We start from the raw sequence: 57395 nt of genomic DNA, 5'->3' as shown, positions 1-57395 counted from the left end.
GGGGCACGCCCGAACGAGCCCGTAGTCCTGTCCTCGTCAGAAGTGCTGAGGCAGGTTCGTGTCCGACGCGGTGGCCGGGCCGGCCGATCAGGCCGGCCCGGCCGGGCGCGGCGGGCCGGTGCCCGGGCTCCCCGGGTCAGCACACGCCCAGGACCGTACCGAGGTTCCCGCGCTGTGGGACTCCTGGCACACGCGCCCGGCGTCACCGGCACCCGGGACGCCGGCCGTAGCCACGGCGGTGGCGGGTCCAGGGCGCGGGGATGGTGACGAGGACCGGGCTGCGGGAGCAGTAACAGGCGTACGCGTACGCCTGTTCCGCGTCCACCGGTACGTGCGGTGCGGGCAGGTCCCGTTCGGGGCGGCCCGCCCACGCGTACAGGGTGCCCGGCACCAGCACGACGAGGCTGCCGGTCAGGGCGACAACGCCCCACAGGACGCGGTCGACTTCCCCACGCTCAACATCACCCCGCCGCCAGCACCGCCGCGACCACCGGTCCCGCCGCGTCGCCGCCGTGGCCTCCGGCCTCCACGACCGCCGCCGCGGCGAGGTCGTTGTGGTAGCCCGTGAACCAACTGTTCGACGTTTCCTGGCCGTCGACCTCCGCCGAGCCGGTCTTCGCGCCCTTTTCGCCGCCGAGCCCGGCCATCGCCTTCGCGCCCGTACCGCTCGTCGCCGTCAGCCGCATCATGGCGCGCAACTGCTGCGCCACGCCGGACGGCAGCGAGCGGGACGCCGTCGCGATCTCCCGGTCGTCCAGCGAGGGGGAGACGATGACCGGCTGCTTGAACGCGCCGTTCTTCGCGGTGGCCGTGACGGACGCCATGTTGAGCACGTTCATCTGGACCGTGCCCTGCCCGATGTACTGGGCCGCCGCCTCGCCGCCCGACGACGTCGGGATGGAGCCGTCGAAGGACGCGACGCCGGTCTTCCAGTTGTCGAGGCCGATCCCGAAGACCTCGGCCGCCTCCTTGGGCAGCGCGCCGTCGTCGTCCACGTCGTCGATCAGCTTGATGAAGGCGGTGTTGCAGGAGCGGGCGAAGCTCTGCGAGAACGGCCGGCCGTCGATGGAGAAGTCGTCCAGGTTCTTGAAGGTGCGCCCCATGTAGATCGCGTTCTTCGGGCACTCGGCGGTCCGGTCCGCGCCGATCAGGTCCTTCTCCAGCAGCATCGCCGCCGTCACGATCTTCAGGGTGGAGCCGGGCGCCTGCTTGCCGAGCATCGCGGCGTTGAAGCCGTCCTCGCGGTTGTTCGCCACGGCCAGGATCTCGCCCGTGCTCGGCTTGACCGCCGCGACGGACGCCTCGCTGAACTTCTTCACCGAGGTCTCGGCGGCGGCCTGGACGGTCGCGTCCAGCGTCGTCCTCAACGTGCCCTCCTTGCCCTCGGCGAGGGTCAGGAGGGACTCGTCGGCGGTGGCGTCGGGGCCGGTGGTGCCGTCCGCGCCCGTGTCGCTCCTCAGCATCAGCTCGATGCCGGCCGAGCCGCCCGCCTCCTTGCCGTACCGCTCGCGGAGCTGGTCGAGGACCGACCCGAGCGACGGGTACTTCTCCTTCGTCAGCTCGACGCCGTTGCGGTCGACCGCCTTGATGGGCGGTACGGACGCCTCCGCCGTTTCGAGGCGGGTGTCCTTCGTCAGCTTCGGGTGGATCACGGACGGCGCCCAGGAGACCAGCGGGCGGCCCGTCGACAGGCCGCGCACCACGGTCAGTTCCGAGGTGTACGTCCAGGGCTTGCTCTTGCCGTCCAGCTCGACCTTCGCCTTGACGGTGAACGGCACCTTCGCGCCGACCGCCGGGCCCGGAGTGATCACCGCGTCGGTGACATGGGCCTCGGTGCGGTACGCGCCGATGACGGGCGACGCGGCGGTCGGGTCGTTGGTGAGCTGCGCGATGCCCGCCGCGTCGCCGCCCTCCGCCCACTTGGTCAGGAAGTCCTTCGACGCCCGGTCGATCTCGGCGGCGCTCAGCGGTCCGGTCTTGACCTCGCGGGTCGAGGCCGACTTCGTCTCCGCGTCCGTGCCGCCGCCGGCCATCCCGTTGTAGACGTTGTACGCGCCGTAACCCACTCCACCGGCGAACACGAGAAACACTCCGCCTATGACGGCGGTCTTCGCTCCACTGCGCATGAGTGGCGGTCACCCCTCCCCAGGAGCCTCCTCGAACATCTGAACATGTTCAAGGAAGTCATCGACTCGGAACTCTACGGGACGGTTGAGTCACCGGAGGAGAGCGTTACCGGACTGCTACAGAGGCCCCGGCCGAGGCGCCGGGTGTCAGCCACCGCCGCGCGGCAGCGCCGTCTCCGTCCAGATGACCTTGCCGTGCGCCGTGTACCGCGTCCCCCACCGGTCGGCGAACTGCGCGACCAGGAAGAGCCCCCGCCCGCCCTCGTCGGTGGCCGCGGCGGCGCGCAGGTGCGGGGAGGTGGCGCTGGTGTCGGAGACCTCGCAGATCAGCGTACGGTCGCGCAGCAGCCGGACCCCGATGGGCCCCGAGGCGTACCGGATGGCGTTGGTGATCAGCTCGCTCAGCACCAGCTCCGTGGTGAACGCCGCCTCCGCCAGGCCCCAATCGGCGAGCCGGCGGCTGACCTCGGCGCGTACCGCGGCCACCGCCGCCGGGTCGTGCGGCACCGTCCACTCGGCGATCCGGTCCGCGTCGAGCCGGCGGACGCGGGCGACGAGGACGGCGATGTCGTCGCTCGGCCGGTCGGGGACCAGCGCGTGGAGCACCGCCTCGCAGGTGGTCTCCGGGTCCTGCCCGGCGCTTCCGGAGAGCGCGGCCCGCAGGTGTTCGAATCCCACGTCGATGTCCCACGCGCGGTTCTCGATGAGGCCGTCCGTGTACAGCACCAGCCGGCTGCCCTCAGGCAGCGTGAACTCGGTCGTCTCGTACGGCAGCCCGCCGATCCCGAGCGGCAGCCCGGCCGGCAGGTCCAGGAACTCGGTGCTGCCGTCCGGGTGGACGAGCGCGGGCGGCGGGTGTCCGGCGCGGGCCACCGTGCAGAGCCCGGAGGCCGGGTCGTAGACCGCGTACACGCAGGTGGCGCCGGTGACGGCGGTCCTGCCCTCGGACGGCCGGGCCGCGCCGTCCTCGCCGGCCCCTTCGGCGCCCTCCTCCTCTTCGTCGATCCGGCTGACCAGCTCGTCCAGGTGCCCGAGCAGTTCCTCGGGCGGCAGGTCGAGCGCCGAGAAGTTGGCGACGGCCGTCCGCAGCCGCCCCATCGTGGCCGCCGCGTGCACCCCGTGCCCGACCACGTCGCCCACCACCAGCGCCACCCGCGCCCCCGGCAGGGCCAGGACGTCGAACCAGTCGCCGCCCACGCTCGACTCCGCCGGCAGATAGCGGTAGGCGAGGTCGAGGGCGCTCTGCTCCGGCAGCCGGGCGGGCAGCAGGCTGTGCTGGAGCACGACCGCCATGGTGTGCTCGTGCGTGTAGCGGCGCGCGTTGTCGACACAGACGGCCGCGCGGCCGGCCAGCTCACCGGCCAGGGAGAGATCGTCCGGCTCGAAGGGATCGGGGCGCGGCGCGCGCCAGAAGTTGACCATCCCCAGCATGACGCCCCTGGCCAGCAGCGGAACCGTGATGAAGGAGTGGAACCCGTACTCCAGCAGCAGCTCGCCGCGCTCGGGGTCGTGCCGGCTCCAGTTGTGCGAGGAACGCAGATCGGTGGTGAGTACGGGCTCCCCGCGGGCCAGGCTCTCGCTCTGCGGGGAGAACGGCACCAGGCTGAAGGCGACGCCGACCCGGTAGAGCGGCGAGTCGTCCGCGACCCCGTGCACGGCGATCCGGCGCAGCGCCTCCCTGGCCGCGGGGCCCGGCTCCCTGCCGCTCAGTACCGGTTCCGCGAGGTCGACGCTGACGAAGTCCGCGAAGCGGGGGACGGCCACCTGGGCGAGTTCCTCGGCCGTACGCGTCACGTCCAGGGTGGTGCCGATCTGGGTGCTCGCCTCGTAGAGGAGGGCGAGCCGGCCGCGCGCCCGCTCGGCCCGCCCGGAGAGCGCGCGCAGCTCGGTGGAGTCGCGCAGCGTGGTCACCCAGCCGGCCGGCCCGCCGGCCCGGTCGGTGGGGCGGCGGTTGACCACGAGCTGCCGCTCCCCGGAGTTCACCACCTCGTCGTCGGCGACCTGCTCGGAGGTGAGCAGCCGCGCCGTCTCCGGGGCGAGCCCCAGATCCGACACGTACCGGCCCTCCGAGTCCGGGGGGAGGCCGAGGAGGAGGGCCGCCTCGTCGTTGACGAGCAGCAGCCGGCTGTCCCCGCCGACGATCAGCACGCCCTCCCGGACGGCGTGCAGGACCGCGTCGTGGTGCTCGTACATCCGGGTCATCTCGGCCGGGCCGAGCCCGTGGGTCTGCCGGCGCAGGCGGCGGTTCATGTACACCGTCCCGGCGGTGGTCAGCAGGAGGCCGCCGGCGGCCGCGCCGAGGAGCACCGGGAGCTGCTGTTCCACGGCGGTGCTGACCTTGGCGATGGTGATCCCGGCCGAGACCAGGCCGACGACCTTCCGGTCGGGGCCGAAGACCGGCACCACCGCGTACACGGCGGGGCCCAGGGTGCCCGTGTTCCTCGCGGTGAACGCGTGGCCCTCCTGGGCGGGCTTGAGCTCCCCGACGAAGTGCTGGCCGATCCGGGCCGGGTTGGGGTGGGTGTACCGGATGCCCCGCGTGTTCGTGACCACGACGAAGTCGACGCCGGAGAGCTTGCGCGCGGCCTCCGCGCGCGGCTGGAGGATCGCGGTCGGGTCGGGGGAGCGCAGCGCCGCCGCGATGCCGGGGGAGTTCGCGAACGTCCCCGCGACGGCGAGGGAACGGTTCGTCGCCTCCTGCTGGCTGTCGCGGTGGGCCTGGAGGACGACGGCGGTCGCGGCGGCGGCCACCAGCAGCAGCACGATCACGGCCTGGAAGAGGAAGACCTGCCCCGCGACGCTGCTGTTCCCGATCCGCGGCCAGGATCCGCCGCGCCACCAGGACCCGGCCCGCCACCAGGACCGAGGGCCGGTTGAGGGCCGGGGCTCGCCTGGGCGTCGGGCCAATCGGGCCATACGGACAGATCTACACCAGGATCCGGAGGGAGGCGACCGCTGTCCGGCCCCCGGATCCGCGCTCGGGGCTCCACCCCCGGCTCCGTACCGACGGCTTCGTACCGGCGGCTCCGTCTTCGGGTCCCTACCGACGGCTCCGCTACACCCAGGTGTCCAGCCACATCCGGTTGCGCCACGAGTCGAGCGGGATCGCCGTGCCCGTGTAGATCGGCCAGAAGTAGATGAAGTTCCAGACGATCAGCAGGACCAGCACCCCCGCGCCGACCGCGCCGATCGTTCTGCGCCGTTCGTCCGAGCCCTGCGGGCCCAGGATCGCGCCGATCATCATCGCCACCGCCAGACAGAGGTACGGGACGAAGACGACCGCGTAGAAGAGGAAGATCGTCCGCTCCTGGTAGAGGAGCCAGGGGCCCCAGCCGACCGCCACCGCGCAGGCGATCGCGCCGGCGCGCCAGTCGCGGCGGAAGAACCACCGCCACAGGACGTAGAGCAGCGCGAACGCGCCCGCCCACCACAGCATCGGCGTGCCGATCGCCAGGACCTCGCGGGCGCACTTACCGGCGGTCGACGCCGGGCAGCCGTCCTGGCCCGCGGCCGGGTCCTCGTAGAAGTACGAGACCGGGCGGCCCAGGACGATCCAGCTCCACGGGTTGGACTGGTAGGTGTGGCCGGACGTCAGGTTGATGTGGAACTGGTACACCTCGTACTCGTAGTGCCACAGGCTGCGCACCCAGTCGGGCAGCCAGGTGAAGTGGCCGCCCTTGCCCGCCGTCGTGGCCCAGTCCCGGAAGTAGCCCTTGTCGGTGACGATCCAGCCGGTCCACGAGGCGATGTACGTGGCGATCGCGACCGGCACCGTCGAGAAGAACGCCGGGACGATGTCCCGCTTCAGCACCGCCAGGTGCGGCCGTACCGCACCCGCCGTACGGCGCGCGCCGACGTCCCACAGGACCGCCATGACCGCGAAGGCGGCCAGGATGTAGAGCCCGTTCCACTTCGTCGCGAAGGCCAGGCCGAGCATCAGCCCGGCGGCCAGCCGCCACGGCCGCCATCCCAGGCGCAGCCCCTCCGCGACCGAGGCTTCGGGGCGCAGGACGCCCTCCTCCTCGTCCACCGGGAGCGCCGCCGCCAGGCGGGCTCTGGACCGGTCGCGGTCGATCAGCAGACAGCCGAACGCGGCCAGCACGAAGAACATCAGCACCAGGTCGAGCAGGGCCGTCCGGCTCATCACGAAGTGCAGGCCGTCCACCGCGAGCAGCGCGCCCGCCAGGCACCCCAGGAAGGTGGAGCGGAAGAGGCGGCGGCCGATCCGGCAGAGCATCAGCACGGAGAGCGTGCCGAGCACCGCCACCATGAAGCGCCAGCCGAAGGGGGTGAAGCCGAACATCTGTTCGCCGAGGCCGATGACCCACTTGCCGACCGGCGGATGCACCACATAGCCGGGGTCGGCGGGCACCGGGACGGAGGACGGGTCCCTCAGGATCGACGTGTCGACGTCCTTGGGCCAGCTCCCCTCGTACCCCTGGTTGATCAGGGCCCAGGCGTCCTTGGCGTAGTACGTCTCGTCGAATATCACCGCCTTGGGGTTGCCCAGGTTCCAGAACCGCAGCACACCCGCGACCAGCGCGACGAGCGCAGGGCCGCCCCACGCCGACCAGCGGACCAGCCGCTCGGCGAGCGGGGCCGGCACCCCGAGCACGGCCCACAGCCGGTCCGAGGGCCGGGTGTACGGCGGCACCAGGCGTTCGCGCAGGCCCGTCACCGGCCGCGGGGCATGGCCGAATCGGCGCAGCCGCTGAGGCCATGAGGGCTGCTTCTCGTCGGCGTCGTGCCCCTGGAGGGCTTCTGGCGCAGTACTGGTCACCGCGCCATCGTAGGGAACGCCGCTGTGCGAGGCGCGCGTCCCGTCCTGCGAGGATGGCGAATGTGACTGCGACACCTGGAACACCGACCCCGACAGCCGCCTCGACGACCGCCGCGACCGGCGCCCCGGCATCCCCCGGAACGCTGGTCCTCGCGGGCACGCCCATCGGCGATGTCACGGACGCGCCGCCCCGGCTCGCCGCCGAGCTGGAGAGCGCCGAGGTGATCGCCGCCGAGGACACCCGGCGGCTGCGCCGGCTCACCCAGGCGCTCGGGGTGCACACCCGGGGGCGGGTCGTGTCGTACTTCGAGGGGAACGAGTCCGCCAGGACGCCCGAGCTGGTGGCGGCGCTGACGGGCGGGGCGCGGGTGCTGCTGGTCACGGACGCGGGCATGCCGTCCGTCTCCGACCCCGGCTACCGGCTGGTTGCCGCGGCCGTCGAGCAGGGCATCCGGGTCACGGCGGTGCCGGGTCCCTCGGCCGTGCTGACCGCGCTGGCGCTCTCCGGGCTGCCCGTGGACCGCTTCTGCTTCGAGGGGTTCCTGCCGCGCAAGGCGGGCGAACGGCTGAGCAAGCTGCGCGAGGCGGCCGGCGAGCGGCGCACGCTCGTCTACTTCGAGGCCCCGCACCGGCTGGACGACACCCTCGCCGCGATGGCCGAGGTCTTCGGCGCCGACCGCAGGGCCGCCGTCTGCCGCGAGTTGACCAAGACGTACGAGGAGATCAAGCGCGGCCCGCTGGGCGAGCTGGCGGCGTGGGCGGCCGAGGGCGTACGGGGTGAGATCACCGTGGTCGTGGCGGGCGCCCCGGACCCGGTACCCGGCGATCTCGACGCCGACGAGCTGGTACGGCGGGTACGGGTGAGGGAGGAGGCGGGGGAGCGCCGCAAGGAGGCGATCGCCGCTGTCGCCGTCGAGGCGGGCGTGCCCAAGCGGGAGGTGTTCGATGCTGTCGTCGCGTCAAAAAACGCGGCGCGCACGGCCCCCGCGGAAGGTAAAGGACTATCGTGAAATGTAAAGCGCAGACCGCGTGCCGGGTCATTGGGACATGAGAAGGCCAAGACCCATCCAATAATCGACAGGCGCTGATGCGCTCCCGCCTTCGAAGGCGTCCACTGGGTCAGTGGAGAGGAGCTGGCATGAGTGAGATCACGGGCACAGCCGTAGTTCACGAGGCATATGCCTTTTGTTGCATGCGCTGTGGACACGGCTGGGAGCAGGCTTACGACATAGAGCATCATGTCGACGGCTCGGGCCAGAATGTCGTGGTGTACAAGACGGACGGGGTACGGGTTCCTTCCCCGCTCTCCAGCCCGAGCTGCCAGAACTGCGGCGGCCATGTCGTACGCATCATGAGGTCCGGACAGGTCTCGTCGGTCCGGGCGCTGATGACGGAGCAGCACCACCCGGCGAAGACCGCCAAGGCGGCGAAGGCCGCGCGTGCCGAGACGGCCGCGGTGACGGCCGGGGACAAGGGGGGCGCGGGCGCGGAAGGGCAGCCGGGCGAGGAGATACCCGCCCAGGCGCCGGGCGGCGAGATATCCGCCGGATCCGCCGGGAAGCCCGCCGAGGGGCACCACCACTGGCACCTCTCCGACCTGCTGCACCCGTTCCAGCACCACCACCGCCCGTGAGCGCGCGGGGCCGGCCCCGCGCGCCGGATCCGTCCGGATCCCGGCCGGCCGGCCCCCCGTAGGATCGCGTCCATGAGTTCGAAGCAAGCCCCGCCGCCGCTGCCCGATCCCCTTCGGGTGGCGGTCGCGGACGCGCACACCCACCTGGACATGCAGGAAGGCACCGTCGCCGAGGCCCTGGAGAAGGCGGCCTCGGTCGGTGTGACGACGGTGGTCCAGGTGGGGTGCGACCTCAAGGGATCGCGCTGGGCCGCCGAGACGGCCGCGGCGTACGACAGCGTCCACGCGGCGGTCGCGCTGCACCCCAACGAGGCGCCGCGCATCGTGCACGGCGACCCCGACGGCTGGTCGCGCCAGGGCGCCCGCGCGGGCGGCGGCGACGCGGCGCTGGACGACGCGCTGGACGGGATCGACGCGCTGGCCGCACTGGAGCGGGTACGGGCCGTCGGCGAGACCGGGCTCGACTATTTCCGTACGGAGCCCGAGGGCCGGGCGGCGCAGGAGCGCTCGTTCCGCGCCCACATCGAGATCGCCAAGCGCCACGGGAAGGCGCTCGTGATCCACGACCGTGAGGCGCACGCCGACGTGCTCCGTGTCCTGGCGGAGGAAGGCGCTCCGGAACGCACCATTTTCCATTGTTATTCCGGCGACGCCGAAATGGCCGAGATTTGTGCCGCCGCCGGTTATTACCTGTCCTTCGCTGGAAATGTCACCTTCAAAAACGCTCAATTGTTGCGTGACGCGCTCACCGTAGCGCCGCTCGATCTTGTCCTGGTCGAGACCGACGCACCTTTTCTCACCCCCGCGCCCTTTAGGGGACGGCCGAATGCCCCCTATCTCATTCCCGTCACCCTGCGGGCCATGGCGGAGGTGCGCGGGATCGGCGAGGACGCGATGGCGGAGGCGATCGCGCGGAACACGGCCCGGGCGTTCGATTACTGAACCGCCGCTGAACCGCCGCTGAATCGCTGTCGGGGGCAGGGATCGCACGCGCGTGCGCATGGGTACGCTGGGTAGCTGAGCCGCTTTGGAGAGTGACCGAAGCTCCGCTAGGGTCCGGGTGCATCCCGCACCGGATCCCGTGGAGCGTCGTGAGCAATGCACAGGGCAGTCACCGTGCGACACGCGGCGGGCGCCGCGCTCCCTCCCGGCGCCGGGCACCCGCCGCCCCCGCCTCGACACCCGAAGCGCTGCGCCGGCTGCTCCCGCAGGCCCTCGTCGTCGCCTTCCTCGCGGGCGGCACCTCCGCCTTCCTCGTCCACGACAAGGCCGTACGGCTGAGCGTCGACGGCGTACCGCGCACCATGCACACCTTCGCCGGCGACGTCGGGGAACTCCTCGCCCACGAGGGCGTCGCCGTCGGCGCGCACGACATCGTCGCCCCCGCGCCCGGTGCCCCGCTCGACCACGGCGACGAGGTCGTCGTCCGCTACGGCCGCCCCGTCCTGCTCACCCTCGACGGGCAGCGCCGCCGCGTCTGGACCACGGCCCGCACGGTCGAGGGGGCGCTGCGCCAGCTCGGGGTGCGGGCCGAGGGCGCGTACCTCTCCGTGTCGCGCTCGGCCGCCATCGCCCGGCACGGCCTGGCGCTGGACGTACGGACCGAGCGCGCCCTGACCTTCCTCGCCGACGGCCGCGAACACCCGCTGCGTACGAACGCGGCGACCGTCACCGAGGCGCTCGCCGAGACCGGGATCACCCTGAGCGGCCAGGACGCCACCTCCGTACCGGGCGACAGCTTCCCGCGCGACGGCCAGACCGTCACGGTCCTGCGCGTCACGGCGGGCGAGGAGACCCACGAGGAGGCCGTCCCGTACGACACCGTGCGCACCGAGGACCCGGCGCTCCCGCGCGGCACGGAGGTCGTCGACCAGCGGGGGCACCAAGGCGCACGCCGGATCACGTACGCCGTGCGCACCGTCAACGGCGTACGGCACAAACCCCGGCGCATCCGTACCGAGACGGTGCGCGCGCCGGTCGCCCAGCGGGTCAGGGTCGGTACGAAGGTGCCGCCGGCGTCCGTCGCGGGCGCGGACGGGCTCAACTGGGGCGGGCTCGCCGCCTGCGAGTCGGGCGGTCGGCCGGACGCCGTCGACGCGTCGGGGAACTACGGCGGGCTCTACCAGTTCGACACCGGGACCTGGCAGGCCCTCGGCGGCGGCGGACGGCCCCAGGACGCCCCGGCCGCCGAACAGACCTACCGCGCGAAGAAGCTCTACGTACAGCGGGGGGCGAGCCCGTGGCCGCACTGCGGCCGTAGGCTGACCGGGTGAGCACCACTGAGCCCGACGTACCGGACGCCCCCTCCGGCGTCCCTTCCGACGCCCCTGCCGCCCCTCCCGCCGCCTCCGACGCCCTGCTGGGGCCCGCGGAAGTCCGCGAACTGGCGGCGGCGCTGGGCGTACGCCCGACCAAGCAGCGCGGCCAGAACTTCGTCATCGACGCCAACACCGTCCGCCGGATCGTCCGCACCGCCGAGGTGCGCCCCGACGACGTGGTCGTGGAGATCGGCCCCGGGCTCGGCTCGCTGACCCTGGCGCTGCTGGAGGCGGCGGACCGGGTGACGGCGGTGGAGATCGACGACGTCCTCGCGGGCGCCCTGCCCGCGACGATCGCCGCCCGGATGCCGGAGCGCGCCGGACGCTTCGCGCTGGTGCACTCGGACGCGATGCGGGTACGGGAGCTGCCGGGCCCGGCGCCGACCGCGCTGGTCGCGAACCTGCCGTACAACGTCGCCGTACCCGTGCTGCTGCACATGCTGGAGCACTTCCCGACCATCGAACGCACCCTGATCATGGTCCAGGCCGAGGTCGCCGACCGGCTGGCGGCGGCACCGGGCAACAAGGTGTACGGGGTGCCGTCGGTGAAGGCCAACTGGTACGCGGACGTCAGGCGCGCGGGCGCGATCGGCCGGACCGTCTTCTGGCCCGCGCCCAACGTCGACTCCGGCCTGGTCTCGCTCGTACGCCGGACGGAGCCGGTGAAGACGACGGCGTCCAGGACGGAGGTCTTCGCGGTCGTCGACGCGGCCTTCGCGCAGCGCCGCAAGACCCTGCGCGCGGCGCTCGCGGGCTGGGCGGGCTCGGCCCCGGCGGCGGAGGCGGCGCTGGTCGCGGCGGGTGTGTCGCCGCAGGCGCGCGGGGAGTCGCTGACGGTGGAGGAGTTCGCGCGGATCGCGGAGTCGAAGGGCGCCGCGGAACCGAGGGGTGTGGCGGAACCTAAGGGCGCCGCGGAGTCGAAGGGGGCCGGCGCGTGACCACTTCCGAGCGGGCACGGGTACGGGTACGGGTCCCGGCCAAGGTCAACGTCCAGCTCGCCGTGGGCGCGGCGCGCCCCGACGGCTTCCACGACCTGGCCAACGTCTTCCTCGCCGTCGGCCTGTACGACGAGATCACGGTGACGCCCGCGGACACGCTCCGCATCACCTGTGAGGGCCCGGACGCCGCCCAGGTCCCCCTGGACGCGACGAACCTCGCGGCGCGCGCCGCGCTCGCGCTGGCGCGGCGGCACGGCATCGATCCGTCCGTCCACATCCACATAGCCAAGGACATCCCGGTCGCGGGCGGCATGGCCGGCGGCAGCGCGGACGGCGCGGGTGCCCTGCTGGCCTGCGACGCGCTCTGGTCGCTGAATTCCTCGCGCGACGAACTTCTGGCGATCTGCGCGGAGTTGGGCAGCGACGTACCGTTCAGCCTGATCGGCGGAGCGGCGCTGGGCACCGGCCGGGGCGAACACCTCACGCCCCTCGACACCGGCGGCACGTTCCCCTGGGTGTTCGCGGTCGCCGACGGCGGGCTCTCCACCCCGACGGTCTTCCGGGAGTTCGACCGCCTCACCGCCGGCACCCCCGTACCGCCCCCGGCCGCCGACCCGGAGCTGCTCGACGCCCTCCGTACCGGCGACGCCACCGCCCTCGCCGCCACCCTGTCGAACGACCTCCAGCCCGCGGCCCTCGCCCTGCGCCCCTCCCTGGCGGACACCCTGGCGGCGGGTACGGCGGCGGGCGCGCTGGCGGCCCTGGTCTCGGGATCGGGGCCGACGACGGCGTTCCTCGCCAAGTCCCCGGAAGCGGCGGACGAGGTGGCCGAAGCCCTGCTGGCCTCGGGGACCTGCCGTACGGCCCGGGTCGCGACCTCACCGGCCGAGGGCGCGACGGTGCTGGAACACACGGGCCCCGGGCGTATCTGACGCGGCGTTACGGCCAACCGTAGGCAGTTGTCCGCCAATGGCTCAAGATCCATTGCGTCGGATGGCAGGGCGGCGCGGGGTGCCGGAGTCTGGCGGCGGGTGGCCGCGGTGTCAGGGCGGCCACCCGCCCCCTGACGACAAGGAGTTCCATGCCTGTTCTCCGCGCGCGCCTGCTGCCCGTCCTCACCGGAATCGCGGCCCTGGCGGGCCTGATCGCCCTGGAGCCCGGCCCGCCCCCCGTCGCCGCCACCCCCGTTCCCGTCGCGGCTGCCGCGCCTGCTCCCGCCCCCGCCGCCGCTGTCACGCCGCAGCCGCAGCACGGCGCGGGACCGGCCATCGCGGCGGCCCCCACCCCGCCGATGCCGGCCCCCGAGCCGCCGTCGCCCGGCAAGCCGTCACCTCCGCCGGTGCCCCCGGCCAAGCCGGTGCCCTCCGCCCCGGGGACCGACCCGTGCGGAGCGATCAACGGCATCCCGGCGAGCCAGGCCTGCTCGGGCGTGGGCAAGAACCAGACGGCCAACGACACGTGCCAGTCGGCGAGTTTCCACGACTGCAGCACACCGATGACGGGTCAGGCCCAGGGCACCTGGCAGAAGGACCAGAACAGCCAGGCCCAGGCCCAGCAGGACTTCCACGCCGTACCCCGTGACCAGTCCGCCGCGGCCGGCACGGCGCAGCTGTGCCACTCCTCCTCCGGCATGCGGGAACGGCTGAACGACACACAGGTGATCGTCCCCCCGTCCACCTGGTGGGCCTGCTGACCCGACGGGTCCGCTGTCCCGACGGGTCCGCTGTCCCGACCGGTCCGCTGACCTGATGGGTCCGTCGGCCAACCCGCCCGGCCCCGCGCCCGGACGCGGGGCGCCCCGCTCCAGACCAAGGAGGCATCCGTGCCACGACGCCGTGCCCGACGACGCTGCATGACCGCCCTGCTCGGCGGTTCGCTCGTCCTCACCGCCCCGCCCGCCCCGGCCGCCGCCGCCGAGCCCGTCGCCGCCCCCGTCGAGAACGCCGATCACGCGGAACCCCTGGTGGCCACGGGGACCGCGACGAAGCCCCCGGACCGGTGGACGGCGGTGCAGACCCAGCTCCTCTCCGCGCCCGTCGCGGGCCACCCGGACAAGCTCCAGGCGACCGCCCTGAACCGTGGCCCGAGCCCGAACCAGGGCACCCTGTCCACCCGGCTCTGGCGGGTGCAGAAGGGCGCCAAGGTCACCGTGTCCTGGGACGACAGCCCCAGCTCCCTGACCGAGTGCAAGCCGGACGAGGTCGCGAACGGGCAGCTGTACGACGTGACCGCGGCGGGCACGGCGAGCGACCGGCCCGCTTCCTTCACCACGAAGAGCACCGAACCCGGGAAAGCGAACTGGCTCCACGGCCCGCAGCGCCGGTCGTACTCCTTCACGGCCGGCGAGAACAACCCGAAGATCGCCTTCGCCTCCAGACCGGCGGACAAGGCGTCCAAGTGCGGCCCGCAGCTCACCCGGTTCACCGCGACCCAGGAACCCGCGCCCGTACCGTACGACGACAAGAAGCCACGGCTGCCGATGCCCGAGGCGTACAAGGCGCACGAGCCCGTCCCGCCCAAGGACGTCGTGACGGCCTGCAACTCCGCGGGCGCCTGCCGCTTCGAGAAGGACGACCGCTACTCCTTCCGCTACTACGACCGGCCCCGCACGGTCGGCCAGGCGTACATCAACTGCACCCGGAACCCGATCACCGATCAGCGCCCGATGAACTGGGAGGAGTTCCCCTACGACAACCTCACCCAGTACTTCGTCAAGGAGGAGAAGAAGCCGCTCAACCCGCGCGACCCGCTCAACAAGAGCCTCAGCGAGATCGCCGCGCAGATCGAGACCGGCTTCACCGGCTCCGACGGCAACCCGCTCGCCATGGCCACCACCAACCCCCTCCTGTGGAACCGCAAGGAGGACCGCACCCTCACCGTCACCGTCCAGCCCGGCGAGGTGAGCTGGATCGAGGTGCAGGCCGCCCGCGAGCGCACCGTCGGCACCCTGGTGCACGACAAGAACGTCATGCGCCTCGACATCACGCTGGACGTGCCGTCCGGGTCGTTCGGCGACCGCTTCTACCAGCGCACCGGCCCGATGAGCCAGGTCGAACTGACCCGCTGCGCCGACGCCCGGGACAACGCGCGGACCCCGGACAACACCATCGGCGCCCCGACCCTGCGCTCCGGGAGCCCGGCGCCCGGACTCCTGCCGGTCACACGGCGCCCGTAACTCCGTACGACCGCATTCGTAGCCTCGTACGTACGACGAGAGGGAAGGGGGACCGGACGCGAAGTCGGGTCCCCCTTCCCTCTCGGTCTCCCTTTCCGTGTCGGTGGGATCAGCCGGTCCGGCGCCACGTCCCGTCGCGCTCCAGGACGTACTGCCCGGTGAGGCCCCTCGTCCCGGAGCGCGGGGCCGCCCGCCGGACGCTCCTCGGCTCGTCGTCGGGCTGGCGGGCCTGGGCTCCCGAGGGCCGCAGCGTCTGGCACTTGTCGGGGTTGGTGAAGGTCTGCGCCACGATGGTGGAGGAGTTCACCGTCGAAGGACCGTCCACCGTCACGTTCTTGACCAGCTTGCCCGTGCCGTCCACGACGAGGTCGCCGACCGTACGGGTCATGGCGTTCAACGCGCCGAACTGAAGCTCGTCATTGGCCTTGACGGTGAACGTCACCTGCGTCGTCTCGGTGTTGGTCATGGACCAGGTGTGGTTCCAGGTGCCCTTGAAGGCCGCGGTGAAGGCGCCCCGCAGAGCGAGGTGGATATTGCTCTTCGACGCCACGGTGGTGCTGCCCATCTCCGTCATCTGCTCGGTGGTCGTGGACGTGTGCTCCACGGTGGCACTGGAGGTCGCCGTCCCCTCGACCGTGGTCTCCTGGTTGGGACCCTTGTCCTTGGGCGCGGTGTGATTGGTGGTGCCGAGCTTGGCGCTCCCCGTCTGGGTCGCGCTGGCCTTGTCGCTCTCCTGCTGCGTCTGCTGCGCGGTGACCTGCCCCGTACCCGACCCGCTGACCTCGTTGTCGGTCGCGGCGGTCCCCTCGATGGTGCCGCTGCCGGAGATCTCCCCGCCGATGTTGTCCGTACTGCTCGACTGGAGCGCGACCGTACGGGAGACGGTCATCGGCTCGTTCGTACAGTTGATGGCGCCGTTGGCCACGGAGTGGACGGCACTCGTGAACTCACGCGAGCGGGCCGGATCGATCCGGAAGGAACACGCGTAACGCTGGGTCTGGCCGCACAGCCCCGTCACCTCCGACACCGTCGGCAGCGCCTTGTCCCGGTCGAAGGCCCGGGCCCTGGGCATCTCCTCCGCACCGGAGGCGACGGCGGCGGGCAGGTTCACGGTCAGGGCGAGGGCGGACAGCGCGGGAAGGACCACGGCGGTACGGCGGACCAGCCGCCCCCGGGCACCGGAAGGTCGTGCGTGATGGACCATGGAGCTCTCTCCTTGTCATCGCCCGGACCCGGGGAAGCGCTCCGTCCGGATGATCCGTCAGGACGACACGCCACACCGGTTCCGGGCCGACTTCACCACGGGCGTCGTGCCCGGGGCCGGTGGGGTCATCGTCGGTTCCCCGGACGGGTGTTGCGACCGCTGATCACTTAATTCTCCGCCAATCGGGCCGCGCTGTAGGGCATTTGGGTGGTCGGCCGCCCTCGGGCGGCCACACCGCTCCACCCGCCGCACGGACTCGTGCCACGGTGTCGCCCGGCGGCGCGATCACACCGTCGCCTTCCTTCAGCACAAGGAGTTCGGGGCATGGCCAAGAAGAAGACACGGCTGCGGGTCAAGAGCATCTCGGGCCACGTCGTCGGTGCGCGGGGCACGGCCGTCGCCACCCTCACGAGCGTGCCCGACGGCGAGCCGATCGAGGGCGAGGAGATCCACTTCTACACCGGGAACGGCAACGAGGAGCTGGGCTCCGCGATGACGAACGACCGTGGCGAAGCGGAGTTCGAGAGCGGCAACACCTACGGCGCGCCCCTGACCTGGGGCTCAGCCATCGTCTACGGCTACGCGGCCGACTACCAGGGCAGCGCCGAGTACCTGTCCCACCCCAAGGTGAAGGCGGCGATGAGCCCGTCCGTATGACCGGCGGCACACCACGGGGCGGCAGCAGACGCCCGCCGACCAGGCCCACCCCGGTGGCCCCCGGCGCACCGCTGCCGCCCCTTTTCCGCGTACGGCCCCCTCCTGGCCCCGATCGCTCCTTGGCGTGAGGCGGTCAGAGCTGCTTCTGCTCGACACCGGGCGGGAGGAGACAGGGGGTGGTGACGATCAGTACGAGGAGTTCGTCGTTGAGATCCTCTGCAGAGACGGACTGGTGATCCCGTGGGTGCCTGGCGTCCACCAGATTGGCCGGGTCCTTGCTGGGATCCGAACGGTAGCCCTGGATCTCGAAGCCCTTTTCCTTGAGTGTGTCTCTGATCGCGCGGACTGCCTCAGCGTGTTGAGCCTTGGGCAGTTTGGCGCGCACACCGTAGTTGAGGGAGAACCGGCCGTCATCGGCGGATTCGCCGTTCTTGCCGATGCAGTTGGTGAAGCTTGCTGCGGGCACTTCGGGGTCGGTCTCGGGCTGGATCTCGGCCTTGGCCGTGCGGGCCATGGATTCGGTCCAGTGCCTGGCCCATTCCTCCGCCTTTTCCTTGCTCATCCTGGGGAGAGGATCGTTGATTTCGTCGTCGGACATACCGCAGCCTCCCAGCAGCAGGGCCAGAACCAGAGCGGTCGTGCTCCGGCGCAGTCCAGGTGAGAAGACAAGCCGTTGCACAACCATCAGCTTGCTCCTTCATTCTTCGGTTCTTTGCCGACGATAATGCGGCCCTGGTTGTTCAAACTGTCGCTACCGTCGTTCCAGTAGCCGCTGTGGGTAGTGGTATCCACGTACATCCTCTGGGCGCCGAACCCGGACTCTTTGGGGTCGGCGCCGAGCGTGAGGTCGGAGGTCCAATTGGAGACCATGTCATCGGGGGCGGCGCCTACCCAGAGGCGTTTCGGGTCGACGTGGAGCTGATCCGCACGGTCGACCGTCAGTCCCGGGCTTCCGAGGATCACCATGTCGTCCGCATCCAGCCCGTCGCCCCCGGCATCGGCGGCGCCGGCGGTCGTGGAGCCGTAGCTGTGGGCGAGGACGGTCAGATGGGTGCGCTCGCCTTCATGGGCAGCCCGGAGGCCATGAGTGAAGCCGCGGAGGTCTTCGGCCCCGTCCTGTGCCCGCCCATCGGTGGCGATCGCCGGATTGAGTTCGGGGTCAGAGGGGTCGAAATTGGCTTCAGGAGCGTTGTAGTCCAGCCAGGAAATAACGGAGACGTCACTCGGGTTCCCGTCGTACCTGAGTGTTGCCGCTTTCTGTAGTTTCTCCACCCGGTCGATCTGACTGCCCACGTTGTCCAACTGATTGCTCGTACCCGGTACCTGCACAGCCGTGTGCCTTGCCGTGTCCGGGTTGCCGACGGAAACGATCGCCCGGCCGTCCTTCTCGGTGCTGAAGCCGAGCAGATACAGCTGCTTATGGGCAGGGGCGGTGTCCGTCCTGTCCAAGCGGTCCTTGAGCGCGTTCAGTGAGCGGTAGCTGTTTCGGTCGTGGTAGCCCAGCTCCCCCGCCCGCAGCGCGTAGTCGTTGAGCCTCATGTCCAGCACGGTCCGGTTGGCGTGGTCCCGGGCCGTCGCCGGCAGGCCGTCCAGAGGGCCGAGCTGGTCCGGGAACGCGGCCAGGTAGAAGCGCTGGTCGTTCTCGTCCAGGCCGGCCCACCATTCCGCCGCCTTCTCCGGGTCCTTCCCGTCCGGGACGTCCGTCCGGCTGATCCCGGCGAACTCGGCCACCCGGGCGGCGTCCTCCTGGGCGTTCGCGCCGCCGTACCGCTTGTCAAGGTCGAACGGGTCGATCTGGTGCAGGAGCCCGGCCGCCTCGGAGCTGGCGGTCGCGGCGTCGGTGAGGGCTCCGTCGATACGGGCGCGGAAGCCGGCGAGCCCGGCGTTGGCCTCACTCTGAAGGCCTTCGTAGTCCGGGTCGTTGCGGTACTTGGGGTCGAGGGCCTGTTTCGGCTCCACCCACCCGTCGGCCCGGACCGTGTGCCCCGCTGCCTCTGCGTCGGCCACCGCGTTGCGCAGCCTGCGCTGGGCCGCCCCCATTTTGGTCTCAAAGGTGTCCAGAACGGTGGTGATCAGCTGGGCGTCGAGTTGCGCCGTGCCCAGCTTGCTCTCGGTGGCCTCCATCGCCTCCAGGCCATAGGTGGCGCTGAGGCCTGTCCACCCTGCCTTGTGGAGCGGGCCTGTCACCCGCTTGCCGCTGTCGGTCCGGGTCTTTCCCAGCGCCTCTGCGAGCTTCTTCCAGGAAGAGACGGCGGCTTTCAGATCCGAGAAGTCCTGCTTGAACAGCCGCGTGAAGTTCTCCGTCATCGCGGCCGCCTCACCAGCCCCTGAAGGAGCTGAGAACTTCCTGTTCCATGATGTCGCGGCCATTCGCGAGCATGCGCAGCCCCTGCGCGTGCTGGGAGAGGTCGTCCCGCAGGGCGCCGAGTGCGCTGCCCCAGCCTTCGCCGGTCTCCTCCATGCGGGGGCCGACCGTCCAGTCACCGAAGGAAGCCGATGCGGTGGCCAGATCGTCCACCGCCTTCTTCAGGAGCGGCTGGAGATCCGTTACCAGTGTGTCCGCGGCCCCGGCGGAAGCTCTCAGCTCACCTGCGGAAATATTAAGATCGTAAGCCACGCGTTTCCTCCCCCTTCGATGCGCGTACCGCGACTGTGCCGTACGGCGGGATCTTATTTACCAGAGTGTTCCCCCGAGCAAAGAGCGGCCGGGAAACGGGCGCGGCGGGCGCAAATCGCCACAGACCGCCGTTGCTCTCGGGGCGACTACGCTGGTACGTCGATCGACCCTCGGTCGAGATTTCCCCCGTACAGGAGCGTTGATGGCCGTCAATCTGGTCAATGTCGAGGCAGTCACCAAGGTGTACGGCACCCGTGCGCTGCTCGACGGTGTCTCTCTCGGCGTCTCCGAGGGGGACCGGATCGGCGTCGTCGGGCGTAACGGCGACGGCAAGACCACCCTCATCCGGATGCTGGCCAAGCTGGAGGAGGCCGACACCGGGCGTGTCACCCACAGTGGCGGGCTGCGGCTCGGTGTGTTGACGCAGCACGACTCGCTCGACCCGGCCGCCACCGTCCGGCACGAGGTCATCGGCGATCTCGCCGACCACGAATGGGCCGGGAACGCCAAGATCCGCGATGTGCTCACCGGGCTCTTCGGCGGGCTCGACCTGCCCGGGTTCCCGCAGGGGCTCGACACCGTCATCGCGCCGCTCTCCGGCGGTGAGCGGCGGCGGATCGCGCTCGCCAAGCTGCTGATCGGCGAGCCGGAGCTGATCGTCCTCGACGAGCCCACCAACCACCTCGACGTCGAGGGCATCGCCTGGCTCGCCGAGCACCTGCGCGCCCGCCGCTCCGCGCTCGTCTGCGTCACCCACGACCGGTGGTTCCTGGACCAGGTCTGCACCCGGATGTGGGACGTCCAGGGCGGGACGGTGCACGAGTACGAGGGCGGTTACTCCGACTACGTCTTCGCCCGCGCCGAGCGCGAGCGCATCGCGGCGACGGAAGAGGTCAAGCGGAAGAACCTGGTCCGCAAGGAGCTGGCCTGGCTGCGCCGGGGCGCCCCCGCCCGTACGTCCAAGCCGCGCTTCCGTGTCGAGGCGGCCAACGAGCTGATCGCCGACGTGCCGCCGCCGCGTGACACCTCCGAGCTGATGAAGTTCGCCAACGCGCGGCTCGGCAAGACGGTCTTCGACATGGAGGACGTCACCATCCAGGCCGGCCCCAAGGTGCTGCTCACCCACCTCACCTGGCAGCTCGGCCCCGGCGACCGGATCGGCCTGGTCGGCGTGAACGGCGCGGGAAAGACCTCCCTGCTGCGGGCCCTCGCCGAGGCCGCGCGCAGTCAGGGCGACGTCCAGCCCGAGGCCGGGAAGGTCATGGTCGGCAGGACGGTGAAGCTGGCGTACCTCTCCCAGGAGGTCACCGAGCTGAAGCCGACCCTGCGAGTGCTCGAAGCGGTCCAGCAGGTACGGGACCGGGTGGACCTCGGCAAGGGCCGGGAGATGACCGCCGGGCAGCTCTGCGAACAGTTCGGCTTCACGAAGGAGAAGCAGTGGACGCCGGTCGGTGACCTCTCCGGCGGCGAGCGGCGCAGGCTGCAGTTGCTGCGGCTGCTGATGGACGAGCCGAACGTCCTCTTCCTCGACGAGCCCACCAACGACCTCGACATCGAGACGCTCAACCAGTTGGAGGACCTGCTCGACGGCTGGCCGGGCTCCATGGTCGTCATCTCCCACGACCGGTTCTTCATCGAGCGGACCACCGACAAGGTGATGGCGCTCCTCGGGGACCGCGCCCTGCGGATGCTGCCGCGCGGGATCGACGAGTACCTGGAGCGCCGCCGCAGGCTCGTCGAGACCGCGGTTCCGGCGTCCGTGTCCGCCTCGCCGGCCGGGCCGGTGGACGGGGGAGCTGTTTCGGCCAAGGACAACCGTGCCGCGAAGAAGGAGCTGCAGAAGATCGAGCGGCAGGTCGCCAGGATGGACGGTCAGGAGAAGACCCTCCATCAGCAGATCGCCGATAACGCCACGGACTTCGCCAAGGTGGCGAAACTGGACGGGCAGCTCCGTGAACTCAAGGCCGAGCGCGACGAGTTGGAAATGCGCTGGCTGGAGCTGGCGGAGGACGCGTAGGGGAATGCGTAGAGACGGTGTGCAGAGCGCATAACGAGCGCGTCACGGGCCGGTCCTCCCTTGGGAACAGGGGCTGGACCGGCCCGTCCCGTACAGCGGTCCGAGTGATACAAAGAAGCCCCGCTCGACTGATGTGACGATGCGGAACCCACGCCCGAATCGCTCCATTCCGGCCGACCGCTCTGTCCGGCCGCCGGGATCGCGGGGGAGTCCGACCGGGCCGTGCTCCGCAGCAACAGGGGGAAAGCGCTGATGACCCAGCCACCCAGCCAGCAGCCGCCGCAGGGGGGCTTCGGCGCTCCACGGGATTCACCTCAGGATTCACCTCAGGTTCCGCCCCAGGGCCCGCCGCAGAACGGGCCGTACGGGGGCGCGCAGCCGCCGGCCCAGCCACCTCAGGCGCCCGCGCAGCCGCCGCAGGCACCCGCCCCGCAGCCCGGTTACGGATACCCGCAGACGCCGCCCGGCGGACAGCCCGGCTACGGCTACCCCCAGGCGCCGGGCCAGGCGCCGGGTCCGTACGGTCAGCAGCCCGGCCCGTACCAGCAGCAGCCGGGACCGTACGGCCAGGCGCCCGGACCGTACCAGCAGCCGGGTCCGTACGGTCAGCAGCCGGGGCCGTACAACTCCCCGCCCGGATACGGCTATCCCGGCCACCCCGGCCCGCCCACCGCGCCCCTCGGCAGTGGCCCCGGCGGTTCCGGGGGCGGCAAGAACGTCCTCAAGGGCAAGCCCGGCGTCATCGTCGCGGCGGCCGTCGCCGGACTGCTGGTCGTCGGCGGCGGTACGTGGTTCGTCCTCAGCGGTGACGACGGCGGCGGTCAGGCCAAGCCGCCGGTCGCGGGCGGGAGCGGGAGCCCCGACCCGACCACGTCGTCCGACGACGACATCGACCAGGGCGACGGCAGCGGCGGCGGCCGGGAGGCGGACGACGACCTCAACGCCGGTCGCAAGGACGGTGAGTCCAAGGTCGCCTGGCTCCAGACCAACGACGTGGACCTGCCGGGCAACGGCGCCGACGTGTACGGCCCGTGGATCGTCGGCGACACGGTCGTCAAGGCCATGTACAAGTCGGTCGTCGGCTACTCCGTGAGCGACGGCAGGAAGAAGTGGACGGTTCCGACGGCCGCGCCCGTGTGCGCCGCCCCCAACGCGCCCACCACCGACGGCAAGATCGTCATCGCTTTCAAGAACGACAACACCGAGAGCGCGAAGTGCACGCAGCTCCAGATGATCGACCTCACCACCGGCAAGGGTGGCTGGAAGAAGGAGGTCACCGCGCACGGGAACTTCGACTTCCTCAGCGGCCTGACGCTGGCGATCAGCGGAGACACCGTCGCGGCCGGCCGCTCCGGCAACTCCGACGGCTACCGGGTCAGTGACGGCAAGGAACTCTTCGGCAAGCAGGACGGCGACTGCCAGCCCGAGGCGTTCGCCGGCGGCGCCAAGCTGATAGCCGCCATGGACTGCGGCCCGGAGGACAAGCGGGTCTCGGAGCTGAACCCGGCCACCGGCAAGGCCACGTGGTCGTACCGGCTCAAGAAGGGCTGGGACCTCCAGAAGGTCTACTCGGTCAACCCGCTGGTCATCTCCGTGGAGAACAGCGACGAGGACACCTGGAGCATTCTCGTACTCAACCAAAACGGCACCCTGCGCTCGCAACTCGAAGGCAGCAAAGACAAGTTCCTGCGCCAGTGCGACGGTGGCTTCGTCGTCTTCGGCCAGAACCTGGAGGGCTGTGTGGGGGTCGCCGCCGACGCGAACAACTTCTACATGGCGACCGCGCCCGATTCGGGCTCCTCCAGCTCGCGTGAGAACGAGGTCGTCGCCTTCAGCCTGGCCACCGGAAAATCCGCGTGGCGCTCGAAGGCGCCCGCAGGCCGCACGATGACGCCGCTGCGCATGGAGAGCGGCAAGGTCGTCGTCCACATGAACGCCTCGTACGACAAGGGCGGTACGGTCGCGACGATCGCGGCGACCGGTGGCGCTCCGAAGACGGTCCAGCAGCACCCGACGTCGACGGCCGAGATCGAGAGCGCCTTCTACTCGGCGAAGTACCTCTACGCGGACGGCCGGTTCTACCTGACCAGCGGCCGGGTCAGCGGGAGCAACGACGAAGAGGAACTGAAGACGAAGACCATGATGGTCTTCGGTGACTGAGAGCCCCTCGTCCCGCTCCCCTTCCTCCCGTCCCTCGCGGCCCATCCTCGTTTCCCTCTCTCCTTCTTCCTCTGAATTTCCCGAGGTACGTACGCCATGACGCAGCCACCTCCACCGCCGCCCAACCAACCGCCCAACCAGCCGCCCCAGCCACCGGGCCAGCCCCCGCAGGGCGGGTTCGGCGCCCCGCAGGAGCCTCCGGCCGGGGGTTTCGGCGCCCCGCAGGAGCCTCCGGCCGGGGGTTTCGGCGCGCCGACGCCGCCCCAGCAGAACCCGGGGTACGGGTACCCGCAGGGGTACGGCTACCCGGGTCAGCCCGGCCCGTTCGGCCAGCCCGGCCAGCCGGGGCAGCAGCCCGGTCAGCCCGGGTACGGGTACCCCACACCGCCCACGCAGCCGCAGGGCCCGTACGCGCGACAGCAGGGTCCGTACGCGCAGCAGCACCCGTACGGGGCCCCGGCCGGTCCGGCCGGTCCGGCCGGCCCCGGTGGCGGCAAGAAACCGAACCGCCAGATGCAGATCATCATCGCCGCGGCCGTCGCCGTCGTACTGATCATCGGCAGCGGCGTCTGGTACGCCTCCTCCTCCGGCGGCGGTGAGAAGAACCTCTCCACGGCCGGCGCGTCCGGCGGCTCCACCGGGGGCGCCGCGGGCGGCGGCAAGGACCTCGGTGGCGGCGGCACGGAGAAGGCGCCGTCCAACACCAGGTCCACGGTGGGCTACCAGCTCCCGGTGCCCAAGGTCACCGGCATCACCGACGTCAGCGGCTCCTGGCTCACCAGCACCGCCTATGTGAAGACGGGCGTCAACGAGATCGTCGCGTACGACCGGGACAAGAACAGCGAGCTCTGGACGATCCCGCTGCCCGGCCAGGTCTGCGCGGCGACGAAGCACGTCACCAAGGACAACCGGACCGCGATCGCGTTCGAGCCCGCCAAGCGCGCCAACGCCAAGGACTACCAGCAGTGCACCGAGGTCGGCGTGATCGACCTGGCGGCCGGCAAACTGCTCTGGAACAAGTCCGTCACGGGCTCCAACTCCGGTGACAGCAAGTCGGTTTTCAGCGAGGTCACGCTCAGCGGCTCGACGGTCGCGGCGGGCGGTACGGACGGCGGCGCGGCCTTCGACGTCGCCGACGGCACCGTCCGGTGGAAGCCGGAGGTCAGCGCCGAGGGCTGCTACGACATGGGGTACGGGGGCGGCGAGGGGCTGGTCGCGGCCCGCAAGTGCGGCTCGTACGACGACCCCCAGGTCTCGATCCAGAACCTGAACCCGCTCACGGGCGCCGTGCTCTCGACGTTCAAGATGCCGGTCGGCGTCAAGTACGCGGGCGTCATCTCCACCAAGCCGCTCGTCGTCGCCGCCGACATCGGTGAGACCGCGGTCGGCGGCAGCAGCATTTCGGACTTCTTCTCGATCGACGAGAAGACCGGCAAGCTGCGCGCCAAGTTCCCGGCGGGGAACATGTCGGCGGAGTGCGGTGCCACCGAGGTCGAGAAGTGCCTGCACATGGTGGTCGGCAACGACCGTCTCTACCTGCCGACCGAGGAGCACGACGCGGACGGCGAGGACTACGGCGAGACGAACGAGATCATCTCGTACGACCTCGCCACCGGGAAGACCACCTCGAACCGGGCCGACGCGGGCGGCACGTACACGATCTCCCCGCTGCGCATGGACGGCGGCAACATCATCGCCTACAAGCGGCCCCCGTACGGCGAGGGCGGCCAGATCGTCTCCGTCGACGGCGGAACGTTCAAGCAGACGGTGCTGATGCAGAACCCGTCCGACGATTCGCTCGACGACCTGGAGTCCCGCTTCAGCGCGGACTACTCGGAGCTCCTCTACAGCGACGGCCGGCTGTTCATCTCCGACGTCATGCTGAGCGAGCCGTCCACGTCGAGCAGCCGGAAGAACCTCGCCGTGATGTTCACGGCGCGCTGACGCCGGCCCGCCCCGTACGACCTCTGTGAGCGGCCCCGCCGGGTGACGGCGGGGCCGCTCACGCGTGATCAGGGAGTGATCCGTTCGCGCCTCCGGAGAGGCCGAATGTGAGGTCAACTTGCCCTGAACAAGACGAATTTCGCTGATCCGGGGGGCTTCTGACCGGTAGGGCGCGCGCGATGTCGAACAAGCGTGTAGCTTGCCGGGTCAGAGGCCGGGGGGTCAGGGACCAGCGGGGGATGGGGGTTGCTCGATGGGCGTGCGGCTCATGGTGGTCGACGATCACAGATTGCTTGCCGAGGCGCTCGCCTCCGCGCTGAAGCTGCGGGGGCACCGGGTGCTCGCGGCGGCGGCGCCGACGGCGGGCGTCGCGGAGCTGGTGGTGAGCAGGGCGCCGGAGGTCTGCCTGATGGGTACGGCGGCACCGGCGGAGCCGGGCGCGTTCGACCCGATCGTACGGATCAAACGGGACCGCCCGCAGGTGGCGGTCGTGGTGCTGGGCCCGGTGCCGAGCCCGCGCGGCATCGCGGCGGCGTTCGCGGCGGGCGCGTCCGGCTACGTACGGCACGACGAGCGCATCGAGGGCGTCGAGCGGGCCATGGTGAAGGCGCGGGCGGGGGAGGCGGCGGTCGCGCCGCAGCTCCTCCAGGGGGCGTTCACGGAACTGCTCAACCCGGCGGCGCAGCCGGACGACGAGGGCCAGCGGCTCCTGCGGATGCTGACGCCGCGCGAGATCGAGGTGCTCGTACGGGTCGCGGAGGGCGAGGACACGCGGCTGATCGCGGCGGGCATGGGCATAGCGCCGAGCACGGCCAGGACCCATGTGCAGCGGGTCCTGATGAAGCTGGGCGTCGGCTCCCGACTGGAGGCCGCGGCCCTCGCGGCCCGCACGGGGCTCCTGGACCGCGCGGCCGCCCTGACATCGCGCCAGACGGCGACGGACCCCGGCTGAGCGCGAGTGCCGGGGTCCGCCGCGCGGCGGGGAGCTACTTGTTGAGGTCGAGGACGACGACGCGCAGGCCCTCGTAATTCTCCGGTGCGACCGTCGCGACGATCGCACCGGTCGGACGGTCCGCGGTCGGCGCGGCTGTGACCGCGGCGTGCGCGATGCCGATCGGCACGCCCGCGCGGGCCAGTTCGGCGACCTGGAGACTTCCGGGGAAGTCCAGGTCGACGGTGTGTAACGCGTCCAGCGAGCCGGTGTGGACGCCGACCCCCTCCCGTTTACGGTCGGCTTCGAGGAGGCACAGCGTGGGCACGAGGAGACGTACGTCGGCGTTGCGGTAACCGCGCATGACGAGGGTCGAGGCTGGTTTGTTCCCGCCGCCCAGAGCCAGCAGCGTCGGGTCGTCGAGAACGAGGTGCTGAAGGCTCACGCGGCGTCCCGAATCTCGTTCGATTCGACGGCTACGGTCGTCTCGGCCGTCCCGGCGGCGTGCGCGCGGTGGAACGCCGCATCGATCTTCCGCTGCATCGCGGTTTCGTCGGCGTCGCTGACCAGCGCTCCGAAGTGCTCGGCGAGGTACTGCCTCGCCCCGGCGGCCCTTTCCTCACGTTCCTCGGGCGTGAGCGTGGACTCCGCGAACTCCTGGAGCAGGGCCCTGATCGAGAGGGAGCGGGCCTCGGCCAGTACGGCGAGGCGGTCGCGGACGGCGTCGGGGACACGGATCATCACGTCTTTCGCATCTTTCACGGAGCCAGGATACGTCGCGTATACGCGCTGTCGTGCCCCTTCTTCGTTTCCGATCAAAACCCTTTCCTCTTGACCGCGACTGTCGATTTGTGATTTCTTGTGTTTGCTTTTGTTTGATTGGAGCGCGAGGGAGCCCCGTGGTGAAGAAGACGTCGAACCGACTCGCCGACGGGCGCGAGATCGTCTATTACGACTCCCGGGACGACGCCGTACGCGACACGCCCGACCGCCGCCCCCTCGGCCCCGTCGCCACCACCTCCGAGGTGCGCCACGACCCCCTCCTCGGCGACGCCGTCGCCATCGCCTCGCACCGGCAGGGCCGTACGTACCACCCGCCCGCCGACGAGTGCCCCCTCTGCCCGTCCCAGGGCGGCCGGCTCAGTGAGATCCCCGAGCCGGAGTACGACGTCGCCGTCTTCGAGAACCGTTTCCCCTCCCTCGCCGGGGACTCCGGGCGGTGCGAGGTCGTCTGCTTCACCTCCGACCACGACGCCTCCTTCGCCGACCTCACCGACGCGCAGGCCGCCCTCGTCCTCGAAGCCTGGACCGACCGCACCGCAGAACTGGCCGAACTCCCGCAGGTCGAGCAGGTCTTCGCGTTCGAGAACCGCGGCGCCGAGATCGGTGTGACACTCGCCCACCCGCACGGGCAGATCTACGCGTACCCCTTCGTCACCCCGCGCTCCGCGCTGATGCTCCGCTCCGTGGCCGCGCACCGCGAGGCGACCGGCCGTAACCTCTTCGACGACCTCGTGGAGAAGGAGGTCACGGACGGGGCCCGGATCGTGCTCGACGGTGAGCACTGGGTGGCGTTCGTGCCGTACGCCGCGCACTGGCCGTACGAGGTCCACCTCCACCCCAAGCGGCGCGTCCCCGACCTGCGGGCGCTCGACGACGCGGCGCGCACAGAGTTCCCACAGATGTATCTGGAACTCTTGAGGCGCTTCGACCGGATCTTCGGCGAAGGTGAACCACCCACGCCGTACATCGCCGCCTGGCACCAGGCCCCCTTCCGGGCCGCGGGCCGGGACGATTTCGCGCTCCACCTTGAGCTTTTCACCATCCGCCGCACTTCCGGCAAGCTGAAATTCCTCGCGGGTTCCGAATCCGGCATGAGTGTGTTCATCAACGACGTGCCGCCGGAGGCCGCGGCCGAGCGACTGCGAGAGGTAGCGAGCGAGTGAGCGCGAAGAAGTACCTGGTCACGGGCGGTGCGGGATATGTGGGCAGCGTGGTCGCCACCCATCTGCTGGAGGCGGGGCACGCGGTGACCGTGCTCGACGACCTCTCCACCGGCTTCCGCGCCGGGGTCCCCGAGGGCGCCGAGTTCATCGAGGGCCGCATCCAGGATGCCGCCAAATGGCTCGATCCCTCGTACGACGCCGTGCTGCACTTCGCCGCCTCCTCGCAGGTCGGCGAGTCCGTCGCCAAGCCGGAGAAGTACTGGGAGAACAACGTCGGCGGCTCCATGGCGCTGCTCGCCGCGATGCGCGCCGCCGGCGTACGCACGCTGGTCTTCTCGTCCACCGCCGCGACGTACGGCGAGCCCGTCTCCACCCCCATCACGGAGACCGACCCGACCGCCCCGACCAGCCCGTACGGCGCCACGAAGCTCGCCGTCGACCACATGATCGGCGCCGAGTGCGTCGCGCACGGCCTCGCGGCCGTCTCGCTGCGCTACTTCAACGTCGCGGGCGCGTACGCCGCGCGCTCCGGCGTGACCGCGGGCGAGCGCCACGACCCCGAGTCGCACCTCATCCCGCTCGTCCTCCAGGTCGCCCTCGGCACCCGCCCGTCGATCTCCGTCTACGGCGACGACTACCCGACGCCGGACGGCACCTGCGTACGCGACTACATCCACGTCGCGGACCTGGCCGAGGCCCACCTGCGCGCGCTGGACGCCGCCACCGCGGGCGAGCACCTGATCTGCAACCTCGGCAACGGCAACGGCTTCTCGGTCCGCGAGGTCATCGAGACCGTCCGCGAGGTCACCGGCCACCCGGTCCCCGAGGTCATGGCCGCGCGGCGGGACGGCGACCCCGCCGTCCTCGTCGCCTCGGCCCAGGCCGCCCACCGCCGCCTGGGCTGGAGCCCGAGCCGCGCCGACCTGACGGGGATCGTCGCGGACGCCTGGGCGTTCGCGCGTAACAAGAGCTAAGTACGACCTGCGGAAGCGAAGGAGAACCAGGGTGAGCGAGAGCGGCACCACCGCCAGTGGCGAGGCCGGCGAAGTCGGCGGAGTCGGTGCGGTCGGCGAGATCGGCCGACTCGGCGGAGTGGGCGCGGCCGGTGACGGCGGCGATGTGACCGCCGCCGTGGCCGAGCAGTTCCAGCGGCTGTACGGCGCGGCCCCCGAGGGCGTCTGGGCGGCCCCGGGACGCGTCAACCTGATCGGTGAGCACACCGACTACAACGACGGCTTCGTCATGCCGCTGGCCCTGCCGCACCGGGCCGTCGCCGCCGTGTCCCGCCGTAAGGACCACGTCCTGCGCGTGCACTCGGCCGACATCCCCGGTGGCATCGTCCAGCTCGACGCCGCCGCGCTCGTCCCGCTCTCCGACACCGGCTGGGCCGCGTACCCGGCCGGCGTCGTCTGGGCGCTGCGCGAGGCGGGCCACGAGGTCGCCGGCGCCGACATCCACCTCGCGTCGACCGTCCCGACCGGCGCCGGGCTCTCCTCCTCCGCCGCGCTGGAGGTCGTCACCGCGCTCGCCCTGAACGACCTGTACGAACTCGGCCTGAACGCGACCGAGCTGGCCGTCCTCGCGCAGCGCGCCGAGAACGACTTCGTCGGCGTGCCGTGCGGTGTCATGGACCAGATGGCCTCGGCGTGCTGCGCCGAGGGCCACGCCCTCCACCTGGACACCCGCGACCTCACCCAGCGTCAGGTGCCCTTCGACCTCGCCGCCCACGGACTGCGGCTGCTCGTCGTGGACACCCGCGTGAAGCACGAACTGGGCGACGGCGCGTACGCCGAGCGGCGCGCCGGGTGCGAGGCGGGCGCGCGGGCGCTCGGGGTGCCCGCGCTGCGGGACATCCCGTACGGGGAACTGCCCGCCGCGCTCGACCGGCTGGCCGCGGCGGGCGAGAGCGGGACCGTACGCGCCTACACCCGCCATGTCGTGACGGAGAACCACCGGGTCGAGCGGGTCATCGCCCTGCTCGACGCGGGCGACGTCCGCGCGGTCGGCCCGATCCTCACCGAGGGGCACGCCTCGCTCCGCGACGACCTGCGGGTCTCCTGCGCGGAACTGGACCTGGTGGTCACCTCGGCGACGGCGGCCGGCGCGCTCGGCGCCCGGATGACGGGCGGCGGCTTCGGCGGCTCGGCGATCGTCCTGGTCGAGGCGGACACGTCCGACGCGACGGCGAAGTCGGTCACGGAGGCGTTCGCGGCGGCGGGGTACGCGGCGCCGCGCATCTTCCCGGCGATCCCGTCGCGGGGTGCGCACCGAGGCTGAGCATCGGACCGGTCGTCGACCGAACAACAAGGGTCGATATTTGTCGACTTCTGTCTCGATACGAAACATCAGTCTCACCGTAAACAACCAGGCCAACGAGTTCTGTGAAATTCCTTCCCCTCCCGGCGGACGCCCGTACGCTGATGCATATGCACCGGTGGGGGCCGGTGCTGATCAGGGGTGGAGACAAGCGGGTACGACGTCCGGGGCGGGGTATCAGTCAACACACGGCGGCGGCCGTGCCATTGACGTATCACCCGCACGCCGGGCGCCGTGCCCGCGCCGTCCGCTCCCCACCTTGAGGGGGTGTCCATGGTACGTATCCGGGTTCTGGTGGTGGACGACCATCGCATTTTCGCGGAGTCGCTGGCAGCCGCGCTCGCGGCCGAGCCGGACGTCGACGTCGCGGCAGCCGGCAGCGGTCCCGCCGCGCTGCGCTGCCTCGACCGTGCGGCGACGGAGGGGCGCAGATTCGACGTGATGCTGGTCGACGCCGACCTCGGCGCGGTGGCCGGAGGCGTCGTCCACGGCGCGCAGACGGGTTATCCGGCGGGTCACCTGGCCGGCCATCCGGCAGGTCACACGAACGGCCATCCGGCAGGTCACACGAACGGCCACGGAAACGGCCACGCCAACGGCGGCCCCGCCCCGTTGCACGCGCCGCCGGCCATGTCCGCCGGGCCCGCCGGGCCCGCCGTGTCGGCGCCGGTCGCACGCGCCGTTCCGGACCACGGCGAGAGCGCGCCCGTCGACGGTATCTCGCTGGTCGCCGGGGTCCGCTCCGGCCAGCCGTCCGTCCGTACGGTCGTACTCGCCGAGAAGGACGACCCGCGCCGCGCCGCACTGGCGCTCCAGGCGGGCGCCTCCGGCTGGGTCGCCAAGGACTGCTCGCTCCAGCGCCTCCTCACCGTCGTACGGGGCGTCCTGCGCGACGAGACACACCTGCCGCCCGCGCTGCTCACCGGCGTCCTGCGGGAGCTGACGGCCGCGCGCAAGCACCGTACGGAGAGCGAACGGCTGGTCGAGTCGCTGACCCCGCGCGAGCGCGAGGTGCTGCGCTGCATGGTCGCCGGCCTGGGCCGCAAGGCCGTGGCGGAACGCCTCTTCCTGTCCCCGCACACGGTGCGTACGCACATGCAGAACGTCCTGGGGAAGCTGGGCGTGCACTCCACGCTGGCGGCGGTGGCGCTGGCCCGCAGGGCGGGCGTCGGGCCGGTCGACCTGGTGGCACGCCAGATCACCTCGACGGGCTGACGTACTCCCGGCCGCGTACCTTCGGGCCACGTACCGCGACCCCGTCCGGGGCGTGCGGCCGGGGCCTCGGCCTTCCGGCGCGGTCGGCCACGATCCGAGGCGTGGGCGCGAGGCGGCCGGAGACGGCCGCGACGTCGTGCAACTCCGGCGGCCTGGTCGCGGGGACGGGCCCCTCGACCGACGTCAGCACGACGCGGCAGTGCGGAGCCCCCCTCGACTCCGCCGGACAGGTTTGGCGTACGTCGCGCCCCTGTGGGGGTCATATGCCATATTGCGGACATGTCCTCGACGAAAGGCATGTCATGAAGTTCGCAGTCATCGGCGGTACCGGGCTGATCGGTTCGCGGGTCGTCAAGAACCTGAACGCCGCCGGGCATGAGGCGGTACCGCACTCGCAGTCCACCGGAGTGGACGTCATCGGCGGCCAGGGTCTGGACGAGGCGGTGGCGGGAGCCGGCGTCGTCGTCAACCTGACGAACTCACCGACCTTCGACGAAGCCTCCCCGGCCTTCTTCCGGACCTCGATGGACAACCTTCTGGCCGCGGCCCGGAAGGGTGGCGTCGGCCACTTCGTCATCCTCTCGATCGTCGGCGCGGACCGGGTGCCGGAGCTGGACTACTACGGGGCCAAGGTGCTCCAGGAGGACCTTCTCGCGGCCGGGCCGATCCCCTACTCGATCGTCCGGGCGACGCAGTTCATGGAGTTCATGGACGCGACCATGTCCTGGACCGCCGACGGCGACACCGTCCGGCTGCCCGCCACGCCGATCCAGCCGATCGCCGCCAAGGATGTGGCCGAGGCGGTGACCGAGGTCGCCATGGGCGCCCCGCTGAACGGCGTACGCAACATCGCCGGCCCCGAGATCTTCTCCCTGGACGAGGTGGGCCGGATCACCCTGTCCCGCAAAGGTGACAACCGTACGGTGGTCACCGACCCCACCGCCGGCATGTTCGCCGCGGTCAAGGGCGACATCCTCACCGACAAGGACGCGCACCTCGCACCCACCCGCTACACCGACTGGCTCTCCTGACCCGCTCGCACCCCCGGCGGGCGCGGCGTCAGACAGGGCCTAGCCGGGAACATTGTCGAACGGCGCCGTCAACTGACGTAGCAGCCCCGCCAGTTCGCCCCGCTGCGCGCCCGACAGCTCGGCCAGGATCGCGCGCTCCTGGGTGAGCAGCCCGGCGAGCGACTGATCCGCCCGGTCCCGTCCCTCGGGCGTGAGCCGGACCAGCACTCCGCGCCGGTCGCTGGGGTCGGGCAACCGCTCCACCAGGCCCTTCTGGGCCAGCCGGTCGATCCGGTTGGTCATGGTGCCCGAGGTGACCAGCGTCTGGGTCAGGAGCTGGCCGGGGGAGAGCTGGTACGGGTCGCCGGCGCGGCGCAGCGAGGTCAGTACGTCGAACTCCCACGGCTCCAGGCCGTGCTCGGAGAACGCGATCCGGCGCGCGCGGTCGAGGTGCCTGGCCAGCCTGCTCACGCGGCTGAGCACCTCCAGCGGCTCCACGTCGAGGTCGGGACGCTCTCGACGCCATGCCGCCACCAGTCGGTCGACCTCATCCTCCATGTCGATCAGTGTAGAGGGTCCCTCGACATGAAGTCTCTTGACGTCAAGAGACTTCGGGGTGCAGGCTGGTGGAGAACCCGCCGGGCACCGTCCGCCCGCTCCGCACCAGCGAGGGAACACCACCATGCCGTCGTCGTCCCCGTCCTCCGCGCCGACCTGGGACCCGTCCCAGTACCTGCGGCACGCGGGCCACCGCACCCGCCCCTTCCTGGACCTGCTGGCCCGCATCCCCGATCTGCCCGGGGTTCCCGGCGCGGCCCCCAGGATCGCCGACCTGGGCTGCGGCGCGGGCAACGTCACCGCGCTCCTCGCCGACCGCTGGCCCACCGCCCGCATCACCGGCTTCGACAACTCACCCGAGATGCTGGCCCGCGCGACCGAGGAGTACGGGGGCCCCACCCCCGGCGGCGGCACCCTGGACTTCCGGCCCGGTGACGCGGCGCACTGGACGCCCGCCGAACCGTACGACCTGATCGTTTCCAACGCCGCCCTCCAGTGGGTCCCGAACCACCAGGACTCCTTCACCGCCTGGACCGACGCCCTCACCCCCGGCGGCGCCTTCGCCTTCCAGGTCCCCGGCAACTTCACGGCCCCCAGCCACACCCTCCTCGCCGAGCTGTGCGCCACCCCACGCTGGCGGGACCGCCTGAACGCGCGCTCCGTGGGCGTCCTGACCCCCGGGGACTACCTCACGCGCCTCATGGACCTCGGCTGCGAGACGGACGTCTGGGAGACGACCTACCTCCAACTCCTCCCCGGTGAGGACCCGGTCCTCGACTGGGTCAAGGGCACCGCCCTGCGCCCGGTCCTCACCGCCCTCGCCGACGACCCGGCGGCGGCCGAGGAGTTCACCACCGCCTACCGGGACCTCCTCCGCACCGCATACCCCAAGGGCCCCCACGGCACGGTCTTCCCGTTCCGCCGCCTCTTCGCGGTCGCCCGCAAGGGAGCGCGAACCGCCGGTTGACGGCTGGTGGCCGAGGGCGTCCCACCCGGGCGTAACGCGCGTTGCGTCCGCCGTGTTCAGCGCCCGGCGTCCAGGAAGCGCCGGAGTGAGTCGGCCATACCGGTGACGAAGGCGTCGCGGGCCCGGTCTCCGGCGAGGTCGAGGGACAGGTACGGGTTCAGGTCCTCCAGCTCGACCAGGAGAAGACCGCCGTCCTGGGTGCGGCAGGCGTCGACGCGCTGGATGCCGTGGTCGAGGGTGTTCCAGTCGATGAAGCTCCGGGCGAAGACCAGATCGGCTTCCGTGGGTGTGTAGGGCTCAAGGGCCCAGCGCCGCTCGGGGGCGGGGGCGTGAAGGGCGTACTGGAAGGCGTCGTCGATGTAGTAGAAGGACACCTCGTAGCGGAAGTCGACGCGCGGCTGGACCAGAAGGTCGCCGTAGGCGAGACCGTCCAGCTCGCCCCGGGACACGAAGCTGAGCCCGATGGAGTCGGCTCCCGCCTTCGGTTTGACCGCGTACTGCTCGGCGGTGGGCAGCAGGCCCAGGTCGTGGCGCCGGTCGACGGTCGGGATGACCGGGTAGCCCGCCATGGTCAGGTCCAGCAGATACTGCTTGCCCGCCATGTCGGCCCGGCCGCTCAGCGGGTTGTAGATCCGGGCCCCCTGCGCCACGGCCTGCGCCCGGAAGGCGTCGTACTCGCGCAGGTGGTGCAGCACCGGTCCGGTGTTGCGGACGACCGCCGCGTCGAAGCGGTCCAGCAGAGCCGCCGCGTCCAGCGGATGGCACACGGCGATGTCGAAGTCCGCGCGAAGCCGCGAGGTCAGGAAGACGTCCTCGTCGCAGTAGCGGGGCCGCCCCGCGGCCTGGTAGCCGAGATCGGTCACGTACAAGAGGCTGGAGCGTTCGGACACGGTCCTCTCCTCTGCCGGCGAGCACCCATCCTGTCAGATGAGCTGCCCGCGCTCCGGGCGCCGACGATGCCGCGGTGATGGCACGCCAACCGGCGCACCTCCCCAGGGAGTGAGGCAATCGGTGCGCCGAAGCGTTGCGTCCGCTACGACAACCCTGCTGGAACGCGTGGCGGCGCTGAACAGGGAGGGAAATCAGAACCCGGAGTGGAAGCACTTCAAGGCGACACGCGCTCGTCGAGGCGGCGTCCGCGTATCCGCGGGGCGGGGAGCCGGAACGCGGCTGAGGCGGTCCGGCTCCCCGGGGCGCGGGCGGGGCCGAGGATCAGAGCGCGTCCAGGGCCTCTCCCGTGATGTCGACGGTGAACGGGACACCGGTCTTGAGGCGGTCGTGGTGGGTCCCCGTCAGCCCGTACGCCTTCGTCACCGGGGCCAGCTCGTAGACCCGTACGACCGGGTGTTCGTCCGCGCCCGCCATCTCCACCAGTCAGAAGTGCGGGATGCCGGCCGCCGCGTACTTCTGCGGCCTGCTCTCGTGGTCGCGAGCCTCGGAGTCGGGCGAAACCACCTCGACAGCCAACAGGACATCAGCTCCCTGGAAGCGGGTCACACTCCGGCTCGTGACGGCCTCGGCACGAACAACGGACACGTCGGGTTCCGGGCCGTTGCGGCGGCCCAGTACCACCGTCATCTCCCGGCGCACCTTCATCTCCGGTGGCGCCGTACGACGCAGGCCGGTCACCAGCATGTCGATCACAATGCTGTGGAAATCGCGCTGCGGACTCACGAAGACAAGGCTGCCGTCGATCAACTCGGTGTGAGGCGGGAGTCCCGGCAGGGTGAACAGATCGTCCACGGTGTAGCCGTCCTGCGGGGGCACAGGCCACTGGTGTGCGGCCTTGACCGGCTCGGCGGTCATGATTCCTCCCATGGACGGAATAACCGGCCCTGCTCCTCCACCGCAGCCGCGGAATCCGACTGATGTCATCACAATGAGTGACCGCTCCGGTGAGGCCGACCCCAAGGGCGGTCGCGCGGACCCGCCCCCCGCTCAGACCTTCCGGTGACCTATGAGCCGCGGCTTCGGCTCCAGGTTCTCCAGGCCGTGCCACGCCAGGTTCACCAGGTGCGCCGCCACCTCCGACTTCTTCGGGCGGCGCGCGTCCACCCACCACTGGCCCGTCAGCGCCACCATCCCGACCAGGGCCTGCGCGTACAGCGGGGCCAGCTTCGGGTCGAAGCCGCGGTTCTTGAACTCCATGCCGAGGATGTCCTCGACCTGCGTGGCGATGTCACTGATCAGCGACGCGAACGTACCCGTCGACTGGGCGACCGGGGAGTCGCGGACCAGGATGCGGAAGCCGTCCGTGTACGTCTCGATGTAGTCGAGCAGGGCGAACGCCGCCTGCTCCAGCAGCTCCCGCGGGTGGCCCGCGGTCAGGGCGCTCGTCACCATGTCGAGGAGCTGACGCATCTCGCGGTCCACGACCACCGCGTACAGCCCCTCCTTGCCGCCGAAGTGCTCGTAGACGACGGGCTTGGAGACCCCGGCCTTCGCCGCGATCTCCTCCACCGACGTCGCCTCGAAACCCTTCTCGGCGAAGACCGTACGACCGATGTCCAGAAGCTGCTCGCGCCGTTCCGCTCCGGTCATCCGGACCCGGCGGGTCCGCCGGCCCGCCGCGGTTCGGGACTTCTCCGTGCTGCCCTGCTTGCTCGTACCGCCGTCGATCGCCACGGTGCCCATCATGCCTTGGCGGGTGCGCTCTTGCGGCGGGAGTCCAGACGGGAGGCGCTCGGCCAGCGGGCCTCGCTCGCCCAGCCCAGCACCTCGAACCAGCGGATCAGCCGCGCGCTCGAATCGAGCTGCCCCCTGAGCACACCGTGCCGCGCGCTCGTCGGCTCCGCGTGGTGCAGGTTGTGCCAGGACTCACCGCAGGAGAGCACCGCCAGCCACCACACATTGCCCGAACGGTCCCGCGACTTGAAGGGCCGCTTGCCGACCGCGTGACAGATCGAGTTGATCGACCAGGTGACGTGGTGCAGCAGCGCCACCCGGACCAGCGACCCCCAGAAGAACGCCGTGAACGCACCCCACCAGGACATCGTCACCAGACCGCCCACCAGCGGCGGCACCGCCAGCGAGACGACCGTCCACATCGCGAACTGACGCGACACCGCACGGATCGCCGGATCCTTGATCAGATCCGGCGCGTACTTCTGCTGCGATGTCTGCTCCTCGTCGAACAGCCAGCCGATGTGCGCCCACCACAGCCCCTTCAGCAGCGCGGGCAGCGTCTCACCGAACCGCCACGGCGAGTGCGGGTCACCCTCCGCGTCCGAGAACTTGTGGTGCTTACGGTGGTCCGCCACCCAGCGCACCAGCGGGCCCTCCACGGCCAGCGAACCCGCCACCGCGAGCGCGATCCGCAGCGGACGCTTCGCCTTGAACGCGCCATGCGTGAAGTAGCGGTGGTAGCCGATCGTCACCCCGTGGCAGCCGATGTAGTACATCGCCACCATCAGACCCAGATCGAGCCAGCTCACACCGCCCCACGACCAGGCCAGCGGCACCGCCGCCAGCAGGGCCAGGAACGGCACCACGATGAAGAGGAGCAGCGCGAACTGCTCCAGCGAGCCCTTGCTCTCCCCGCCGACCGTGGCGGAAGGTAGCGGAGTGGACCCGGAGGGTGATGGTTGCGGGGCGTCGTTCATCACGTCAGGAGGCGTGGGCATGGGGATCCCTGGGGTGAGGAGTGAAGGGAGGGGATGAGGGGGGAGAGGGAGGTGAGGGAGCGGGCGAGGTGGGGAAGTGGGAGGTGGGAAGGGAGCGGCGGGCGTCATGCTCGGAAATCGGACAGAAGCCCGGATACAGGTGCGTAACCTACGGCAACGTAAGTATGGCAGCGCCGAACCACGAGGCAAGAGGGCTGTGGATAACGTCAGGCGAAGGCCACCTATCCTTGGACCGTCGGACAGCGCGGTCCGCAAAGTCTCCAGAAACCCTCCAGACGTGCTCAAACACTGCAAGGAGCCGCACCTGTGAGCAGTGCCGACCAGACCCCATCCGCCAGCGCGGAGCTCCGCTCAGACATCCGCCGTCTTGGTGACCTCCTGGGCGAGACCCTCGTACGGCAGGAAGGCCCGGAGCTCCTTGAGCTCGTCGAACGGGTCCGCGCCCTCACGCGCGAGAACGGCGAAGCCGCCGCCGAGCTCCTCGGGGACACCGATCTGGAAACCGCGGGCAAGCTGGTCCGCGCCTTCTCCACCTACTTCCACCTGGCCAACGTCACCGAGCAGGTCCACCGAGGCCGCGAGATGCGCGAGCGCCGCGCCGCCGAGGGCGGCCTCCTCGCCCGTACCGCGGACCGGCTCAAGGACGCCGACCCCGAACACCTGCGCGCAACCGTCAAGAATCTCAACGTACGGCCCGTCTTCACCGCACACCCCACCGAAGCCGCACGCCGCTCCGTACTCAACAAGCTCCGCCGCATCGCGGAACTCCTCGAAGCCCCCGCCCTCGCCTCCGACCGGCGCCGCCACGATCTGCGGCTCGCCGAGTCCATCGACCTGATCTGGCAGACGGACGAGCTGCGCGTCGTACGGCCCGAACCCGCCGACGAAGCCCGCAACGCCATTTACTACCTGGACGAACTGCACATCGGCGCCGTCGGCGACGTACTCGAAGACCTCGTCGCCGAACTGGACCGCGTCGGCGTCGAGCTGCCCCCCGGCACCCGCCCCCTCACCTTCGGCACCTGGATCGGCGGCGACCGCGACGGCAACCCCAACGTCACCCCCGAGGTCACCCGCGAAGTCCTGATCCTCCAGCACGAGCACGGCATCACCGACGCCCTCGAACTCGTCGACCACCTCCGCGGCCAGCTCTCCAACTCCATCCGCTACACCGGCGCCACCGACGAACTCCTCGACTCCCTCCAGAACGACCTCGTCCGGCTCCCCGAGATCAGCCCCCGCTACAAGCGCCTCAACGCCGAAGAGCCCTACCGCCTCAAGGCCACCTGCATCCGGCAGAAGCTCGTCAACACCCGCGAACGCCTCGCCAGGAACACCCCCCACGAGAACGGCCGCGACTACCTCGGCACCGCCGAACTCCTCGACGACCTCACCCTCATCCAGACCTCCCTGCGCGAACACCGCGGCGGCCTCTTCGCCGACGGCCGCATGGACCGCACCATCCGCACCCTCGCCGCCTTCGGCCTCCAGCTCGCCACCATGGACGTACGGGAACACGCCGACGCCCACCACCACGCACTCGGCCAGCTCTTCGACCGCCTCGGCGAGGAATCCTGGCGGTACGCCGACATGCCCCGCGACTACCGGCAGAAGCTCCTCGCCAAGGAACTCCGCTCCCGCCGCCCCCTCGCACCCACCCCGGCCCCGCTCGACGCCGCCGGCGAGAAGACCCTCGGCGTCTTCCACACCGTCCGCCAGGCATTCGAACGCTTCGGACCCGAAGTCATCGAGTCCTACATCATCTCCATGTGCCAGGGCGCCGACGACGTCTTCGCCGCCGCCGTACTCGCCCGCGAAGCCGGCCTCCTCGACCTGCACGGCGGCTGGGCCAAGATCGGCATCGTCCCGCTCCTCGAAACCACCGACGAGCTGCGCGCCGCCGACATCATCCTCGACGACATGCTCGCCGACCCCTCCTACCGACGCCTCGTCTCACTCCGCGGCGACGTCCAGGAGGTCATGCTCGGCTACTCCGACTCCTCCAAGTTCGGCGGCATCACCACCTCCCAGTGGGAGATCCACCGCGCCCAGCGCCGACTCCGCGACGTCGCCCACCGGCACGGCGTACGGCTGCGCCTCTTCCACGGCCGCGGCGGCACCGTCGGCCGCGGCGGCGGCCCCTCCCACGACGCGATCCTCGCCCAGCCCTGGGGCACCCTCGAAGGCGAGATCAAGGTCACCGAACAGGGCGAGGTCATCTCCGACAAGTACCTCATCCCCTCCCTCGCCAGGGAGAACCTGGAACTGACCGTCGCCGCCACCCTCCAGGCATCCGCCCTGCACACCGCGCCCCGCCAGTCCCACGAAGCCCTGGCCCGCTGGGACTCCGCCATGGACATCGTCTCGGACGCCGCGCACGGCGCGTACCGCACCCTCGTCGAGGACCCCGACCTCCCCGCGTACTTCTTCGCCTCCACCCCCGTCGACCAGCTCGCCGACCTCCACCTCGGCTCCCGCCCCTCCCGGCGGCCCGACTCCGGCGCCGGCCTCGACGGCCTCCGCGCCATCCCGTGGGTCTTCGGCTGGACCCAGTCACGGCAGATCGTGCCCGGCTGGTTCGGCGTCGGCTCCGGCCTCAAGGCGCTGCGCGCGGCCGGACCCGACACCGTCCTCGACGAGATGCACGAGCACTGGCACTTCTTCCGCAACTTCCTCTCGAACGTCGAGATGACGCTCGCCAAGACCGACCTGCGGATCGCCCGCCACTACGTCGACACCCTCGTCCCCGACCACCTCAAGCACGTCTACGAGGCCATCGAGGCCGAACACGCCCTCACCGTCCAGGAAGTCCTGCGCATCACCGGCGGCGAGAAGCTCCTCGACTCCAACCCGGCCCTCCAGCAGACCTTCGGCATCCGCGACGCCTACCTCGACCCGATCTCCTACCTCCAGGTCTCGCTGCTGGCCCGCCAGCGCGCCGCCGCCGAGCAGGGCGAACCGGCAGACCCACTGCTCGCCCGCGCACTGCTGCTCACGGTCAACGGCGTCGCCGCCGGACTCCGCAACACCGGCTGAGAGGCCCGGCCCGACACCCTCGGGCCCCTGACGGCATCTGCCCCCGCACCGGGATTCCGGGCGGGGGCAGACGCCGTACACACGCAGGCAGACGTAGACACGGACGCACGCGGCGGCTCAGAGCGCGAAGAACGTCGCCACCAGCAGCACCCCGCCCGCCACCGCCGCACCCCACGCCGTACGCGTCAGCCGCAGCCCGCCCCCGATCACCAGCGACGCCAGCAGCAGCGCACCACCCAGCGGCACCCACGCGTACAGCAGACCCGCCGTGCCCGTGCGCACCAGCTCCGTCGTCCCCGGCTTCACCACCACCGGGAACCGGTCACCCTTCCGTACGGCGACCGACTCCCCGATCGTCATCCGCCCCGGCTCACCACCAGGACCGTCCGCCGCGTACCGCCCCGAACACGCACCCTCCCGGCACCCGGTCACCGTCAGCGTCCCGTGCTCACGGCCCTTGGCGAGCACCACGTGCTGCGCGTCGCTCCACGACGTCCAGACACCCGCCACCAGCAGCAGCAGGACGACCGCGCCCATCGCCGCCCGATGGCCGAACGAGACGATACGGGCGGACGGCGCGGGCTTACGCTTCCCCTTGCCGGCCCCCTTCTTCCGCTTCCCAGGGCTCACAGGGCTCATAGGGCGGGATCCTTGGCCATGGGAACGCGCCCGGTCAAACCACGGGCAGGAGAAAGCCCGGCAATGCACCGGCTTGTCAGGAGTTGTACGTGCTCTGCGCGCGCTCCAGCCCGTCCATCACCAGAGCCTCCACCGCGTCCGCCGCACGGTCCACGAAGTACGCCAACTCCTTGCGCTCCACCGACGAGAAATCCTTCAGCACGAAATCCGCGACCTGCATCCGCCCCGGCGGCCGGCCGATCCCGAACCGCACCCGGTGATACTCGGGACCCATCGCCTTCGTCATCGACTTCAGCCCGTTGTGCCCGTTGTCCCCGCCGCCCAGCTTCAGCCGCAACACCCCGTAGTCGATGTCCAGCTCGTCATGGACCGCCACCACACGCGCCGTACCCACCTTGTAGAAATCCCGCAGCGCCGTCACCGGACCACCCGACAGATTCATGTACGACGCCGGCTTCGCCAGCACCACCCGCCGGCCCGCCGGACCAGGACCGCCCAGCCGGCCCTCCACCACCTGCGCCTGCGCCTTCTGCGCCCGCCGGAACGAGCCACCCATACGCTCCGCCAGCAGATCGGCCACCATGAACCCGACATTGTGCCGGTTGGCCGCATAACCGGGCCCAGGATTCCCCAGGCCCACGACCAGCCAGGGGGCATTGGCATCCGTCGTCATCCGCGCCGTCTCTCCTCGCACACTCGTACAACAGAAGGTCTCGTACAACAGAAGGTGGATACAACGAACGGGGTGGCCGGCCCGACAGGCCCGCCACCCCGTGAAAACCGTCCGGAGAACCGAGGATCAGCCCTCGGAACCCTCGGCCTCGGCGCCGTCCGCCGGCTCCTCCGCCTGCGCGGCCAGAACCTGGATGACGACCGCGTCCTCGTCCGTCACCAGCGTCGTACCCGACGGCAGCGGGACATCCTTCGCCAGGATCGACGCACCGGCGTCCAGACCCGCGATGGAGACCGTGACGGACTCCGGGATGTGCGTGGCCTCGGCCTCGACGGTCAGCGTGTTCAGAACGTTCTCCAGCAGGTTCGCACCCGGCGCCAGGTCACCCTCGGTGTGCACCGCGACCTCCACGGTGACCTTCTCGCCGCGCTTCACCGCGAGCAGGTCCACGTGCTCGATGTGACCCCTGATCGCGTTGCGCTGCACAGCCTTCGGGATGACCAGCTCGTTGCGGCCCTCGATGTCCAGGCTGATCAGCGCGTTCGCCGTCTTCAGCGCCATCATCAGGTCGTGACCCGGCAGCGTCACGTGCACGGTGTCCGCACCGTGGCCGTAAACGACCGCGGGGACCTTACCGGCGACGCGCGTACGGCGGGCCACACCCTTGCCGAACTCGGTACGGATCTCGGCACTGATCTTCACTTCAGCCATGGCTGACGCACTCCTCGTAAGTTGACGCGGGACAACCCCGGTAACGGGGACAGGAAAACGGCCGTCACCCGGCCACAACGGGCCTGCTACGAAGAGCGCGTCGATAACGGACCAGCCGCACACAAGTGCGGCCTCCCTCGCCGAGCAACTCCATGAGTCTACCCGGCGGGGAGGCCGCCCCAGAAATCGATCTTTCGACAGCTACTCGTCACGAGCCCGCTGGTCACACGTACTACGCGGTCATGCTCGCCGCACGACCGCCCGCCACGCGGTTACGCCTGCTCCTCGAAGAGGCTCGTCACCGAACCGTCCTCGAACACCTCACGCACCGCCCGCGCGATCGTCGGCGCGATCGACAACACCGTGATCTTGTCCAGATCCAGATTGCCCGGATCCGGCAGCGAATTCGTGAACACGAACTCGCTCACCTTCGAATTCTTCAACCGGTCCGCCGCCGGACCCGACAGCACACCGTGCGTCGCCGTGACTATCACGTCCTCCGCACCATGCGCGAACAGCGCGTCCGCCGCCGCACAGATCGTGCCACCGGTGTCGATCATGTCGTCCACCAGCACACACACCCGGCCCGACACATTGCCGACGACCTCGTGCACCGTCACCTGGTTCGCGACATCCTTGTCCCGCCGCTTGTGCACGATCGCCAACGGCGCACCCAGCCGGTCGCACCAGCGGTCCGCCACCCGCACCCGACCCGCGTCCGGGGAGACCACCGTCAACTTCGACCGGTCCACCTTCGCCGCCACATAATCCGCCAGCACCGGCAGCGCGAACAGATGATCCACCGGACCGTCGAAGAAGCCCTGAATCTGATCCGTGTGCAGATCCACCGTCAGGATCCGGTGCGCACCCGCCGTCTTCATCAGGTCCGCCACCAGCCGCGCCGAGATCGGCTCCCGCCCACGGTGCTTCTTGTCCTGGCGCGCATAACCGTAGAACGGCACGATCACCGTGATGCTCCGTGCCGACGCCCGCTTCAGAGCGTCGATCATGATGAGCTGCTCCATGATCCACTTATTGATCGGAGCGGTATGGCTCTGGATCAGGTAACAGTCCGCGCCACGGGCCGACTCCTGATAGCGGACATAGATCTCACCATTGGCGAAATCGAAAGCCTTGGTCGGCACGATCCCGACACCGAGTTGTTGCGCGACCTCCTCGGCCAGCTCGGGGTGGGCGCGGCCGGAGAAGAGCATCAGCTTCTTCTCGCCGGTCGTCTTGATCCCGGTCACAGCACTGTCTCCTCAGACGTGTTGATGGCCGCCGAGCCCGCGCGTCCCTGCGAGGCGTCCCTGCGAGCCAGCCGAATCGTGCAGATGTGCAGTTATCACGGTACGCCGTGATCGGTGCGCCCTTTTCCGGTCAGCTTTCCGCCGCGACGCCCCCGGACGCCGACGCCGCCGCCTGCGCGGCAGCACTCCCCGGACGCTTCCGCGCCACCCAACCCTCGATATTCCGCTGCTGGCCACGGGCCACGGCCAACGAACCCGCCGGTACATCCTTCGTGATCACCGAGCCGGCGGCGGTGTAGGCACCGTCCCCGACCGTGACCGGCGCCACAAACATGTTGTCCGAACCCGTCTTGCAGTGTGAACCGACCGTCGTGTGGTGCTTCGCCTCACCGTCGTAGTTCACGAACACACTCGCCGCACCGATGTTCGTGTACTCACCGATCGTCGCGTCCCCCACGTACGACAGATGCGGCACCTTCGTACCCTCACCGATCGTCGCGTTCTTCATCTCCACATACGTACCCGCCTTCGCGCGCGCACCCAGCCGCGTACCCGGCCGCAGATAGGCGTACGGACCCACCATCGCGCCCTCACCCACCTCGGCCCCGTCCGCCACCGTGTTGTCCACCCGCGCCCCCGCACCCACGACCGTGTCCCTCAGCCGCGAGTTCGGACCCACCTCCGCACCCTCCGCCAGATGCGTCGAACCCAGGAGCTGCGTCCCCGGATGCACCACCGCGTCCTGCTCGAACGTCACCGTCACATCCACCGACACCGACGCCGGATCCACCACCGTCACCCCGGCCAGCATCGCCCGCACCAACAGCCGCTCGTTCAGCAGCCGGCGCGCCTCCGCGAGCTGCACCCGGTTGTTGATCCCCAGGATCTCCCGGTGGTCACCGGCGACCGACGCCCCGACCCGGTGGCCCGCCTCACGCAGGATGCCCAGCACATCCGTCAGGTACTCCTCACCCTGACTGTTGTCCGTACGCACCTTGCCCAGCGCGTCCGCGAGCAACTGCCCGTCGAACGCGAACACCCCCGAATTGATCTCCCGGATCGCCCGCTGGGTGTCCGTCGCGTCCTTGTGCTCGACGATCGCCGTGACCGCGCCGCTCGCCCCGTCCCGCACGATCCGCCCGTACCCGGTCGCGTCCGGCACCTCGGCGGTCAGCACCGTCACCGCGTTGCCGTCGGCGGCATGGGCGGCGGCGAGCGCGTTCAGCGTCTCCCCGGAGAGCAGCGGGGTGTCGCCGCAGACGACGACCACGGTCCCGTGCGGCGTGCTCCCCAGCTCCTGGAGCGCCATCCGCACGGCGTGCCCGGTACCGAGCTGGGTGGCCTGGTAGGCGGTGCGCACGCCCTCGTACGCTGCGGAGAGGTGGCCCTCGACCTGCGCGCGGGCGTGGCCGACGACCACGACGAGCTGCTGCGGTTCGAGCTCTTGCGCGGCGGACACGACATGTCCGACGAGCGAGCGCCCGCAGACCTCGTGCAGGACCTTGGGAGTCTTCGACTTCATGCGGGTACCTTCACCCGCTGCGAGGACGATGACGGCTGCCGGGCGGTTGGCGCTCACGGGGATGCCCTTCGGCTTCGGGTGATGGTCAATCGCAGGATACCGGGGGGTAGCGGGGCGTAAACGAGGACGGGTCCCGACCGGTGAGGTCGGGACCCGTCCTGGACGCTCCCCCATCAGGACTCGAACCTGAACAGGCGCAGTCAAAGTGCGCAGTGCTGCCGATTACACCATGGGGGATGGCAGGCCACCGCGAACCGGGCATTTGGCTATTCGGTGAGGGTGGCCGCTCCTACTATGCCGTACCACCAGCCCTCGATGCGACGGTAAAGCTCTGCGCTTTCAGAGACCCGGATGACCAGGCAGCCCCGATATGTCTCGCCCACGTTCTTTCGCACGGTCTTCGGGTTGTGCTTCTTCAGAGTCGTCATCCGGAAGACAACTGCGTCAACGCGGACCTGATCCGCCCAGTACCGTTCGGCTTCCTGTACGTCGGCGGACTCGTGGATCATGACTCGGTAACTCAGTCGCTCGCTCCCCACTCCGATCAGCTTGAGCCAGGCGAGGTAGAGCTGGATCACGCCTGCGTCACTGTTGACGAATATGACGCTTTCGCGACGTGCGTACGGCTTGTCCTTCGTGCCTTCGGCCCAGTACAGGGCGACCCCGGCGAAAAGGAGCTCCCGGTCGCTCAGAGTGCCGATCTCGCGTGTCGCGGCAGCCTTCGTCTCCTGACGGGCTTCGTCGCGAATGGCCAGCTCGTGATCCCATCGCTTGCGGGCCGCCAGCTTCGCCTGTTCCTTCGCGTCACGCCGGTCCGGCTTCGGCAGGTCCCGTACCCACAGGGAGATCGAGCTCTTCGAGCAGCCCAGCTCAATCTGGATCTGGTCGTACGTGAGCCCCTTCAGGCGCAGCTCGCGTGCCTGGTCGCGTAAGTCGTCCTTGGCGTTCGGGCGCTTGGTCCACTCCGGGGGCGGTTCGCCCTCCAGCAGGCGGTTGAGGAGGTCGTTGTTGTCGATGTGGACGCGGTCGCGGATCTGGCGGCGGCTGAGCCCTTCCCTTCGTAGCGCTACCACCTGGGCCCGAAGTCCTTCGAAGTCGGCGTATTTGCCGGGAAGTGTCGTCATGCGTCGTATCGTCCTGCGGAACGCGAGCCTCCGGCTCGAATGTGCGGGCGATTCACCAGTTCGAGTGATCGACTTGTGTCCCTGGTGAGTCATGTCGTGATTCGTGGTCTCAAGGTCGCCGGATATTGGGGTGCGGGCCCCCTTAGGCTGGGAGACATGACCACAACGGGGGCACACCGGGACTCTGCGGGCATGGCTGCTCGTGGGTACTGGTGGTGGGAGCGGCGGCGGAGTGTCGTACTGGATGTGGGGCTGGCGATCGTGTCGGCCCTGGAGTGCGGGTTGCAGGGGGCGCAGTTCGCGGAGACCGCGGTGCTGCCCGTGCCCGTGGGGGTGCTGTTCGGGCTGATCGCCGGGTCGATGCTGCTGGTGCGGCGGCGGTGGCCGTTCGCGGTGGTGCTGGTGTCGATCGCCGTCACTCCGGCGGAGATGGGCTACCTGATGGGCCTGGTCGGGCTGTACACGCTCGCCGCGTCCGAGGCGCCGCGCCGGATCATCGGGGCGCTGGCCGGGATGTCGTTCGCCGGGACGCTGATCGTGACGGCCGTGCGGATGACGCGGAACGTGGTGGACGCGGGCATCGACTCGGCGCGCTGGTACGTCCCCCTCGTCGCGGTGCTGATGTCGGTCGGGCTGACGGCGCCGCCGCTGCTGCTCGGGTTGTACGTGGGGGCCAGGCGGCGGCTGATGGAGAGCCTGCGGGAGCGGGCGGACAGCCTGGAGCAGGAGTTGTCGCTGCTGGCCGACCGGGCGGAGCAGCGGGCGGAGTGGGCGCGTACGGAGGAGCGGACGCGGATCGCGCGGGAGATGCACGACGTGGTGGCGCACCGGGTGAGTCTGATGGTGGTGCACGCGGCGGCGTTGCAGGCGGTGGCGTTGAAGGATCCGCAGAAGGCGGTGAAGAACGCGGCTCTGGTCGGGGACATGGGCCGGCAGGCGTTGACGGAGTTGCGGGAGATGTTGGGGGTGTTGCGGGCGGGGGAGCCGGTGGCGGCGCGGCAGGCGGGCGGGGTGGTGGGGGCGGCGTCGGTGGTGCCGTTGGCGTCGGTGGGGCTGGCGGCGGCCGCGGCGGCTGCGGCGGCGGCCGAGGACGGCCCGGGGATGGAGGACATCGAGGCTCTGGTGGGTGAGTCCCGGGATACGGGGATGGTGGTGGAGCTGATGGTGCAGGGGGAGTCGCGGCCGTATGCGCGGGAGGTGGAGCAGACCGCGTACCGGGTGGTGCAGGAGGCGTTGACGAATGTGCTGAAGCATGCGGCGGGGGCGAAGGTGATGGTGCGGCTGGCGCATCGGGAGGCGGAGGTGGCGATGCAGGTGGAGAACGGGCCTTCGGACGGTGGTGCGCAGGACGCGGGGTTGCCGAGTGGGGGGAATGGGTTGGTGGGGATGCGGGAGCGGGTGACGGCGCTGGGTGGGGTGTTCGTGTCGGGGGAGACGGACGCGGGGGGTTTCCGGGTGTCGGCGGTGTTGCCGGATCAGCGGGGTGCCGCTGCGTGAGTTTGGGGGCTTGGGGGGCTTCGGGGGCTTGAGGGGGCTTGGGGGCTTGAGGGGGTCGGTGTGCCTTGGGTGGCTCCGTAAGTGCGTGGCTTCGTGGTACGTGGCTTCGTAGGTGGGTCGTTCCGTGGGTGTGTCGTTCTGTGTGGGCCGTCAGTCGGCCAGTACCGCGGGGCGTACGGCCTTCGGCCCGAAGCGGTGGCGGCCACGGTCGGCGGCGGCTTCGATCGCGTGGGCGCGGGCGTCTTCCGGGTCCAGGGAGAGCTGTCGGGAGGCGGCGGTGGCTGTCAGCAGGTCGTCGGCGCGGAGTGCGAAGCCGCGGACCCGGGCGCGCTGCAGTCCGAGGACGGTCAGGAGGCCGAGGGCGGCGGTGACGAGGGTGGGGGAGTGGTCGGTGGGTTCCGGGAGTGCGCGGGTGCGTGTGGTGGAGCTGCGGTCGGCGTAGCGCACGGTGAGGGTGAGGCGGCCGGTGACTTGCTTCTCCCCGCGCAGGCGTTGACCGGTCCGGTCGGCGAGTCCGAGGACGGCCCGGTGGTGCTGGGTCGGGTCGAGGCAGTCCCGGTCGAGGACGAGGTCGGTGGTCAGGTGTGCCGCCGGTTCCCCGGGGACGAACGGGCGGGGGTCGTGGCCGCGGGTACGTTCGGCGAGCAGCCGTGCCTGACCGGCGCCGAGGAGGCGTTGCAGGGTCGTCGGGGAGAGTGCGGCGGCCTGGCCGATGGTGTGTACGCCGTAGGCGGCGAGTGTTGCCGCTGTGGTGCGGCCGGTTCCGGGCAGTGCGGTGAGTGGGCGGGGGGCGAGCCAGCCGGCGGCGTGTTCGGCGGGGACCCAGGTGGTGTCTCCGGGCGCGGAGGTGTCCGCCGCCATGGCGGCCAGCATGTGGTTGCCGGCGAGGCCGGCGCTGCTGTCGATGCCGTAGAGGGCCTTCAGTCTGAGTTTCGCCAGTTGGACGACGTCGTACGGGGGCAGGCCGAAGTACCGGAGCGCCGAGGTGAGGTCGAGCTGGACGGCGGTGGGCGGGACGGCCCGGACGTGGGGGGTGATGCCGGTCAGGAGGTCGAGCGCGTCCGCGTACCGCTCCTCGTCCGGTACGCCGTGCAGGTGGAGGTGGGCGATGTGCCGTCGGCGTGTGGTCATCCCGCGCTCCCCGGGCTCGTGTAGCCGAGTTTCTTCAGGTCGGCTGTGCGGCTGCCGGCCGGCAGCAGGTCGGCGTACGGGTGCAGGCGGGCGCCGGTGGTGCCGTCGGCCAGGGTGCGTCGTGGCTGTGCGGGGGTGGGGTGCGGGTGGTCGGCGCCGAGGAGGGCGAGGGCGGCCTCGGGGCCGTGGTCGCGGCGGGTGGCGGCGATCAGGTCCAGGTCCCAGGCCATGGTGCCGACGATGGTGCGGCGGGTGCCGCGTACCTGGACCGTGCCGCGGACCAGCAGCAGTCCGCTGTGGAAGACGGTGTGGGCGCAGGCTGGGTGGGAGTCTTCGAAGAAGGCCAGGTCGACGAGGCCCGAGCCGTCTTCCAGGGTGACGAAGATGATGCGTTTGCCGCTGGCGATCGGCGGGGTCTGGGTGGCGGCCCGTACTCCGGCGACGAGGACCGGCCGGCCGGCGGGCGCGTCGGCCAGGTGGGCCGCGTCGGTGGCGCCGATCTCTCGTAGCAGCCGGTGGTGGTGGACCATCAGGTGCTGGGAGACGTCGATGCCGAGGGTGTTCAGTTCGGCGCTCAGGGCTTCGCGTCCGGTCATTTCCGGCAGGCCGCTCGGTTCCGCTCCGCCGACGGCGTCGGTGCCGAGGGGGAGCTGGCCCTTGCCCGCGGTGCGGGTGCGGGAGGCCCGGTGGAGTTCGGTGATCTGCAGCAGCAGGTCGCGCCGGGTGAGGTGGCCGTCGTGGAGGGAGGTGAGGGCGCCGATCTCCGCGAGGCGTTCGGCGACCGGTCTGCTGGGCCGGGCCCGCTGCCAGAAGTCCGACAGTGATCCGTAGGGGCGGCCCTCCTCGATCCGTGTGGTCTCCTCTTCGCTGATGCCGTGGACCGCGGAGAGGGCGAGCCGTACGCCCCACCGGTCGCCGTCGGCCCGTTCCACGGTGTACCGGGCTGTGGAACGGTTGACGTCGACGGGCAGGACGGGGACGCCGCGTCGGCGGGCGTCGGCGACGATGACGCGTACCGGCCACATGCCGGGGTCGTGTTCGAGGAGGCCGGCCAGGAGGAACGCCGGGTGGTGGGCTTTCAGCCAGGCGCTCTGCAGGGCCGGTACGGCGAAGGCGACCGCGTGGGCGCGGCAGAATCCGTAGGCGCCGAAGGCCTCGACGGTCTTCCATACGTTGTCCCGGACGGTGGCGTCGTAGCCGCGGGCGGTCGCCCGGTCGTGGAACCAGGTCTTGATGCTGGGCAGCCGGTCCTTGTCGCCGAGGGCGCGCCGGGCCATTTCGGCCATCGCGCGGTCGCAGCCGGTGAGTACGGTCAGGGTTTCGATGATCTGTTCGTGCCAGATGGTCACGCCGTAGGTGTCGGCGAGTACCGGTTCCAGGTCGGGGTGGGCGTACCGCGGCGGACCACCGTGGCGTGCGGCGACGTACCGCTCGGGCATGCCTCCGGCGACGGGGCCGGGCCGGAAGAGGCTGATGTCGGCGATGACGTCCTGCGGATCGCGGGGCTGGAGCCGGGAGAGGAGGTCCTGCTGGCCGGGTGATTCGAGCTGGAAGAGGCCGATGGTCTGGCTCTCCTGGATGAGTTTGAACGCGAAGGTGTCGTCGAGTGGTACTTGTTCCGGGTTGTCCAGGTCGATGTGGTCGCCGGTCGACCGTTCGATCTCGGCGACGGCGTGGGCCATGGCGGACTGCATCCGTACGCCCAGGACGTCGAGTTTGATGTTGCCGAGGGCCTCGATCTCCTCCTTGGCGGCCATCGCCATCGGGTAGTCGCCCTGGGGGGTGGGCTGTACGGGCAGCCGGTCCAGGAGCGTCGCGTCGCTGATGATCACTCCGCAGGGGTGCATGGCCATGCCGTGGACCAGGGAGTCGAGTCCTTCGGCGAGTTCCCACAGCGGTCCGTACCGGTGGGCTTCGGCGGCCAGGGGGCGCAGTTCGGGGAGTTCGGTGAGCGCGCTCGTGATGTCGGAGGCCCGCAGGTGGGGGAAGCTCTTGGCGATCCGGTCGATGTCCGCGGGGGCGATGCCGAGGGCGAGTCCGGTGTCGCGCAGGGCGCGGCGGGCCCGGTAGGTCTCGGGCATGGCGGTGACCGCGACCCGTTCGTGGCCGAACCGGGCGAAGATCGCGTCGTAGCACTCCAGCCGTCTGGCGGATTCCACGTCGATGTCGATGTCGGGGAGGGAGGCGCGGCGCACGCTGAGGAAGCGTTCGAACAGCAGCCGGTGGTCGAGGGGGTTGGCCGTGGCGATGTCCAGGGCGTGGCAGACCATCGAGCCCGCGCTGGAGCCGCGGGCCGCGACCCGGATGCCCAGCTCGCGGATGTCGGCGACGACCTGGCCGACGGCGAGGAAGTACGAGTCGTACTTCAGCGTCGAGATCACGTTCAGCTCCTCGTCCAGCCGGTCGAGTACGGCCCGGTCCCGGTCCAGGCCGCGCCGGACCAGTCCGGCCTCGCAGCGTTGGCGCAGCAGGCGGGCGGCGCCGTCCGTGGCGCCCGCGCCGTCTGTAGGGGGGCCGGCGCCGAACACGGCCGGTTCCGGGAAGTGCCGGGTGCCCAGGCCGAGGTCGGCCGCGGGGTCGACGGCGCAGGCGTCCGCCGTGGCGGCGGTGTCCGCCAGCAGCAGGGCCGCCCGCCGGGTGTCCGCCCCGGCGCACGCGGCGATCCGCTGGGCGAGGTCCGTCATGGCCGCCTCGTCCTTGAGCCAGCGCTGACCGCTGTCCAGGCTCCGCCGGTCGACGGGGCGCAGCAGCCGGGCGGCGTCCAGGACATCGGCCAGCCGGTGCTGGTCGGGGTCGGCGTAGCGGACGGCGTTGGAGAGCACGGCGGTGGTACGGGTGTGGTCGGCCAGCGCCAGGGTGCGGGCGGCGAGGCGCAGTGACCCCGGCGCGGTGCCGGGCCGGGAGTGCAGGACGGTCTCCAGCCGTACCCCGTTCCCGAAGATCTCCCGCCACGGTGCCAGCAGCCGCGCCGCGACGTCCTCCCGGCCGGCCGCGAGCGCCCGTACGGGTTCGGAGGCCGGTCCGAGCAGTGCGGTCAGGCCGGGGCCGCCGTGCTCGCGCAGCGCCTCCCATCCCACGGTCACCGGTGCCGCGCCGGCCGCGGTCCCGGCGTGCGCGGCCGAGGTGATGCGGCACAGCCGTGCCCAGCCGGCCCGGTCCTGGGCGAGCAGGACGAACCGCAGGGCGGGCTCGACGACATGGGCGCCGCCGCGCGCGGGGGTACGGCGCCGCTGTGAGGGCGGGGGTGGCGCGAGGGGGTCCACCGCGAGGTCGATGCCGAAGAGGGGGCGGATTCCGGTGGTCGCGCAGGCCTGTGCGAACCGCACGGCCCCGGTGACGGTGTCACGGTCAGTGAGCGCGAGCGCCGTCATGCCGCGCGAGGCCGCCCGCCGGACGAGGTGCTCGGGGTGGGCGGCGCCGTAGCGGGCGGAGTATCCGGACGCGACGTGCAGATGCGTGTAGCCCGCCATGGCGCACCTCCGTCACTCCACCCCGTTCAGTCATCCGATCGATGCCTGTCTCGTACTCTCGTTCGATTATTCTAGCTGCGTTGTCCCCGGTCAGCGACTTTTTTCGTACAGATGATCGAGAGCGGGTGTGTGAGGCGTGCGGGCGGCGCGGGCGTCCCTCCGTCACATCCGTGCCCCGGTGGCGGAGTTGGGCGCGACGCCGCCCCGCGCCTCGGGGTGTGGTGGCGTGCGTCACCCGCGGGGGTGTGCGGCGGTCTGTGGTGGGACCGCGCCCCGCTCGCCGACGTGACTCTCGGTGACGAGGTGAGGGTGTGGCTCAGAGGCGCTCAGAGGCGCGCGTCGGCGAGAGGCCGGGGAGCGGGCCGGGGGAGGCCAGGGGGAGGCCAAGGGAAAGGTCAGGGAGAGGTCAGAGGAAAGGTCAGGGGGAGGTCAGCCGTGCCGGTTCCAGGCCGGTGATGAGTGTTTTCAGCGCCAGGTCGATGTCCGGCCCCAGGTACCAGTCCCCGGTGTGGTCGACGCTGTAGACGCGGCCCTCGCTGTCGATGGCGAGAACGGCCTGCCCCTCGCCCTCCTCGCCGAGCGGGCTCAGCTCCGTCTCCAGCGACCGGCCGAGGTCGGCGAGGGTGCGGGCGTGGTGGAGCCCGGCGGTGGGGTCGATACGGAGGGCGGCGGGCGCGATCTGGCGGCCGGGGCCCGGGGCGGTGATGCGCAGGCCACCGAATTCGGCCCAGGCCTCGACGGCGGCCGGGAAGACGCTGAGCCGGTGGCCCGCCGGGGTGATGTGGGCGAGCAGGACGTCCGCCCACTCCTCTGCCTGCTGTATGTCCCAGCGTCCTGGCTGCCAGCCGGCGTCGCGCAGCGCGGCGTCGACGGGAACGGGGAAGCGGGTGCTGGTGTGCGGCTGCGGGTGCTGCCGCGGCTGCGGGTGGCCGGTGCGGTGGAGGTCGGGCATGGTCAGCCGTTCTCGGTGGGGTCGACGGGCCGTACGCCGAAGTGGGCGAGGAGCGCCGTACAGGAACGGCAGGGCGGGGCGTAACTTCCGTGCAGCGGGTCGCCGTCCTCGCGGATGCGGCGCGCGGTCAGCTTGGCCTGCTTGAGCGAGCGCCGTGCCTCGCCGTGGGTCAGGGGTTTTCGTCTGGCCCTCTTCGAGCGGGCGGCCTCGGCGGCGGTGAGGTGGCGGGAGAGCAGTATGGCCTCGGGGCAGCGGCCGGTGAACCGTTCGCGCTGGCCGCTGGTGAGGGTGTCGAGGAAGTCCTGCACGAGGGGGTGGAGGGCGGGCGGCTGGTCTGCCTTGCCCGCGGTGCAGGTGAGGGTTTCGCCGCGGACGGAGAGCGCGGCGGCGACGGCCGGCAGGATGCCGTCCCTGCGCTGCCGGACGGTCGGCGGGAGCTGAGCCTCGGTGGAACGCCAGCTCAGACGCGGGTCGCCGGGGGCCCGTGGGGCGACGGGGACGCCTGAGGCGTCGACCGTGCCGGTGGTGCGTGGAGCGGTGTACTCGGTGTGCTCCGTGTGCTGTGCGGTGTGCATGGTGCTGGTCCCCTCCCCTCACCGGCGGCCGGTAGCCGTCGGTGTGACTCCCCCCATGTTGCTGGGACAGCCTGCCAAATGTGACGCACTGTGGGGAAGCTGGGGACCGGATCCGCGTAGATCGGCGTGGATCGGCGTGGAGCGTGACGCGGAATCGCCGCTGCGTCACGCGGGTGTGACGGTTGGTCACCGGGCGCGGGGGGCGGTGCCGGGGCCTCGGCGGGACGGCCGCCGCTGTGGGGTGGACGTAGCTGACTGTCACCGGCCGGAAGCGGGACGGGGGTGGGATCGGGCCGGAACGGGGAGGCGCGATCGGGCCGGGGACGGGGCGTGATCGAGCCGGGGCGGGGGTGGGATCGGGCCGGAGGGGAAGGCGCGATCGGGCCGGAGGGAGGGAGCGGGATCGGGCCGGGAGCGGAGGTGGGATCGGGCCGGGGGAGGAGCGTCGCGGGCGCCTCTTGCCCCACCGCATAGGCTGTCCCGAACCAGGGCTGTGGAACCAGCCGGAAGCGCAGCAGGGGGCAACCGCCATGACGACAGGTCGGCTCGGGCAGCAAGCCGCGCCACCGAACGCGGCCTATGCCGGGCAGGTCGTGCATTTCCCGGACCCGGTCCGGGCCTCCCGGCATCCCAGAGGTGTACGGGTGGATGCCGACGGCTACCCGGATTTCGCGCCGTACGCGCGCGCGGCCGCCGAGATAGCCGAGCCCCCGGAGGGGTTCGGCGTGGACGAACTGCGGCTGACGGACTACGTGTCCGCGAACGCGGCGCTGGCCGCGGCGGGCCATGAACTGTGGGACACGATCGCGCCGGTGGCGACGCCGCACGGCTGGACCTGGCACCACGTGACGGGTTCGCGCCGGATGGAGCTGGTACCGGTCGAGGTGAAGGCGCTGCTGCGGCACCACGGCGGTCTGGCGACGACGCCGGTGGACCACGGCAAGCGCGGCACGCGTCCGCTCCAGGAGACCCGGCCGGTGCACTTCGGGCTGCCGAAGGCGTCGGTGTCGGTGAGCGAGCAGCAGGTGCTGGGCGCGGAGGAGGACCTGGGCTACCGGTTGCCGGGCGCCTACCGTTCGTTCCTGAAGGCGGCCGGCGGCTGCGCGCCGGTGGGCGCGGCGCTCGACGCGGAGCTGGGACTCCTGGTGGACCAGCCGTTCTTCACGGTGCGGGACGAGGCCGCGGTCAACGACCTGGTGTACGTCAACAAGTGCTTGCGGGACCACCTCACCAAGGACTATCTGGCGGTCGCCTTCGTGCAGGGCGGGCTGCTCGCGGTGAAGGTGCGGGGCGAGCGGGCCGGTTCGGTCTGGTTCTCCGCGTACGACGACGCCCGGGACCGGGACGGCTGGGGTGTCCAGGAGCGGGTGGAGCGGCTGCTCCTGCCGTGCGGTGACGACTTCGACGCGTTCCTGCTGCGGCTGGCGGGCAGCCCGCCGGAGCTGGAGACCGTGGCGAACCTGATGGTGGACGGCGGCTTCGCGCGCGCCGTCCCGGTGGAGGGATGAGCGCGGTGGTGACCTTCGCGCAGGCGCAGGAGCGCGCGGAAGACTGGGTGAACGGCGACGCCCCCGGCTACCAGCACCGTGAGGTGCGGGTGCAGGAGTTCGAACTCGGCTTCGTGGCATGGGCGGAGGACCGCGAGAACGGTCCGACGTCGGACGGTGGCCGGCAGCGGCTGGTGATCGCGCGGGACAGCGGTGAGGCGACGCTGTGGCCCGGGCTGCCGGTCGGTGAGGTGATACGCCGGTACGAGGAGGAGTACGGGACGCGGGGCGAGCCGCGGGCCGCCGCGGCGCCCGAGGCACCGGCGCGTATCGACCTGAACCAGACGTCGTTCCTGCTGACACCGCCGGAGTGGTTGCAGGACGCGGCGGACAAGATCGGCATTCCGGACCGCCGGACATCGTCGGACCCGCCTGCCTCGTCCGCCTCGCCTGCCGCGTCCGCGGCTTCGGGGACTTCGCCGTCTCCGGGGGCCCCGGCGGCTTCGGCGTCCGGCGGTCCCGGCGGCGGCTCGCTCGGTGGCGGCGCTCACCTCGCCGGTGGCGGCGGCTCGCTCGGCGGGGGCGCTTCCCTCGGCGGCGGTTACGGCGCCGGTTCGGCCGGGGCGCCCGGAGTGCCCGTCGCCAACGCCTCGCAGGGCAGCTCCGCCCGCCCCGCCGCGTACGAGCCCACGGCCAACGACGGTGTGCCCGCCTCGGTGCCGGGCCCGCCGCCCGGGGCGACGCCCTGGACCGGGATCGACACCAGCGAGTCGTCCGCCTCGCCGGACGACGGCTCCGTACCGCTGCCCGCGACGGTCTTCGCGCCGCCGCTCACCGGTGCCGACGACGATGACACCCCGCCGCCGAGCTCGGCCGCCGAGGCGCCGACCGCGCTGATGTCCGGCGGCAGCCAGTTGCCGCGTACGGCGATGGCGTCCGCGCTGAACGCTCCGGGGGCCGGGACTCCCGGCGCACCTGGCGCTCCGGTTTCAGGTGCTCCGGGCGTTCCCGCTCCGGGTGCGCCGGCTGCGCCCGGAGCGCCGGGAGTCCCGGGCGCGGGCTCCGGCAACGGTGACATCGCCGATGCCGCGACGAGCAAGGCCCCCGTACCGCCGCGTGGCGCGCGCGGTGCCGGCGGCGGGGCGGGCCCGCCGCCGCCCGGCGGACCCGGCGTGCCCGGCGCGCCCCCCCCC

General features: G+C 71.1%; 47 protein-coding genes, 1 tRNA gene and 2 pseudogenes (1 of these 50 running past the window's edge). 24 read left to right on the top strand and 26 right to left on the bottom strand.

The genetic code is table 11. The annotated features are described in order from the left end of the window. Nucleotides 1-25 carry the end of a GntR family transcriptional regulator gene (locus ACFXPL_RS26205; RefSeq protein WP_384924069.1) on the top strand. It extends 941 nt beyond the left edge of the window, so 25 of the gene's 966 nt are visible here — the last part of the coding sequence; the start codon falls outside the window, past its left edge; the stop codon is at nucleotides 23-25. Nucleotides 26-202: 177 nt separating this feature from the next. Here ACFXPL_RS26205 and ACFXPL_RS26200 read toward each other — a convergent pair whose 3' ends face one another. From ACFXPL_RS26200 to ACFXPL_RS26185, 4 genes are all read right to left on the bottom strand, one after another. Next, nucleotides 203-391 carry a hypothetical protein gene (locus ACFXPL_RS26200; protein WP_384924067.1) on the bottom strand — a complete coding sequence of 63 codons (189 nt, stop codon included), beginning with the start codon at nucleotides 389-391 and terminating at the stop codon, nucleotides 203-205. Nucleotides 392-461: 70 nt separating this feature from the next. Continuing rightward, entirely contained in the window at nucleotides 462-2126 is a 1665-nt protein-coding gene (locus ACFXPL_RS26195; protein WP_384924065.1) for a penicillin-binding transpeptidase domain-containing protein, read from the bottom strand. 147 nt (nucleotides 2127-2273) lie between these two features. Continuing rightward, nucleotides 2274-5042 carry a SpoIIE family protein phosphatase gene (locus ACFXPL_RS26190; RefSeq protein WP_384924063.1) on the bottom strand — a complete coding sequence of 923 codons (2769 nt, stop codon included), beginning with the start codon at nucleotides 5040-5042 and terminating at the stop codon, nucleotides 2274-2276. Between the two features lie 139 nt (nucleotides 5043-5181). Then, nucleotides 5182-6906, bottom strand: coding sequence for a dolichyl-phosphate-mannose--protein mannosyltransferase (locus ACFXPL_RS26185; protein WP_384924061.1), 1725 nt, complete (start codon nucleotides 6904-6906; stop codon nucleotides 5182-5184). Nucleotides 6907-7049: 143 nt separating this feature from the next. Between ACFXPL_RS26185 and rsmI the strand changes: the two genes are divergently transcribed. The 8 genes from rsmI to ACFXPL_RS26145 all read left to right on the top strand — a co-directional run bounded on the left by rsmI (nucleotide 7050) and on the right by ACFXPL_RS26145 (nucleotide 14970). Beyond that, on the top strand, nucleotides 7050-7916 hold the full coding sequence (gene rsmI / locus ACFXPL_RS26180; RefSeq protein ID WP_384924086.1) for a 16S rRNA (cytidine(1402)-2'-O)-methyltransferase: 867 nt from the start codon (nucleotides 7050-7052) through the stop codon (nucleotides 7914-7916). A gap of 128 nt (nucleotides 7917-8044) precedes the next feature. Next, nucleotides 8045-8539 (top strand): hypothetical protein, encoded by a 495-nt coding sequence (locus ACFXPL_RS26175; protein ID WP_384924059.1) that lies wholly within the window; start codon nucleotides 8045-8047, stop codon nucleotides 8537-8539. Between the two features lie 72 nt (nucleotides 8540-8611). Then, nucleotides 8612-9481 (top strand): TatD family hydrolase, encoded by an 870-nt coding sequence (locus ACFXPL_RS26170; RefSeq protein ID WP_384924057.1) that lies wholly within the window; start codon nucleotides 8612-8614, stop codon nucleotides 9479-9481. A 134-nt stretch (nucleotides 9482-9615) separates the two neighbouring features. Beyond that, the gene (locus ACFXPL_RS26165; protein WP_384924083.1) at nucleotides 9616-10812 is read left to right on the top strand and encodes a ubiquitin-like domain-containing protein; all 1197 of its coding nucleotides are present in this window, start codon (nucleotides 9616-9618) and stop codon (nucleotides 10810-10812) included. 83 nt (nucleotides 10813-10895) lie between these two features. After that, the gene (gene rsmA, locus ACFXPL_RS26160; RefSeq protein ID WP_384924081.1) at nucleotides 10896-11795 is read left to right on the top strand and encodes a 16S rRNA (adenine(1518)-N(6)/adenine(1519)-N(6))-dimethyltransferase RsmA; all 900 of its coding nucleotides are present in this window, start codon (nucleotides 10896-10898) and stop codon (nucleotides 11793-11795) included. Beyond that, nucleotides 11792-12727 (top strand): 4-(cytidine 5'-diphospho)-2-C-methyl-D-erythritol kinase, encoded by a 936-nt coding sequence (locus tag ACFXPL_RS26155; protein WP_384924056.1) that lies wholly within the window; start codon nucleotides 11792-11794, stop codon nucleotides 12725-12727. The genes rsmA and ACFXPL_RS26155 overlap by 4 nt, the downstream gene beginning before the upstream one ends. A 149-nt stretch (nucleotides 12728-12876) precedes the next feature. Next, complete coding sequence (locus tag ACFXPL_RS26150; RefSeq protein WP_384924054.1) at nucleotides 12877-13488, top strand: hypothetical protein; 612 nt, start codon at nucleotides 12877-12879, stop codon at nucleotides 13486-13488. 129 nt (nucleotides 13489-13617) lie between these two features. After that, the gene (locus tag ACFXPL_RS26145; protein ID WP_384924052.1) at nucleotides 13618-14970 is read left to right on the top strand and encodes a hypothetical protein; all 1353 of its coding nucleotides are present in this window, start codon (nucleotides 13618-13620) and stop codon (nucleotides 14968-14970) included. A gap of 109 nt (nucleotides 14971-15079) precedes the next feature. Here ACFXPL_RS26145 and ACFXPL_RS26140 read toward each other — a convergent pair whose 3' ends face one another. Then, complete coding sequence (locus tag ACFXPL_RS26140; RefSeq protein ID WP_384924050.1) at nucleotides 15080-16174, bottom strand: hypothetical protein; 1095 nt, start codon at nucleotides 16172-16174, stop codon at nucleotides 15080-15082. A gap of 324 nt (nucleotides 16175-16498) precedes the next feature. Between ACFXPL_RS26140 and ACFXPL_RS26135 the strand changes: the two genes are divergently transcribed. Next, the gene (locus ACFXPL_RS26135; protein ID WP_384924048.1) at nucleotides 16499-16831 is read left to right on the top strand and encodes a hypothetical protein; all 333 of its coding nucleotides are present in this window, start codon (nucleotides 16499-16501) and stop codon (nucleotides 16829-16831) included. A 133-nt stretch (nucleotides 16832-16964) separates the two neighbouring features. On the opposite strand, the gene ACFXPL_RS26130 is transcribed toward ACFXPL_RS26135, so the two are convergent. From ACFXPL_RS26130 to ACFXPL_RS26120, 3 genes are read right to left on the bottom strand one after another with little or no spacing between them, the layout of a single operon-like run. After that, nucleotides 16965-17516 (bottom strand): hypothetical protein, encoded by a 552-nt coding sequence (locus ACFXPL_RS26130; RefSeq protein ID WP_384924046.1) that lies wholly within the window; start codon nucleotides 17514-17516, stop codon nucleotides 16965-16967. Then, nucleotides 17516-19138 carry an alpha/beta hydrolase gene (locus tag ACFXPL_RS26125; protein WP_384924044.1) on the bottom strand — a complete coding sequence of 541 codons (1623 nt, stop codon included), beginning with the start codon at nucleotides 19136-19138 and terminating at the stop codon, nucleotides 17516-17518. The genes ACFXPL_RS26130 and ACFXPL_RS26125 overlap by 1 nt, the downstream gene beginning before the upstream one ends. A gap of 10 nt (nucleotides 19139-19148) precedes the next feature. Next, entirely contained in the window at nucleotides 19149-19448 is a 300-nt protein-coding gene (locus ACFXPL_RS26120) for a hypothetical protein (RefSeq protein WP_384924042.1), read from the bottom strand. Nucleotides 19449-19650: 202 nt separating this feature from the next. On the opposite strand from ACFXPL_RS26120, the gene ACFXPL_RS26115 reads away from it, so the two are divergent. The 4 genes from ACFXPL_RS26115 (at nucleotide 19651) to ACFXPL_RS26100 (ending at nucleotide 26521) form a co-directional block, all read left to right on the top strand. Beyond that, nucleotides 19651-21465 (top strand): ABC-F family ATP-binding cassette domain-containing protein, encoded by a 1815-nt coding sequence (locus ACFXPL_RS26115; RefSeq protein ID WP_384924040.1) that lies wholly within the window; start codon nucleotides 19651-19653, stop codon nucleotides 21463-21465. Nucleotides 21466-21717: 252 nt separating this feature from the next. Further along, nucleotides 21718-23625 carry a PQQ-binding-like beta-propeller repeat protein gene (locus ACFXPL_RS26110; protein ID WP_384924038.1) on the top strand — a complete coding sequence of 636 codons (1908 nt, stop codon included), beginning with the start codon at nucleotides 21718-21720 and terminating at the stop codon, nucleotides 23623-23625. Between the two features lie 96 nt (nucleotides 23626-23721). Next, nucleotides 23722-25569: a PQQ-binding-like beta-propeller repeat protein gene (locus ACFXPL_RS26105; RefSeq protein ID WP_384924036.1), complete on the top strand. Its 1848-nt coding sequence runs from the start codon at nucleotides 23722-23724 to the stop codon at nucleotides 25567-25569. A gap of 253 nt (nucleotides 25570-25822) precedes the next feature. Further along, nucleotides 25823-26521, top strand: coding sequence for a LuxR C-terminal-related transcriptional regulator (locus tag ACFXPL_RS26100; protein ID WP_384924033.1), 699 nt, complete (start codon nucleotides 25823-25825; stop codon nucleotides 26519-26521). A 34-nt stretch (nucleotides 26522-26555) separates the two neighbouring features. Here the strand turns inward: ACFXPL_RS26100 and ACFXPL_RS26095 are convergent, their stop codons facing one another. Both ACFXPL_RS26095 and ACFXPL_RS26090 read right to left on the bottom strand, forming a co-directional pair. Beyond that, on the bottom strand, nucleotides 26556-26945 hold the full coding sequence (locus tag ACFXPL_RS26095) for a hypothetical protein (protein WP_384924031.1): 390 nt from the start codon (nucleotides 26943-26945) through the stop codon (nucleotides 26556-26558). Then, a complete protein-coding gene (locus ACFXPL_RS26090) occupies nucleotides 26942-27262 on the bottom strand; it encodes a hypothetical protein (RefSeq protein ID WP_384924029.1) in 321 nt (106 codons plus the stop codon). The genes ACFXPL_RS26095 and ACFXPL_RS26090 overlap by 4 nt, the downstream gene beginning before the upstream one ends. 140 nt (nucleotides 27263-27402) lie before the next feature. Between ACFXPL_RS26090 and galT the strand changes: the two genes are divergently transcribed. From galT to ACFXPL_RS26065, 5 genes are all read left to right on the top strand, one after another. Beyond that, nucleotides 27403-28446 carry a galactose-1-phosphate uridylyltransferase gene (galT, locus tag ACFXPL_RS26085; RefSeq protein WP_384924027.1) on the top strand — a complete coding sequence of 348 codons (1044 nt, stop codon included), beginning with the start codon at nucleotides 27403-27405 and terminating at the stop codon, nucleotides 28444-28446. Then, nucleotides 28443-29420, top strand: coding sequence for a UDP-glucose 4-epimerase GalE (gene galE, locus ACFXPL_RS26080; protein ID WP_384924025.1), 978 nt, complete (start codon nucleotides 28443-28445; stop codon nucleotides 29418-29420). The genes galT and galE overlap by 4 nt, the downstream gene beginning before the upstream one ends. A gap of 118 nt (nucleotides 29421-29538) precedes the next feature. Then, a complete protein-coding gene (galK, locus tag ACFXPL_RS26075) occupies nucleotides 29539-30723 on the top strand; it encodes a galactokinase (RefSeq protein ID WP_384924079.1) in 1185 nt (394 codons plus the stop codon). A 312-nt stretch (nucleotides 30724-31035) separates the two neighbouring features. Continuing rightward, nucleotides 31036-31977 carry a LuxR C-terminal-related transcriptional regulator gene (locus ACFXPL_RS26070; protein WP_384924077.1) on the top strand — a complete coding sequence of 314 codons (942 nt, stop codon included), beginning with the start codon at nucleotides 31036-31038 and terminating at the stop codon, nucleotides 31975-31977. A 302-nt stretch (nucleotides 31978-32279) separates the two neighbouring features. Then, complete coding sequence (locus tag ACFXPL_RS26065) at nucleotides 32280-33008, top strand: SDR family oxidoreductase (RefSeq protein ID WP_384924023.1); 729 nt, start codon at nucleotides 32280-32282, stop codon at nucleotides 33006-33008. Between the two features lie 39 nt (nucleotides 33009-33047). Here ACFXPL_RS26065 and ACFXPL_RS26060 read toward each other — a convergent pair whose 3' ends face one another. Further along, nucleotides 33048-33545, bottom strand: a complete 498-nt coding sequence (locus tag ACFXPL_RS26060) for a MarR family winged helix-turn-helix transcriptional regulator (protein ID WP_384924021.1) — start codon at nucleotides 33543-33545, stop codon at nucleotides 33048-33050. A 124-nt stretch (nucleotides 33546-33669) separates the two neighbouring features. On the opposite strand from ACFXPL_RS26060, the gene ACFXPL_RS26055 reads away from it, so the two are divergent. Next, nucleotides 33670-34512: a trans-aconitate 2-methyltransferase gene (locus ACFXPL_RS26055; RefSeq protein WP_384924019.1), complete on the top strand. Its 843-nt coding sequence runs from the start codon at nucleotides 33670-33672 to the stop codon at nucleotides 34510-34512. A 56-nt stretch (nucleotides 34513-34568) separates the two neighbouring features. Here ACFXPL_RS26055 and ACFXPL_RS26050 read toward each other — a convergent pair whose 3' ends face one another. From ACFXPL_RS26050 to ACFXPL_RS26035, 4 genes and pseudogenes are all read right to left on the bottom strand, one after another. Continuing rightward, entirely contained in the window at nucleotides 34569-35402 is an 834-nt protein-coding gene (locus ACFXPL_RS26050) for a hypothetical protein (protein ID WP_384924018.1), read from the bottom strand. Nucleotides 35403-35724: 322 nt separating this feature from the next. Beyond that, a pseudogene (locus ACFXPL_RS26045) lies at nucleotides 35725-36318 on the bottom strand (Uma2 family endonuclease). Nucleotides 36319-36450: 132 nt separating this feature from the next. Next, complete coding sequence (locus ACFXPL_RS26040; RefSeq protein WP_384924075.1) at nucleotides 36451-37146, bottom strand: TetR family transcriptional regulator; 696 nt, start codon at nucleotides 37144-37146, stop codon at nucleotides 36451-36453. Next, nucleotides 37146-38135 carry an acyl-CoA desaturase gene (locus ACFXPL_RS26035; RefSeq protein ID WP_384924016.1) on the bottom strand — a complete coding sequence of 330 codons (990 nt, stop codon included), beginning with the start codon at nucleotides 38133-38135 and terminating at the stop codon, nucleotides 37146-37148. The genes ACFXPL_RS26040 and ACFXPL_RS26035 overlap by 1 nt, the downstream gene beginning before the upstream one ends. Before the next feature lie 306 nt (nucleotides 38136-38441). On the opposite strand from ACFXPL_RS26035, the gene ppc reads away from it, so the two are divergent. Beyond that, on the top strand, nucleotides 38442-41171 hold the full coding sequence (gene ppc / locus ACFXPL_RS26030) for a phosphoenolpyruvate carboxylase (protein ID WP_384924014.1): 2730 nt from the start codon (nucleotides 38442-38444) through the stop codon (nucleotides 41169-41171). Between the two features lie 117 nt (nucleotides 41172-41288). Here ppc and ACFXPL_RS26025 read toward each other — a convergent pair whose 3' ends face one another. The 7 genes from ACFXPL_RS26025 to ACFXPL_RS25995 form a co-directional block, all read right to left on the bottom strand. Continuing rightward, a complete protein-coding gene (locus tag ACFXPL_RS26025; RefSeq protein ID WP_384924012.1) occupies nucleotides 41289-41810 on the bottom strand; it encodes a hypothetical protein in 522 nt (173 codons plus the stop codon). Between the two features lie 76 nt (nucleotides 41811-41886). Continuing rightward, nucleotides 41887-42483: an aminoacyl-tRNA hydrolase gene (pth, locus tag ACFXPL_RS26020; RefSeq protein ID WP_384924010.1), complete on the bottom strand. Its 597-nt coding sequence runs from the start codon at nucleotides 42481-42483 to the stop codon at nucleotides 41887-41889. Nucleotides 42484-42609: 126 nt separating this feature from the next. Beyond that, a complete protein-coding gene (locus tag ACFXPL_RS26015) occupies nucleotides 42610-43194 on the bottom strand; it encodes a 50S ribosomal protein L25/general stress protein Ctc (RefSeq protein WP_384924008.1) in 585 nt (194 codons plus the stop codon). A gap of 272 nt (nucleotides 43195-43466) precedes the next feature. Beyond that, the gene (locus ACFXPL_RS26010; RefSeq protein ID WP_384924006.1) at nucleotides 43467-44444 is read right to left on the bottom strand and encodes a ribose-phosphate diphosphokinase; all 978 of its coding nucleotides are present in this window, start codon (nucleotides 44442-44444) and stop codon (nucleotides 43467-43469) included. Between the two features lie 130 nt (nucleotides 44445-44574). Continuing rightward, on the bottom strand, nucleotides 44575-46023 hold the full coding sequence (gene glmU / locus ACFXPL_RS26005) for a bifunctional UDP-N-acetylglucosamine diphosphorylase/glucosamine-1-phosphate N-acetyltransferase GlmU (RefSeq protein ID WP_384924004.1): 1449 nt from the start codon (nucleotides 46021-46023) through the stop codon (nucleotides 44575-44577). A 108-nt stretch (nucleotides 46024-46131) separates the two neighbouring features. After that, nucleotides 46132-46203 (bottom strand) — tRNA-Gln (locus ACFXPL_RS26000). A 29-nt stretch (nucleotides 46204-46232) separates the two neighbouring features. Continuing rightward, nucleotides 46233-47090, bottom strand: a complete 858-nt coding sequence (locus ACFXPL_RS25995) for a hypothetical protein (RefSeq protein WP_384924002.1) — start codon at nucleotides 47088-47090, stop codon at nucleotides 46233-46235. Nucleotides 47091-47246: 156 nt separating this feature from the next. On the opposite strand from ACFXPL_RS25995, the gene ACFXPL_RS25990 reads away from it, so the two are divergent. Next, nucleotides 47247-48587: a sensor histidine kinase gene (locus ACFXPL_RS25990; RefSeq protein WP_384924000.1), complete on the top strand. Its 1341-nt coding sequence runs from the start codon at nucleotides 47247-47249 to the stop codon at nucleotides 48585-48587. 150 nt (nucleotides 48588-48737) lie between these two features. Here ACFXPL_RS25990 and ACFXPL_RS25985 read toward each other — a convergent pair whose 3' ends face one another. The 4 genes from ACFXPL_RS25985 to ACFXPL_RS25970 form a co-directional block, all read right to left on the bottom strand. Then, nucleotides 48738-49718, bottom strand: coding sequence for an ImpB/MucB/SamB family protein (locus tag ACFXPL_RS25985; RefSeq protein ID WP_384923999.1), 981 nt, complete (start codon nucleotides 49716-49718; stop codon nucleotides 48738-48740). After that, nucleotides 49715-53188: a DNA polymerase III subunit alpha gene (locus ACFXPL_RS25980; protein WP_384923998.1), complete on the bottom strand. Its 3474-nt coding sequence runs from the start codon at nucleotides 53186-53188 to the stop codon at nucleotides 49715-49717. Before ACFXPL_RS25980 ends, ACFXPL_RS25985 begins: the two co-directional genes overlap by 4 nt. Before the next feature lie 418 nt (nucleotides 53189-53606). Beyond that, the gene (locus ACFXPL_RS25975) at nucleotides 53607-54140 is read right to left on the bottom strand and encodes an SUKH-3 domain-containing protein (RefSeq protein WP_384923996.1); all 534 of its coding nucleotides are present in this window, start codon (nucleotides 54138-54140) and stop codon (nucleotides 53607-53609) included. Nucleotides 54141-54142: 2 nt separating this feature from the next. Next, nucleotides 54143-54715 (bottom strand): YwqJ-related putative deaminase, encoded by a 573-nt coding sequence (locus ACFXPL_RS25970; protein WP_384923994.1) that lies wholly within the window; start codon nucleotides 54713-54715, stop codon nucleotides 54143-54145. A 530-nt stretch (nucleotides 54716-55245) separates the two neighbouring features. Here ACFXPL_RS25970 and ACFXPL_RS25965 point away from each other — a divergent pair. Beyond that, nucleotides 55246-56223, top strand: a complete 978-nt coding sequence (locus tag ACFXPL_RS25965) for an SMI1/KNR4 family protein (RefSeq protein ID WP_384923992.1) — start codon at nucleotides 55246-55248, stop codon at nucleotides 56221-56223. Next, nucleotides 56220-57395, top strand: a pseudogene (locus ACFXPL_RS25960) (hypothetical protein); the annotation flags it as partial. The gene ACFXPL_RS25965 and the pseudogene ACFXPL_RS25960, both read left to right, overlap by 4 nt.

This window comes from Streptomyces sp. NPDC059092 (genome assembly GCF_042756365.1).
GTDB lineage: Bacteria > Actinomycetota > Actinomycetes > Streptomycetales > Streptomycetaceae > Streptomyces.
The sequence above is the reverse complement of the archived record's forward strand: the minus strand, read 5'-3'. Positions and strand labels throughout refer to the sequence as shown.

Excerpts from the sequence above, each read along its gene's own strand:
- ACFXPL_RS26130 (WP_384924046.1), bottom strand. The coding sequence starts at position 17,516 with ATGGTTGTGCAACGGCTTGTCTTCTCACCTGGACTGCGCCGGAGCACG.
- ACFXPL_RS26015 (WP_384924008.1), bottom strand. The coding sequence starts at position 43,194 with ATGGCTGAAGTGAAGATCAGTGCCGAGATCCGTACCGAGTTCGGCAAG.
- ACFXPL_RS26100 (WP_384924033.1), top strand. The coding sequence starts at position 25,823 with ATGGGCGTGCGGCTCATGGTGGTCGACGATCACAGATTGCTTGCCGAG.
- ACFXPL_RS26055 (WP_384924019.1), top strand. The coding sequence starts at position 33,670 with ATGCCGTCGTCGTCCCCGTCCTCCGCGCCGACCTGGGACCCGTCCCAG.
- ACFXPL_RS26110 (WP_384924038.1), top strand. The coding sequence starts at position 21,718 with ATGACCCAGCCACCCAGCCAGCAGCCGCCGCAGGGGGGCTTCGGCGCT.
- ACFXPL_RS25965 (WP_384923992.1), top strand. The coding sequence starts at position 55,246 with ATGACGACAGGTCGGCTCGGGCAGCAAGCCGCGCCACCGAACGCGGCC.
- ACFXPL_RS26195 (WP_384924065.1), bottom strand. The coding sequence starts at position 2,126 with ATGCGCAGTGGAGCGAAGACCGCCGTCATAGGCGGAGTGTTTCTCGTG.
- ACFXPL_RS26170 (WP_384924057.1), top strand. The coding sequence starts at position 8,612 with ATGAGTTCGAAGCAAGCCCCGCCGCCGCTGCCCGATCCCCTTCGGGTG.
- ACFXPL_RS26040 (WP_384924075.1), bottom strand. The coding sequence starts at position 37,146 with ATGGGCACCGTGGCGATCGACGGCGGTACGAGCAAGCAGGGCAGCACG.
- ACFXPL_RS25990 (WP_384924000.1), top strand. The coding sequence starts at position 47,247 with ATGACCACAACGGGGGCACACCGGGACTCTGCGGGCATGGCTGCTCGT.
- ACFXPL_RS26150 (WP_384924054.1), top strand. The coding sequence starts at position 12,877 with ATGCCTGTTCTCCGCGCGCGCCTGCTGCCCGTCCTCACCGGAATCGCG.
- ACFXPL_RS25975 (WP_384923996.1), bottom strand. The coding sequence starts at position 54,140 with ATGCCCGACCTCCACCGCACCGGCCACCCGCAGCCGCGGCAGCACCCG.
- ACFXPL_RS26035 (WP_384924016.1), bottom strand. The coding sequence starts at position 38,135 with ATGCCCACGCCTCCTGACGTGATGAACGACGCCCCGCAACCATCACCC.
- ACFXPL_RS25980 (WP_384923998.1), bottom strand. The coding sequence starts at position 53,188 with ATGGCGGGCTACACGCATCTGCACGTCGCGTCCGGATACTCCGCCCGC.
- ACFXPL_RS26060 (WP_384924021.1), bottom strand. The coding sequence starts at position 33,545 with ATGGAGGATGAGGTCGACCGACTGGTGGCGGCATGGCGTCGAGAGCGT.
- ACFXPL_RS26175 (WP_384924059.1), top strand. The coding sequence starts at position 8,045 with ATGAGTGAGATCACGGGCACAGCCGTAGTTCACGAGGCATATGCCTTT.
- ACFXPL_RS26065 (WP_384924023.1), top strand. The coding sequence starts at position 32,280 with ATGAAGTTCGCAGTCATCGGCGGTACCGGGCTGATCGGTTCGCGGGTC.
- ACFXPL_RS26190 (WP_384924063.1), bottom strand. The coding sequence starts at position 5,042 with ATGGCCCGATTGGCCCGACGCCCAGGCGAGCCCCGGCCCTCAACCGGC.
- ACFXPL_RS25970 (WP_384923994.1), bottom strand. The coding sequence starts at position 54,715 with ATGCACACCGCACAGCACACGGAGCACACCGAGTACACCGCTCCACGC.
- ACFXPL_RS26140 (WP_384924050.1), bottom strand. The coding sequence starts at position 16,174 with ATGGTCCATCACGCACGACCTTCCGGTGCCCGGGGGCGGCTGGTCCGC.
- ACFXPL_RS25995 (WP_384924002.1), bottom strand. The coding sequence starts at position 47,090 with ATGACGACACTTCCCGGCAAATACGCCGACTTCGAAGGACTTCGGGCC.
- pth (WP_384924010.1), bottom strand. The coding sequence starts at position 42,483 with ATGACGACGGATGCCAATGCCCCCTGGCTGGTCGTGGGCCTGGGGAAT.
- ACFXPL_RS25985 (WP_384923999.1), bottom strand. The coding sequence starts at position 49,718 with ATGACCACACGCCGACGGCACATCGCCCACCTCCACCTGCACGGCGTA.
- ACFXPL_RS26125 (WP_384924044.1), bottom strand. The coding sequence starts at position 19,138 with ATGACGGAGAACTTCACGCGGCTGTTCAAGCAGGACTTCTCGGATCTG.
- ACFXPL_RS26115 (WP_384924040.1), top strand. The coding sequence starts at position 19,651 with ATGGCCGTCAATCTGGTCAATGTCGAGGCAGTCACCAAGGTGTACGGC.
- ACFXPL_RS26135 (WP_384924048.1), top strand. The coding sequence starts at position 16,499 with ATGGCCAAGAAGAAGACACGGCTGCGGGTCAAGAGCATCTCGGGCCAC.
- ACFXPL_RS26105 (WP_384924036.1), top strand. The coding sequence starts at position 23,722 with ATGACGCAGCCACCTCCACCGCCGCCCAACCAACCGCCCAACCAGCCG.
- ACFXPL_RS26070 (WP_384924077.1), top strand. The coding sequence starts at position 31,036 with ATGGTACGTATCCGGGTTCTGGTGGTGGACGACCATCGCATTTTCGCG.
- ACFXPL_RS26025 (WP_384924012.1), bottom strand. The coding sequence starts at position 41,810 with ATGAGCCCTGTGAGCCCTGGGAAGCGGAAGAAGGGGGCCGGCAAGGGG.